Source organism: Bacillus sp. RC251, from assembly GCF_044908765.1.
Taxonomy (GTDB): domain Bacteria; phylum Bacillota; class Bacilli; order Bacillales; family Bacillaceae_G; genus Bacillus_A; species Bacillus_A wiedmannii.
Window position 1 is genome coordinate 55779 of record NZ_JBIYDP010000010.1, and the last position, 57487, is coordinate 113265.

Below are 57487 nucleotides of genomic sequence, written 5' to 3' on the forward strand. Positions count from 1 at the left end.
TACGGTATTCGTTTAGATGTTGGATTCTCTGGTTTAGAAGAATCGATTATGACTTACAATCCATACGGCTTAAAAATTGAAATTAATATGAGTAACGGTACGAAATATGTAGATAACATTATGAGCCATAGACCAAATCGTGAAAATTTAATTGGTTGCCATAATTTTTATCCGCATCGTTATTCAGGATTATCATACGATCATTTCATTAAATGCTCGAAACAATTTAAAGATTACGGTATGAGAACGGCTGCGTTTATATCATCATTTGATGCAACGTACGGACCTTGGCCAGTAACAGAAGGGTTATGTACGTTAGAGCAGCATCGTGAATTACCGATGACAACACAAGCGAAGCATTTATTTGCGACAGAATTAATTGATGATGTTATTATTGCGAACGCGTATGCGTCAGCAGAAGAATTACAAGCACTAGGTACATTAAATAAAGAGAAACAAACATTTGATATAGGATTATATGATACAACAACAGAACTAGAAAAAATTATCGTATTAGACGAGCCTCATTTTTACCGCGGAGATGTATCTGAATATATGATTCGCTCGACACAAAGTCGTGTGAAATATAAGAAAGAAGAGTTCAAACCGCATAATACACGCGAAATTAAACGCGGTGATCTTTTAATTGATAATGAACAGTATGGTCAATATAAAGGTGAATTACAAATTGCGTTAAAAGATATGGTGAATACAGGAAAAACAAATGTAGTTGGCCGAATTGTGGAAGAAGAAATTTTCTTATTAGATTATTTACAAGCATGGGATAAATTCGGATTTACATTAAAGAAATAGATAAAATGAAAAAGGAAAAAACTACTGACCTCAGCAGCTTTTTCCTTTTTATATATAAATTGTGAGAGGAAGAGCTATGACAAAAGTGCATCAGCGATTAATTTCTATTTTAGAGGAGTTTTTAGAAGAGAAATCGATGTTAAATCGAGCTTTTTTAGCGAGCCGTTTACATGTATCAACGAAGACGATTCAAAAAGATATAAAATTATTAAATGATATATTGGAAGAAAACGGGGCGAAAATTGAATCGCAAAGAGGAACTGGATACGAACTAGAAATTATACAGGCGAAGAAATTTGAAGAGTTTTGCTTGAGTCTATTTCAAAAACAGACGGAAAAGATCCCGACTTCTTATGAAGAAAGGATAGCGTACATTCTGCAACGTATTGTAACGACAGAGGGGTATGTGAAGCTTTCACAGTTAGCTGAGGAGATTTATGTGAGTAAATCGACTGTAAATTTAATTATGAAAGATGTGACAGATATATGTGGTCGCTATCGATTACAAATTGAAAAGAGACCGTATTATGGTATACGTATTGTGGGAGAGGAGTTTCATATTCGGTCTTGTTTATCACAATATGGTTTACCGCGCTATGATCATACTCCGTTTCATGAGCAATTTGAGCAGAGGGATACATATTTATCGTTACCTCATATACCGCTTATCCGTTCAGTTATCTTAAAGTATATCGAGGGAGGAACGATATATTTATCAGATATAGAAATTGATAATTTAGTTATTCATATTGCAATTGCAATAAGGCGTTGTGAAGATCAACATTATATGAAAGGACTGAATGCGGAGCAATCAGAACTTATCATAAAGAAAGAATATACAATTGCGAAACAGATTGTAGGAGATTTAGAGAAAGAGTTGCATCTTTCATTTCCAGAAGAAGAAGTTTTATATGTGACGATGCATTTATTAAGTACTGCTGTTACAGCGAGAGATCGTTATGAAAATGTGGAAGAACTATTAGGGAAAGATCTATATGCATTTATGCAACATATTCTTTTTAAAGTAGCGGAAGAACGGAATCTTATTTTTTATTATGATGAAGAATTATTATTTGGATTTGGTGTTCATTTAAAAACGTTATTAAACCGTTTGAAGTATAAGTTAAATACGAGAAATCCTCTTTTGGCAGAAGTGAAAAAGAATTATCCGTATGCTTTTGAAATTGCGGTTCTCGTTGGAGATATAATTGGTGATTATACGGGAGAATCGATTCCGGAAAGTGAAATTGGTTATATTGCGATTCACTTCGGGGGAGCGATGAGTCGTTTACAGGAACAGAATCAAAAGAAAAGATGTTTACTAGTTTGTGCGACTGGTCAAGGAAGCGCCCAGCTATTGAAATATAAAATTCTATCACAGTTCCGAGATAAATTAGAGATTGTAGGGATTACAGGTTATTATCAATTGAAAGTGGAAGACCTTTATAAAGATAAAATAGATTGTATTATTAGTACGATTCATATACCGAGTGGTTTGCCTGTTCCTGTTATAAAAGTGAACTCAATATTTGATGATAAAGAGATTAAGTCGATCGGTCAGCAGTTGTTTACGCATGTGAATACTAGTGTGCAGCAGTATATAAAGGAAGATTTAATCTTTTTAAATCATAGTGCTTCTACGAAGGAAGAGGTTATCCAGTTTTTATGTGAGAAAGCAGCTGAGAAAAACTATGTACCAGAAAACTTTTATGATTCTGTTATGGAAAGAGAGAATACATCTCCTACAGCCGTTGGGAATTTAGTTGCAATTCCACATCCGATGCAGCTATTAAGTGAGAAAACATTTTTGATGTTTTGTACACTTAATAAAGCGGTTGACTGGGGAGATAAGAAAGTACAAGTTATTATTTTATTTAGTGTAAAGCGCAATAATAATGAAGATTTACAAAAGCTTTATGATTTTTTATATGATATTATGTCTAGTCAAAGTGCGATAGAGAAATTAACTCAGGCTGGAATGATTGAAGAATTTCAAGAGATTTTACTATCGTTTTGAAAAAGTATATAAAAACTTCCGTTACACAACGGAAGTTTTTTATGTTTAATTGTATGCGTTTTCATAATAAGATAACAATATAGAAAAAAGATAGCTTGGGGGAATTTAAAATGAATGATATGCAAACTCCATTTGCGTTAATTTTACATGGTGGCAATGCGAGAAGCGCGGCGCTTGAAGCAATCGCTTTTGCAAGACAAGGAGATTTTGAGAATGCGAGTGAAAAGATGATGCTTGCTAGTGAAGAGATTTCAGCAGCTCATCGCATTCAAACAGACTTAATTCAAGAAGAAGCAAGAGGAAATCATGCAGAAATCAGTTTATTGTTGGTGCATGCACAAGATCATTTAATGAATGCAATTACAGTGAAAGAACTTGCTGAAGAATTTATTACTCTTCATAAACGAGTGGAAGAGAAAGTGACAGTATAACATGTACATTTTATTATGTTGTGCAGCGGGCATGTCAACGAGTATGGTTGTAAGAAAAATGCAAGAAGAGGCAAAGAAACAAGGGAAGGATTATAAAATTAAAGCAGTTGATTCAGAACTTGTGAAACTGGAAATAAAAAATGCTGATGTTGTTTTAATCGGGCCACAGGTGAAGTATTTGTTTCCAGCGGTACAGTTTCTTGCGAAATCATACGATATACCGGTTGCAATAATAGAACAAAGAGATTATGGCATGTGTGACGGTTTAAAAGTACTGAAACAAGCAGAACAATTAGTTTTAGCATAAATATATTTTTTTAAATATAAACATTATAATGTTATAACTTTATTTCGTTCTTTCGTAGTAAAGAGAAAGAGGAGGGGTATTGATGAATGGTTTTATGAGTTTTATGGAACAAAAAATTATGCCAACAACGCAAAAGATTGCAGGACAACGACATTTATTAGCAATTCGAAACGGAGTTATTTCTACATTGCCGTTAACGATTGTCGGATCATTTTTCGTTATCTTTTTAAATTTACCAATTGATGCGTATATGGAGTGGATTGCGCCATTTCGCCATATTTTAGATATTCCATTCCGATTCACAGTAGGTTTAATGGCGTTATACGCAGCATTTGGGGTAGGAGCTTCACTCGCAAACTTTTATCAGCTCAATCAGTTAAGTGCAGGGTTGTTATCTGTACTCGCCTTTTTACTAGCATCAGTTGAACCAATTCAAATTACGAAAGCTGTACCAGGTGTTATTGATGCGGGAAGATATATTTCAGTAGGAACATTAAGTGCAACGTCTTTATTCGGCGCAATTGTTACAGCTTTAATTGCAGTAGAAATTTATCATTTTATGATTAAGCATAATATCTCGATTAAATTACCAGATAGTGTACCACCAGCAGTTGCAAACTCGTTTGCAGCATTAATTCCAACTTTAGTCGTTATTCTTTTATTCTGGGGTATTCGTTACGGTTTAAAATTTGATGTAAATACAACAATCACATATTTAATCGCACCACTAAAATCAGTATTAGTAGGAAATAATTTATTCGGCGGTTTATTAACAGTATTCTTAATCGTGTTCTTCTGGTCATTCGGTATACATGGCCCAGCCATTTTAGGACCAATTATTCGTCCGATGTGGGATTCAGCAATTCTTGAAAATATGGAAGTATTCACAGCTACAGGAAATGCACATCAATTACCAAACTTATTTACAGAGCAATTTATTCAATGGTTCGTATGGATCGGTGGATCAGGCTCAACGTTAGCTTTAGTTATTATGTTTATGTTCTCTAAATCTAAGTTCCTAAAAGAGTTAGGTAGATTATCATTCGTACCAGGTTTATTCAATATTAACGAACCGATTATTTTCGGGGCACCAATTGTAATGAACCCAATCTTAATTATTCCATTCGTTATTACACCGTTAGTGACAACGACAGTATCATATTTCGCAGTTGTTTCAGGTATGATTCCGCTCATGATGGCGAAATTGCCATTTACGATGTTAGCTCCAATTGCAGCGATTATTAGTACAGACTGGACAATTATGGCTGGTGTACTTGTACTTATTAACTTTGTTATCTCATTTGTTATTTACTATCCATTCTTCAAAATGTATGAAAAACAACAATTAGCAGGAGAGGAGAAAACAGAATGCTCGGAGCAATTATCATCTTAATTACATTTGTAGCGGGGCAGTGTATTGCACATTATTCAAAATGGGTACAAAGTAAATCTTTATTAGTTTTACTACTCGTATCAATTTTATTTATCGGTTGTTCAATGGGTGCTTATGTAATGTTGGGATTACAATCACCATACGTAATTATTGTACCAACGATTTTATGTGCAACATGTTTATCTGCAAAATATAGATTTACGAGCATGGCATTAATACAACGTGTGAAGGAGATGCAAAAGCATGGAGCGTAAATTAGGAATTTCACTTTATCCAGAGCATTCAACGAAAGAACAAGATATGGCATACATTTCGGCAGCGGCACGCCACGGTTTTTCAAGAATATTCACATGTCTATTATCTGTGAATCGTCCAAAAGAAGAAATTGTAGCTGAATTTAAAGAAATTATTAATCATGCAAAAGATAACAATATGGAAGTTATTTTAGATGTAGCTCCGGCAGTATTCGATCAACTTGGTATTAGCTATAGTGATCTATCATTCTTTGCAGAGTTAGGTGCAGACGGTATTCGTTTAGATTTAGGTTTTGACGGATTAACAGAAGCAAAAATGACGAATAATCCGTACGGCTTAAAAATTGAACTAAACGTAAGTAATGATATTGCATACTTAGAAAATATCCTTTCGCATCAGGCGAATAAACCAGCTTTAATTGGTTGTCATAACTTCTATCCGCAAAAGTTCACTGGTCTTCCGTATGATTATTTCATTCGCTGTAGTGAACGCTTTAAAAAGCATGGTATTCGCACGGCAGCATTTATTACGTCACATGCAGCTAATATCGGTCCATGGGATATTAATGACGGATTATGTACGCTAGAAGAGCATCGTAATTTACCGATTGAAGTACAAGCGAAACATTTATGGGCGACAGGGCTTATTGATGATGTGATTATCGGAAATGCTTATGCGAGTGAAGAAGAGTTAGAGAAACTAGGAAACTTAAATCGTTACATGTTACAGCTGAAAGTACACTTTGTAGAAGAAGCGACTGAAGTAGAAAAGAAAGCGACACTGCAAGAATTACACGTAAGACGCGGCGATATAACAGAATATATGGTACGTTCTACAGAAGTGCGTAAAAAGTATAAAGACTATGATTTCCCAGTGCGCGAAAGTGTATTACAGGAAAGAGGGCAAGTTGTAATTGGAAACAACTTATTTGGTAAGTATAAAGGCGAATTGCAAATCATTCTAAAAGAAATGCCGATAGATGAACGGAAAAATATTGTCGGTACAATTGCAGAAGAAGAGTTATTCTTACTAGATTATGTAGGAGCTTGGACGCAGTTTACTTGTGTGGAATAGGAAAGGGCAGGAGAGGATGCTATGGCATCCTCTTTTTTTGTTGAAATAGTAATCTATCGTATATAGAATGCAAAGAGATAGATTTAATTTGGACGGGAGAGAAGGAGATTGTCATCGCTCTTCGTTTTTTACATAAGTTTGTTAATCATGAAGAAGTTTTAAAGGCGTTTGATAAAGTATATAAAAACCGAGGGAACTTATTTATGTCAGAGTGAAAGTTGCTTCGGGATCATATTAGTTACTTTCAAGAGAAAGTTAGAATGCGAGAATCAAAAAAAGAGTCAGCCTCAATGAGACTGACTCTTTTTATACGAACTAGTTTAATACTTTCACTGTAACTGTTTTACGTCCCCAGTTACTAGATGTACCTTTATCAGGCATTAAAACGTCGATTTTATTTCCTTTAATAGCTCCACCAGTATCACCAGCGATTGCTACTCCGTAACCTTCAACCCATACTTTTGAACCTAATGGAATTACACTTGGGTCAACTGCAATAAGTTTCATATTTGGATTAGCTGTTAAGTTGTGACCTAAAGCTGATTTTACTTGGTCGCCTGCTTTATAACCATTTTCAAGTGGATCTGCTGTGTAAGCTGTTGCTACAACACGTAACTCACGAGAAGATGATGGTGCACTTGTTTCAGTTTCTTTTGCAACAGGTTGTTGTGTAGCAGGTTTTTGAGCTTTAGCCGCTTCACGAGCTTCAGCTGCTTCACGAGCTTTAGCTGCCTCTTGAGCTTTAGCCGCTGCTTGAGCTTCAGCTGCTGCCTCGGCTTTAGCTGCTTCACGAGCTTTAGCTGCTTCTTGAGCTTTAGCCGCTGCTTGAGCTTCAGCTGCTGCCTCGGCTTTAGCTGCTTCACGAGCTTTAGCTGCTTCCTCGGCCTTAGCTTCTGCTTGAGCCTCAGCTTCTGCCTGAGCTTTAGCTTCTGCCTGAGCTTTAGCTGCTTCACGAGCTTTAGCCGCTTCTTGTGCTTTAGCTTCTGCTTGAGCCTCAGCTGCTTCACGAGCTTTAGTTGCTTCTTGTGCTTTAGCTTTTGCTTGAGTTTCAGCTACCTCACCGGCTTTAACTGCTTCACGAACTTTAGCTGTATCTTGAACTTTAGTTGTTTTTTCAACTTTAACTGCTGGCTGAACTTTAACTGGAGCTTTACCTGTCAAGTAAGGAACGTGAACATAAGCTGTTTTTCCGTTATATTCAAATTGAATCCAGTCATTTTGTACTTGGTGTGTTGTTTCAATTACATCATCTTGTTTCAATTTACCAAGAATTTCTGAGTCTGTGTTTGCACCAGCACGTACGTTTAATACGTTTGCTGTTACGTAGTAAGTGTCTTTTGTATAGTCAGCGCTAATGAAAGCTTCTTTACCGCTATTCAATTTCACTTTTGACCATCCGTTTTCTGTATGTAAAACGTTAACTTTATATCCATCTAATAACTTTCCGACAACTTGTGATTCAGTAGTTGGGTTTTCTCGTACATTTAGTACATCAGTCGTTACGATTGTTTCTGCTTTAGCAGATGTTGTGAAAATCCCAAGACCAAAAACCGCTGCTGTTGCTATACCCATAAATTTTTTCATAATAGCCTCCATTGCATTTGTTTTCGTTGACCTCATTATAGCAACCATTATTTTCTTATTTGCGAAAAACATAAAATTACAAAGCTTTCGTAACGGGGCATTAATATTCTGTAACAATTCCATAAATATCCTGATATCGCTTCCTTGTTGTTTTTTGGCGTATTAGGGCATATGGAACACAAAATGAGTAGTATTTCAATTGCTGTAACATTAATAATATTACAGCAATGTTTCTTGTAGATATCTATATCGTTACAAAAGTAGTGCATTTTACTGTTTAAATGAAAAAATAGTTATGAAATAATAATCTTTTTAGACGTAAAAAGATATAAATGAGGTGAAATTTAATAAAATATCGATATAATTGTTACAAAATCAGTCGAAGTATGGAAAAAATTACGCCTTGATTTTCATCTGTTACATGGTATTTTTGCAATAATAGAATTTGATAATAGCCTTAGTACCTATAAATAATGAAGCGCATTAGAATGATAGTTGTAACGTGAAACATATATAATAGAAGAAACACGATTTAATAGGTAAATAAAAAACGCAGGAGTGTAAACTCCTACGTTTTTGTTTATTCATATCGTAAACATTCAATTGGATCCAGTTTTGCAGCTTTGTTAGCTGGAAGTAAACCGAATATAATACCGATTAACATTGAAATACCTACTGCAAGAAGTCCAAGTTCTTTTGAGACAACGAGTGGCCACCCAGCAAAGATTGAGACGATCCAAGCGAAGAAAATACCGAGCATGAATCCGATGAAACCACCAAGTCCTGTTAAAATACAAGATTCGATTAAGAATTGTGTTAATACTTTACCACGTGTTGCACCAAGAGCTTTACGAATACCAATCTCTCGTGTACGTTCTGTTACAGATACGAGCATGATGTTCATTACACCGATACCACCAACAAGTAAGGAGATAGCAGCAATACCACCGAATACCATTTTCATCATACCGATTGATTCGTCTAGTTGTTTCGTAAATTCACCTAAGTCTTGTGCTTCGAATTTGTGCTCAAATTTAGGAGCTTTCATTTCGTTTAAAACAGAAACAGCTTGTTTTTCTACACTCTTACGTTCAGTCGGAGAGGTCATTGTTAATCTTACAGAGTCATACTCATTTACTCCTGAAATGACAGGCGCGTTTTCAAGTGATGTATAACCTTCAGGCATAGGCATTCCAAAGTCGTTTTTCGTTTCGTATACACCGACTATTTTATACGGCTTTCCTTTTATATCTGTGTATTGATTTGATTCCCAACCACTACTAAATAATTTGTTGAAAGCTTCTTCATTTAATATAACAGCAGGGATTGCTTGGTTTAGTTCACTGTCATTTAATTCACGACCGTGAACTAATTTTATTTTCGAATCTGTCATAAAGGCGCCTGTTCCACCTTTTAAATCAAGATTTACATCTTTTGAACCAGCAGATGCTTTTACTTTCATACTTACGTCTGGATACACATCTTTTACGCCTGGTATAGTTTGCAGACGTTTTAGCATATCAGGTGTGATTTTGGCACTATCTGTTCCGTAATCAGGATTGTTGTAGTAAATCGTTACTTCGTTATCTTTTCCTTGGCCTAATTCTTTTTTAAACTTTGCGTTTGTACCATCACCCATTGAAATGATAGTAATAATGGCACTAATACCGATAATAATACCTAACATCGTTAAGATGGAACGCATTTTATGAGCAAAGATAGAGGAAAGGGCCATGCGTATATTTTCACTCGTATTCAAAATCAACCTCTCCAATCTTGGACGATATTTCCGTCACGAATTACAATTTGACGTGCTGCAGCTTCTCCGATTTCACGGTCATGGGTAATCATAATGATTGTTGAGCCTTGTTTATTTAATTCGTAAAAGAGATCCATAATTTGTGTACTTGTTTTCGTATCAAGTGCTCCCGTCGGTTCATCGGCTAAAATGAATTTTGGGTTATTTACGATTGCACGTGCAACAGCGACACGCTGCTTTTGTCCACCTGATAATTCATTCGGTAAGTGAGTAGCGCGATCAGCTAAACCGACTTTTGTTAAAGCAGCTAATGAGCGCTCACGTCTTTCCTTTTTATCGACTCCAGCGTAAATAAGAGGTAGCTCTACATTTTGAAGTGCTGTAAGTCTCGGTAATAACATGAAGTTTTGGAATACGAATCCGATTTCTTTATTACGAACATGTGCAAGTTCTGTTTCAGACATGTTTGAAATGTTTTGTCCAGCTAGTTCGTACGTACCTGTCGTCGGTTTATCTAAGCAACCGATAATGTTCATTAATGTTGATTTACCAGAACCAGAAGGTCCCATAATAGAAGTGAATTCTCCTTGGTTCAGTGTTACGTCAATTCCGTGTAATATTTGAACGGATTCTGCACCATTTTGGAAGGATTTCGTGATGCCTTTTAAGTTAATCACTGGGCGACAACCTCCATACCATCTTTTAAGTCTTTTTCAGGTTTAGAGATAATTTCCTCTCCTTTTTTCACTCCAGAAACTTTTGCTTCGCTATCAGTCTCGAATTCAACAGTAACTGCTTGTTCTTTCGCTTTACCGTCTTTTACAACGAAGACAACATTTTTGTCACCTTTTTTCACGATACTGCTTTTCGGAACAATTGTACCAGTTGCTTCGCCAGATTTACTTGTTACGTAAACGTGGAAGCCGTTTTGTAGTTCGTCACTATTATCTAAAGTGACAGTGAATTGATAGTTAGAAACAGTTTTATTTTCATCCATGCTCTTTAATGGTGTAGAACCGATTTCTGTTACTTTTCCTGTCCAAGTCTTACCAGCGACAGTTTTTGATGAAACAGTTACTTCTTGCCCAACTTTCATACTAGCAAGCTCATATTCAGAAAGTTGACCTTTTACCTTAAATTGACCAGCGTGACGAAGAGTAATTCCGCTCATACCTGTTTTTTCGTCAGCAGTTTTCACGATATCATCAATTACGCCATCAGCAGGACTTGTTACAGAAAGTGTGTTTACTTTCTCTTTTGCTGCTTTAATCATTTCATCAGCTTTTTCAACTTCAAACTTTTTCATTTCAATTTGTGATTCTAATTGCCCAACTTCAACTTCTGATGCTTTTAATGCTTCAGCAGGAAGACCTGAATTTTTATCTTTTTGTAATTTTTGTTTCGCCGCATCAATTTGTTTTTGGAACAATGTTACTTCTTTTTGTGCGATTTTCTTTTGCATTTCTGCTTCTGTTATGCCTTGTTTCGCAGTAGGGTCATTATATTTAAAAAGGAGCTGGCCTTTTTTTACTTCATCCCCTTTTTTTACAGCTAATTCATACGTACCTTTTGTTGGATCAAATGAAATTGTTTCGATGCCGTTTGGAATGACTTCACCGCCAAATTTTTGCGCGTTTTCAATTTGTTTTTCTGTTACTTTATATCCGCTATATGCCATTGCTACTTCTGAACTACCGCCAGCAAATGCAAAATATGATCCAGCTGCAATACCGATTGCTACTACACTAGTAATTAACACTTTATTTTTCTTCTTCATCTATTTATCACCTTTTCGTTCGTTTTAGTATCTACATTCAGTATAGAAGAGGTGAAGAATCTGACAAATCGTTTTAGCTTACAATAACCTTACAGTTTTGTAAGGTATGAATATGTAAATGTAAGGTAGAGCTTGTCCTAGTGTAAGCAAATGAATTGACTCGTCGTTTCTTTCTTACAATAATATTGTATGAAAGAGAGGAGGAGGTAAGATGGAAGCTTATTTTAGTGCGCATCCATTAAAACCATTTATTCCATACTCAAGGCAACACGTCCTTATATTATTTATTATGTTGGTGGGGATATTTTTTCTGTATCAATACCAAGGTATATTACGGCAAAGTGAGTGGAATATAACGGTTCGATATGCGATTGCATTTTTATTTGTTGGGAGTGAAATTGGGCTCCATATGTGGGAATGGAAAGCGGGGATTTTTGAACTTGGCACTTCATTACCATTTGAGCTATGTACGATTAGTTTATTGTTAGCATCGATTATGATTGTAACGAAAAGTTACCGCATATATGAGATTGTATTTTTTACAGGGATTATCGGTGCATCACAAGCTATTTTAACGCCGAACGTGCAATATGCTTTTCCGCATTTTCGCTTTATAGAATTCTTCGTTGCACATGTATTACTCATTTGGGCACCACTCTTTATGACGTGGGTAGAAGGATATAGACCGACCTTGCAATCAATTAAGCGTACGATGATATTTTTAAACATAATAATTCCAATCGTTTCTTTTGTGAACTACAAAACAGGTGGCAATTATATGTTTTTAGCTCGTAAGCCAGAAACTGCTTCATTACTCGATATGTTAGGGCCACACCCTTACTATATTATTTCATTAGAAATAGCTGCGCTTATTGGATGTTTTATTTTGTATATGCCGTTTGCGAAAAGAGAAGGGCATGCGCATAAAGAATCACTAGGATCATAACCTAGTGATTTTTCTATATAAATATTTACAATTCAGAAAATTGAGAATAAAATTAAGAGGTAAATTATATAAAGAGAGAAGGGAAAACGTGGTCAAAAAAGTTTTTCTGAATGGGATGGAAGTGACGGTTCAATTTATTATTTCAATTTTGGGTATTATTTGTTTAGGGGCACTGCCAAAGTTATTTTACGGATTTGAGCTGCATGCATCACAGTACATAAAGAGTTTACAAGAAGTGTTTGTGAATTTAATGGATATCTCCAAATTTAAATATGTGGGAGATAAATTTTTATTTCCGCAGTTGTTTGTCCACTATAAAGAAACAATTGTTATATTTTTAGCTGCTTTTTTCATTTCATTATTTGTAGCATTTTGTATTGTTTATGTCATTATGAGTAGTTCACCGCGTATACAACATCGAATTAAATCATTTCTTATCTTCCTAGAATCTATTCCAGACATTTTACTTATTTTAGTATCGCAAATTTTAGTTGTATGGGTTTTTAAACAAACAGGCTTTTTACCTTTTCAAATTGCTTCAATTGGAGGCGAGTCGATTAGGGGGTTGCCAATATTGTGTTTGAGCATCCCGACTACGATTATGTTTGTAAAAATGGTCGTGCTTCGTTTTGAAAATGAACTAGAAAAAGATTATGTACTATTTGCTAAGGCGAAAGGGCTGGGGCGCTTTCATATTTTAAATCGTCATATTTTACGAAATGTGTTGCTTAGTACATTATTCTTTGCGAAAACGAATATCTTTTTTATGTTATCTAATTTATATATTATAGAATGGATTTTTAATACGGGTGGTATTTTTATGTTTTTGAAATCGTATTTCGGTATTAGAGTTGAGGTTTTCATCGTTAGTGTGCTGCTTATATATATTCCAATTTTTATTTTGTTTAAATTGTTTCATTATCTCATTCCGGCTGCGATGAAGGAGAGATTATAATATGTGGACGTATATAAAACGCGATAAAAGATTTTGGATAAGCATTGGGTTTCTTCTCATATTAGTTCTTTTGAGCATCGGAAATACGATATGGAATGATGGACATATTAGACAAGTTACATTGCAATATGATGCGGATGAAAATCCACAAGTACCACCGTTTTCACCTTCATTCCAATTTTTACTTGGGACAGACCGGAAAGGATACGACTTGTTACATTTAGTCATTGAAGGTGCGAAGTGGACAATTGGTATATCTATTTTAATTGCGGCACTTAGAATGGTGATAGGTGTGTTTTTCGGTGTCGTACTCGGAACATATGTAAAAAGAGGTTTTTCAAAAATTGAGGCATTTTTTGATAGTTTTACAGTTATTCCAACAGTTATGATTGCATATTTTTTTCTTCAATCTGCAAATGCATTTGGGAGTGGAGAGGAAACAACAACCTTTTTTGAAAGGGCTTCGTTTCAAGTTTTATTACTTGTAATGCTTGTGATGCCAGTTATTGCACTGTATGTTGCGAAGGAAGTCCGTAAGTTGAGAACCGAAGAATTTATTGAAGCTGCGTACATATTGGGTGGATCGAGAAGGCACATTGTTATAAAGCATATTTTCCCGCATCTCTATATGACGTTTATACTTGTATTTTTTCAGCAGTTTACGCAAACTCTTACTATTTTACTCCACTTAGGATTACTTGAAGTGTTCTTTGGTGGAACAGTTACGTTTGGTGGACATATAAAAGAGGTGGAATCTTATACACATGAATGGTCAGGTTTAATTGGAGTCTATTTTAGATCATTAACAGTGAATCCATGGATTCCTCTCGTTCCCATTACATTTTTTGGACTTACTATTTTTTCAGGAAATATGATTGTAAAAAGTATAGAAGAGGCGATGATGAAAGTAAGATTAGGGGGAGAGATAAAGAAGGACGCTATAGAAGAGGAACAATCTGCTGTGCAGTCAAAAGAAGAGTTATTTACTTTTAAACATACGATGTGAAAAGAAGCAAGCATGGATTTCATGCTTGCTTCTTTTCTTTATTTTGTAGAAACTTCACCTTCAGCTTCTGTTTGAGGAATATAGTATCCGATTATACCACCAATGATTGCTGGAATAATCCAACCGATTCCTAAGTTATAAAAAGGAATGGTGTGTACGATATTAGCGATAAAACTTGGTATCAATTCCACATTATCAAGTGCATGAATACAGCTAATAATGAATGCTGCGAGCATTGATCCGATGTAGACAGAAGGTTTACGTTTCGTATATTTATCAATAAATGATACGAAAATTAAAATGATTGTAATTGGATACAAAATGATTAATACAGGTAATGTAATTTTGATTAATAAGCTTAATCCTAAGTTTGAAATAACGAAGCTAAAGATACAAACGTATAGTACGAGTTTCTTATATGAAACATTTGTTAATACTGTTGCGAAATAGTTGGCGAATGCACTTACAACGCCAATTGCTGTCGTTAAACAAGCGGAGATAATGGCAATACTTAATAAAACATTACCGCTTGTCCCAAAGAATTGGTACATAACAGTAGCTAATAGTTGACCACCGTTCTCGAATTGTCCCAAGTTTCCGTTTGAAGCGCCGATATAACCGAGTAAGAAATAAACAATTGTTAAGAATAGGGCTGCAATGCTTCCACAAATAATTGTATATTTCGCAATCGATTTTTTCTCTTGTATACCGTTTTGGCGAATTGCATTTACAACAATTGTTGATAATACGAGAGCACCAATTGCATCTAACGTTAAAAATCCTTCAAGAAATCCTTTGAAAAATGGAATTTCTTTATAGTCACCAACAGGTTCTGCAAACGTTCCTGGTGAAAGAATCGCTTTTGTTGCCATAATTGCAATAATTCCAAGTAAAATGGGTGTTAATATTTTTCCGATATGATCTACTAATTTTGATGGATTTAATGATAAGAAGTAGACGACTGTAAAGAAAATCGCACTAAAGATTAACATAGAGTACCATTGGTCCGGGAAAAGTGGTGCAATCCCAATTTCGTAAGATACAGATCCAGTTCGTGGAATAACAAATAGTGGGCCGATTGAAAGATAAATAATGATAGCGAATATTGCTGCGAATTTTGGATGAACGCGGCTTGCTAAAGTGTTAAAACTACCACCGGCAAGGGCAACAGCGACGATAGCTAGTAAAGATAAACCGACGTCTGTAATAATAAATCCTGTAATGGAAATCCACATGTTTTCTCCGGATGAAAGACCGAGAAGGGGCGGGAAAATCATATTACCAGCACCGAAGAAAACTGCGAATAGTAATAAACTAATCGAAAGTATTTGCGCTGGTTTTAAAGTTGTACGCATATAAAGAAAATCCTCCTAATGAGTGTTTTTGTCGAAAATTCAAATAATTTGTCGAGTAACTGTTACTATTTTAAAGGTCTGATGACTAGAAAGCAATAGGGAATTTTGAAAATATTAAAAAATAATACATTAAATCGAATAAATATACTATTTATATCTTTAATAGGAAGGATTTAACTTTTAACGTAAAAAAACACATATCACTAGGATACGTGTTTTAAAAAAATATTTTTTTATCACGTTCTTCTTTTAAAATTTCAACTGCTTCTCGGAAACGTTGTGAATGAACAATTTCTCGTTCACGTAAGAAGCGTAGGCTGTCATTTATATCTGGATCATCTGATAAGTTAATGAGCCATTGATATGTTGCGCGTGCTTTTTCTTCAGCTGCGATATCCTCGTATAGATCGGCAATTGGATCACCTTTAGCCTGTATATAGGTTGCAGTAAATGGAACACCAGCAGCATTATGGTAATGAAGTGCACTATCATGATCAACATAATGAGGATCAAGTCCAGCGGCTTTCATTTGTTCAGGAGTTGCATCTTTCGTTAGTTTATAAACCATCGTAGCAATCATTTCAAGGTGAGCAAATTCTTCTGTACCAATATCAGTAAGTAGGCCAATGACTTTATCAGGAATTGTATAACGTTGATTTAAGTAGCGTAGTGCAGCAGCTAGCTCGCCATCTGCACCGCCATATTGCTCAATTAATAATTTTGCAAGTGCTGGATTGCAAGTTCCCACTTTAACTGGGTATTGTAATTTCTTTTCATAAATCCACATAGTTTCTCTCCTTTATATTTGCCATGGCCAAGGACCTTTGCTCCATTCCCAAGGAGCATTGGAATAGCTGTTTCCAAACTGTTGGAGTGGCCCGTATTTTTCTTCCATCTTTTGTTTTAATACTCGCCGTTTATAGGAAAAATCATTAAATTGATTAATCGCAGCGGTGTCATCTGGATGTGTATCTAAATAAAGAGTGAGTTCAACTAGTACAAAGTCCAGTTCTTGAAGCTCCAGTAAAAGCTGATAGTATTCTTCTGGTAGCGATTGAGTCACGTCAGTAGTCACCGCCCTTTTTTATAAGGATTTTCATAATAGTCATAAAAAACAGGCCATAAAGTCCCTTTTTGTAGAGCTTCTTTTGGCGTGAATTGTGGTAAGTTTGGCGGTTGAAAGCCTAAAAATAAATTAGGAGGAGTAGAATAATATTTTTTTCCGATAGGAGGACAAGGGTCGAGAGGACTATGATAGGGCACGAATGATCTCATATATTTATTCACGAATAAACCTCCTTAAATGTTCATTACTACGTATTGTATTCAGACATAATGAGCATTTATGACACATATAAAAAAGTAATAAGTACAGGGGGAATGAATGTGGAGAATGTAAAGAATTTAATTGTGTTAGAAGTAAAGAACTTAAAGGAAACTCTGTATTTTTACGAAGGGATTTTAGGAATAACACCTAGTTCAGAGAGGCCGCAATTAGATATTACAGGGGTTTGGTATGATACTGATTCAACGAGAATTAGTTTTGTTATGAATCGCAGTTTGGGAGGGCGTGAGAAGAGTGTTACGGACTCAGTTGATGTTCTAACGTTTTCAATTTCTAACATAGAGAATGTAAAGAAGAGGTTAGTATTTTATAAAATTGCATATACAGAAAATAAAAGTGAGAAAAGTATTGTAGTACAAGACCCAGATGGATATAAACTTCAAGTGGTAGAGAAGGATGAATAAACGGAGGGGATTTAGTGGAGAGAAATTATGAAGAAAGTGCGTTGTTTGAGCATCAATTTTGGCTAAAGGTACTTACTGATCATGCACAATTTTTACTTGATGCATTAGCTCCGAAGGAAAAAGAGGATATAAAAAAAGCTACTTACTTTGTTGAAACATTTACGAATTTGTTAAATAAAGTTCGGAATGTGAATCTGATGGCATTCTCAAAAGAGGCAGAACAAGCTGCTAAGGAAATTCGGACGTTTAAATTAAGTATTATACAGAAGCAGTTGGAAGGGAAAATTACTATTCATTTTACACCAACCTTTATTAATCATATGGTAAACGAAGTGGAAGAGTATATAACGGTTTTAGAGTTTTTGAAGAAAGGGGAAGTTCCGCCTGTTTTTCATGAATTGCATTATCATCTCGTTTGGTTAACGGATGCGGCTGGTCATGCGGGCTCTATTTCTGGTGGGCTAGATCTTGTTGAAAAAAGATTAAAAGAGAAAAGCGAAGAATTTACGAAGCATTTTGAACAATTTTACTTAAAGGCAGTTGAGATGACTGGGTATTTACGAACGGAGCTTCATCATTTTCCAGCATTAAAGAAGTTTACAAAAGATGTTTCACTTGAATTGAAATTATTTTCGCATTTTTTACATGAAGTGGAAGAGCTCGAGTTATCGCATGAAGTATTAAGTGCACTATCAGCTAGAATGGCAGATCATATGGCAAGAGAGGAATGTTATTATTTATTAAAATTAGCTCAATCATCTGGACTCGAAATGCCGAAATGTAATCCGCTTTAAAGAACAAGAGGTCAATTTCATTTGGCCTCTTGTTCTTTTTTGTTTTCTCTTTTTATTTTTGCTTGTTCAATGCTTGCCTGTAATGTCTCCATAATATTAATGATGTTCGGAGCTGGAGAGATTGTTTCAGTTTTTTCCTGTTGTTCAATTTTATTCTCGATTAATTCGGTAAGGGCTTCTGCATATTCATCTATATACATTTCTTGTTCAAAAGGATTTGTAAGGTGGTGGATTAAATTAATTGCTGCGGTGAGTTCTTGTTTTTGGATAGGGTAATTTTCATTACTTGGTAAGTTAGGTGTATTTGTTATATCGCGAATTTCATTAGGGTAGTGGATGGTTTGTAACATAAGTCCATCTTCAAAGTTACGGATAATAGCTAAATGTTGTTTTTTTCTAATAGAAATATGAATAAGCCCAAGTTTATTTGTACGTTCAAGAGCTTCTTTTAATAATAAATATGATTTTTCATATCCTGGGGTAGGGCCTATAAAATAAGAACGGTCATAAAGAACAGAATCGATTTCGTTATTTTGGATAAAAGATATAATACGAATGGATCGTGGTTCGTGAGCTTTTTGCAACGCAGCTAATTCTTTTTCATCAATAATGATGTATTTATGAGGTGCATATTCATAGGCTTTTACAATATCTTTATCATCAATTTCTTCATCCGTACAATCAGGAGCAAATTTTTTATATTTAATAGGTGTTAAGCATTCTTTATGGAGACTTAAAAATTTTATATCGGTTTCTTCTACGGCGCTATATAGTTTAATTCCTATATTTAATAGTCCAAGTGAAAGTGCACCTTTCCATACGGTATGCAAATGAAACCTCTCCTTTCATTCAAAAATGATTATGTATATTATGAGATAGTAAGAAATTTCCTATACGTTTTTTGTTTTTTACGGAAGGGTAAGCAGGAGGGATTGGATATAAAATATATTGACAAGCCCTCTGAAATATTTTAATGTGAGTGTATAAAATTGTGTATAAAGGGGAGTAACTTATTACAGTAAAGTCGTCATTACAGGGAGAAACCCTCGGCTTTATTGGCAACGTTTCGTTGTTAGTGAGACCTTTACCAGCAATGGTAAAGGCCCCTTATTGTCTTTTTTAGGACCCTTACCATAGTTGGTAGGGTCCTTTTTGTATACAAAGAGAGGAGAAATAAAAATGAAAAAACTTATTAGTAGATTAAGAGTTGTATTTCATGTCCGTCGTTTCGTTCCATTTCTATTTGACTTTTTTACTTCAAAAGAGGTTTCAATAAAGAAGAAAATTTTATCTGTTGCTTTTTTAGTTGGGTATGTTGCGATGCCGCTCGATTTAATTCCAGACTTCCTGCCGTTTATCGGTATTTTAGATGATATTGGAATTGTGTTATTCATTTTGAACAGAATTGTAAAAATGGCGCCAGTTCGATTACAAGAAAAGCATAACGTAAACGTAGGATAGGAGTTAAAAATATGGAGCAAATTATTTTAGATATAATTGAGTTTTTAAAGCAGTTTTCTTATTTTGGAGTTGTGTTAGCATTAACGTTTGAATTTATTCCAGCAGAAGTAGTGTTGCCCATGGTTGGATATTGGGTGTACGAGGGGGATATGAATTTTTGGCTAGCTGTATTAGCTGGAACACTTGGCGGAACGACAGGACCATTAACGTTATATGCACTCGGTTATTACGGTGGTCGTCCTCTATTAATAAAGTACGGGAAATACTTCTTTATTAAAGAAGAACAAATTCAAAAAGCAGATGATTTCTTTGAGAAATATGGACCAGTTGTAGCATTTGTTGGACGCTTTGTACCGGGAGTTCGAACGCTTATTTCTGTTCCATGTGGTATGGCAAAAATGAACATATGGAAATTTAGTATATATACATTTGTAGCAATGTTCCCGTTAACGACTTTGTATATTTATTTTGGGATGAAATTAGGTCCGCATTGGGCAAAAGCGGCGGATGTTGTTGGACAATATATGCTACCGATATTACTAGTCGTAGTTATTGTTGTAGGTGGTATTTTAATCTATAAATTTATGAAAAAAAGAAACAGAACGGAATCTATCTAGTCATTAGTACAGAAGTTGTCTTATTTTTTGAAAATAGATGAATAGTACAGGCAAAAGACTCTAAAGGACATACACATATAGGGAATAAAAAAAGAGAGAGGGGAAACAACTATGTCTTGTGAGTGCTCAGGGGCTGCATTAACTTGTTGTCCAGATAAAAATTATGTACAAGATAAAGTGTGTAGTCCGTGGTCTGCTACTGTAGTTGCAACAGCAATTGATAATGTTCTTTATACAAATAATATTAACCAAAACGTAGTTGGTACTGGTTTTGTTAAATATGATGTTGGACCAGGCCCAATTACTGTAGAGGTGCTTGATTCTGCTGGTACTGTACTAGATACACAAACATTAAATCCAGGAACGAGTATCGGATTTACGTATCGTCGCTTTGATATTATACAAGTCGTGTTACCTGCAACACCTGCTGGAACGTATCAGGGAGAATTTTGTATTACAACACGTTATCCACTTTCATAGCAGAATAGGAGAGGATCAAAATGGGAATGAGAAGTTCCAGTTTGTCTTGTTGTTCTAATAAAACACTTGTGCAAGATCAAGTATGTACAGACTGGTCTATTACAGGTGCTGGTACTCAAATTGTATATACGAATAATATTACACAAGAAGTATATGGTTCAGGTTACGTGAAATATGATGTAGGGGCGGCTCCGATTACAGTTGATTTTTTAGTAGGCGCTACGGTAGTTGATACTGTTACTGTTCAACCGCAAAGTAGTGGTACTTTCACTGTACGATATTTTACAACTGTTCGAATTACTACGACAGGCACAACTGTTAATCAAGGAGAGTTTTGTATTACTGTACGTTACCCGATTTCATAAAAAAGCATACCGTAAATGGTATGCTTTTTTTATTGAGGAAGTAATGAAATTAGTATTTTATAAGCAACATGTAAATTGACAACAGTACTTACCTTCTAAATATAGTGAAGGATTACTTTGTATATTGATAATCCTGACTGATTGTAAGTCTTTTCCTGTGTATGATATTGTATTACCAGGAAACACAGTGAAAACATTAGTTGCTGCTCCAACGATTTGAATTGTAATTGCTTCTGTGCTGCTAGTACTATTGTAAACCGAGACATTACCTGATATAAGTAGTATTCCATCACTTTGCCACAGTATCATTGATTGTGATGCATCTTTGACAGAGGAGATGGTGTTATTCGTTATGAGGAAATTCCCTGCAAATTCATTAGTTACTCGCTCGCAACTTGGATTTGGAGGAGGGGGCGGTGGACAAGGTTCTGGACAAATGATAGATAAAGGAGCGAAACAGCCAATATTTTTTTGTTTCTTCAATACAACCCCTCCTTTTAAGTTGTCTTTTACTATTATTAAATGTAGAAGCATGGCCGATGTGTTAAAAAAGAAGGAAATGCTAAAAATTAAGATTGTCTAATAGGCTTAAACCTTAACTTATCATTAGTGTTATAGAAAAGATTATATGTGAATCATCATAGGAAAAGAATGACCAGGCTCTTTTAGACAAAAGGTGGTTGTATACAATAGTACGAGGAATGTTGGACTTAACTTCTAATTAACTGTATATTTACAAAAATCTAATAAAATTAATTTGTTATTTAAACGGCATTAATATGTTTTAGATAAAATAGCCCTTGTAATGAATCAATTATTATGAGGAGGATTCACGTGGAAAGAACTATTTTACGAAAAGTAAAAGGCCTTATTGGATTATTAATGGTTTTTGTATTAGCGTTTGTATCATTTCCGTGGAGTACATCAGTCAAAGCGGAAGAGAAGAAGCAAGAAAAGGCACCAAGTGAGAAGAAGATCGTTTTTCCAGTCGTAAGTGATGTACATATTAAAAATAGTGGAACGGATGATACGTTTCGCTGGAAACGAGCAATCGAGCAACTTAATACACTTGCACCTAAACAAGATGCGTTCGTAATTGTGGGAGACTTTACTGATTCAGGATCGGTACAACAATATGATCGTTTCATGCAAGTATATAATGAAAATGCAAATAAAGATGCGGTACGAATGAATTCTCTAGGCAATCATGATTATTGGAACGGTTTAACTGTAGAGGGAGCGCAGAAACGTTTCTTAGAAAAAACAGGTATGGAATCGATTTACTATCATAAAGTGGTGAAAGGGTATCACTTCCTTGTAATGTCTCCAGAGGATGGGACAACTCACGGATATTATTCAGACAAGCAAATTAATTGGTTAAAAGAAGAGATGGCAAAAGCTCAAAAAGATGATCCAGAAAAACCAATTTTCGTATTTTTACACCAACATATTAAAGATACAGTATACGGTAGCCAAGAATGGGGAACAAAAGATAGTGCGAAAATTAATGAGGTATTAAAACAATACCCACAAGTTATTACGTTTTCAGGTCATTCACATTATCCGTTAGATGATCCAAGATCGATTCATCAAAAAGACTTTACATCAGTTGGCACATCTTCAGTAAGTTATATGGAGGTTGAAGGTGGTAAAGTACAAGGAAATATCCCGTCAGGAGCTAGTACATTAAGCCAAGGTTTATTAGTAGAAGTAGATGATAAAGAAGTAACGATTAATCGCCGTGATTTCCATACAAATTCTTGGACAGGTGAGCCTTGGAAAATTAAATTACCATCAAAGAAAGACACATTTACACATGTAGAAGATCGTGATAAAGAAAAGCCATACTTTGCAAAAGATGTGAAGTTGTCGGTATCAAATGTAACAGAAAATGCAGCAACAGTAACATTCCAGCAAGCGTTGGACAACCTTCTTGTTCATTCTTACCGTGTACAAGCGAGAGATAAGCAAACGGGAGAAATAAAGAATAAATTGTTAGCATTCTCAGAGTTTTATCGTGATCCAGTGCCGAAAGAACTGACATTTACGCTTGCAGGACTAGATGGCGGGAAAACATATACACTGGAAGTCGTTGCGATTGATTCATTCGGCAACGAAAGTGTACAACCATTAACGGCAGAGATTACTACGAAAAAAGATAATATTGACCCGAATGTGAAAGTACCAAAGGCGGATGTTTTTGATGTAAACTTTGCAGATGGTACATTTAAAGACAATTCATCATTTGGTACAAAAGGTGATGTTAAGGGTAATGTGACTATTGAATATGATAAAGTGTTGAAAAAGAATGTTATGAAGCTAAACGGAAAAGCAAATACATTTGGATACCTTCCGTTTTCAGCAGCACAAAAAGAGAAAGTAGCAAATACATTTACATTAGAAACTGTGTTTTCAATGAATGAAATTCGCGGACAAGGTATTTTACAAAATACAGAGAGCGGCGGAATTGGTTTTGAATCTACAGGAAGTGGTTATGTAGAATTATGGGCTCATATTGGTGGAAGTTATAAACGTGTTGGCGTTCAATTAGAGGCAAATAAAACGTATCATTTAACAGGAACGTATAACGGAAGTGAAGTAGCAATTTACGTAGATGGTAAAAAAGTAAATAGCCAACCAGCTACAGGGAAAGTATATCACCCGAACGTACCATTTGCGCTTGGGGCAGACCCTGATAGTAATGGGAATGGTGGTATCCCGCTAAATGGACAAATTGCGCTTGCAAAATTATATAGTAAAGCATTAAGTTCTTCAGAAGTATTAGCAGCGTATAATGAGTTTTCTAATCGTACAAAATTAGAGCAAGTAAACGCGTTATATGAAGAGCTTGGGAAAGTGAAAGAAGTGTTAGCTGGTACGTATGAGTTTGGTGACAAACCAGGTCAATATTCAAAGGAAGCATTTCAAGCACTAGAGAAAAGCTATAACACTGCAAAGCAAGCATTTGAAAATGTAGGAAGTACTGGAGAGCAGATCGTTCAAGCGTATAACGAATTAAAAACAGCTAATGTAACATTTGTACAATCTAAAGTAGCAGAAGAAAAACCGAAAACACTGAAAGAAAAATTACAAATCAATATTGAATCTGCAAAAGCAGTAGTGAAAAAAGCGCAAGCTGCAAATGTAACGGACGGTTCAGTGAAATCATTGAGTCAAAAAATTACAGTGGCAGAAGCTGTATTAAAAGATGCGAAAGTAAAAGATACACAAGTAGAAACGATGAATCGTACGATGGAATATGCGATTTCACTCGTTGAAAAAAGCATAAACAAATAAGAGAGAAGAGAAAGAAGCTTATCATGATAGGCTTCTTTTTTGTTATACTAAAAGTAGCATAGAATGAAGGAGCGAATAATTTGGAAGAGAAAAAGCTAAAAAGAATTCTTGAATATGTATGGATCGCGGTTGTGCTCCTTGTAGGATATTATTTCTTAAAAGAGAAAAGTATATGGGTTCTATTTTTAATGACGTTTTTATTAGCGGGTTTAGGCACGTTATTTATTAACTTCTTCTTTGATAGTTTAAATGCATGGAAGAAGAAAAAGAAGGGAACGAAGTAAAGGAGGGAACATATGCAAAAGTGGAAGCTTATATATCAGGTGATTATTTTCCTATTGCTTGTAGGTATTGGCGTTTTTAAATACGCTACACCGATAGGAAATTGGGCATCGTTTACAGCTTGCATCGGCATATTTTTCATTTTACAATCGTTAACGAAAAAATATAATAATACAGAAAGATAGCTCACCGTTTTATCGGCGAGCTATTTTGTTATGCTTTTTTCTCTTCATCATTTGTTTTTTCAGTAGCTAAATGGCTATGTTTTCTAGAGTAGAAGAAATAGAAGCATAAGCCGACTAGAAGCCAAACTGCAAAGCTTATCCATGTCGTTTTAGACAAATTGATCATTAAATATAAACAGCAAAGAATTGCAACAACTGGTAATACAGGTACGAAAGGGGTACGGAATCCGCGTTTTAAATCAGGATGTGTTTTTCGTAAAATAAGTACAGCGCAGCAAACGAATGTGAATGCTGTTAACGTACCGATGTTTACTAAATTCGCTAGTAAATGTAAGTCTAAAAGTCCTGCTAATAAAGCTGACACAACACCAGTAATCCACGTGTTTAATAAAGGGATTTTTACTCTTTTATTTACACGTGCTAACGCTTTTGGAAGTAAACCGTCGCGGCTCATTGCATACGAAACGCGAACTTGTCCATACATAACGACTAAGAGAACGGTTGTCATTCCAGTCATCGCCCCAACAGCGAGTAGTCCTGCAATTGTATCTTCGCCAACGAAATGTAAGGCAAACGCAACCGGATCAGAAACATCTAATTGTGTATACGGAACCATACCTGTTAAAACGAAAGATACAATCATGTATAAAACAGTACAAATAAGAAGGGAACCGATAATGCCAATTGGTAAATCGCGCTGTGGTTTTTTCGTTTCTTCTGCAGCGGTTGCGATTGCATCAAAGCCTAAGAAGGCGAAGAATACAGTGGCAGCCCCAGTAATGATACCGTCGTATCCGAATGGAATGAACGGCGTCCAATTTTCAGGTTTTACATATTTTGCCCCTGCTACGATAAAGGCGATAATAACAGCTAACTTAATAAGAACCATAATATTATTAATGCGTGCGCTTTCGCGTATACCAAAACTTAAAAGACCTGTAATGAGTAGTAAAATACAAACAGCCGGTAAATCGATAAGACCACCTTTTCCTACGCCAGGGGCCGAGGCGATTATGGCGGGCAGATGAACGTTAAACCCTTGTAGTAAAGATTGTAAATAACCAGACCAACCGACAGCTACTGCCGCGACTGCAAGTAAATATTCTAGCATTAAACACCAGCCGACGATGAAGGCGACGACTTCTCCGACTGTCATATATGCGTAAGTGTACACACTTCCTGAGACAGGAATAGAAGAAGCAAATTCAGCATAACAAAAGGCTACACAAGCACAAGTAAATGCAGCAATAAGGAATGATAACATAATACCAGGACCAGAATGTTTCGCTGCGACAATACCTGTTAATACAAAAATCCCTGTCCCAATTACGGCGCCAATTCCTAAAAACGTTAAATCAAGTGCAGTTAATGTTCTATCTAACTGCCGTGGTGATTCAGTACTAAGCGGTTTTTTTCGTAATAATGACTTCACTTTGGACTCTCCCCCCGTTTTTTCATTTTCATAACTGCGAATATAGTATGAGCCCACTAGAAAAGAGTATGTAAGTAAATGGAGGTACAGTTATGGTAGGTTGTTTTTTAAAATTGCTGGATTAATTTTAATATAATTCAGAATATTTTGTCAAATAAAAATGTGACAAATAAAATGCGAATGAATAGGGGAAACTACTGGCAGGAATGGACGAGGGTTAACAGAGTGACAAAACCACTCATAAAAGTTTTACTTTATAAAGTAGGAGAAGATGTTATGTTATTTTATTTTGAACTTGTCGTCATTTTACTTTGTACGAAATTAGCTGGTGATATTAGCGTTAGGCTTGGCCAGCCTTCTGTACTTGGTAAATTAATCGTTGGTATTATTATCGGTCCGGCTGTGCTTGGTATTATTAATAGTTCTGAATTGATCGATGAACTGAGTGAAATTGGTGTTTTACTACTTATGTTTATGGCAGGACTTGAAACAGATTTAGAAGAGTTAAATCGAAATTTGAAATCTGCATTCGCAGTAGCGATGGGAGGAATTATTTTCCCATTCCTTGGTGGGTATTTAGCGGGACTTGCATTTGGAATGTTACAGTCGCATGCGATCTTTTTAGGGTTATTACTTTGTGCCACTTCGGTTAGTATTTCTGTTCAAACACTAAGAGATTTAGGGAAAATGAATACGAGAGAAAGTACGACGATTTTAGGGGCAGCTGTATTTGATGATGTAATTGTTGTTATTTTATTAGCATTTGTGATGAGTTTTTTAGGCACACAAGATGTAAATGTAACGCTTGTCATTGCAAAGAAAATTGTCTTTTTTGTCAGTATCGTTTTCATCTCTTGGAAAGTTGTTCCATGGATTATGAAAATGCTCGTACCACTTCGCGTAACAGAAGCGTTAATTAGTGCAGCTCTTATTATTTGTTTCTCATTTTCGTATTACAGTGAAATGATGGGGATCGCAGGTATTATTGGGGCATTTGCAGCCGGAATTGCCATTTCGCAAACAGAGTATAAGCACGAAGTAGAACATAAAATTGAACCGATTGCTTATGCAATATTTGTACCGGTGTTCTTCGTAAGTATTGGAATGGAAATTACATTTCAAGGTATCGGAAGCCAGCTTTGGTTCATTATCATCATGACGCTTATTGCAATTTTTACAAAGTTAATCGGATCAGGTTTAGGAGCAAGACTGACAGGGTTCAACCTTCAATCTTCTATTAGTATTGGTGCGGGGATGGTTTCGCGCGGAGAAGTGGCGCTTATTATCGCAGCGAATGGACTTGCGGCGAATTTATTAGCGAAAGAAAATTTCACAGCGATTGTTATTGTTGTTATATTAACGACGATTATTACGCCGCCGCTTTTGAAAAAATATTTTGTATAGAGAGGAAGAGCTTATCTGATGTAGGTAAGCTCTTTTTTTATTGGAAAAAGCAATAGTCATATAGCATGAATAGGTTGTAATTATGGTAAAATCTACGTATATGATAAGTCGAGGAGAGAAAATGTTTGAGGATTACGAAGGGGAAGGTTATCGGTGTAATCATACTTATTGCGCTATGTATACCATTTACTGCATGGAAAGAGTCAAAAGTGAAAGACTTTCCTGTTTCTATTTTTTCTTCCTATGTAGAAGACGAAAACCCGAAAGACTATAATTACACTGCTTTTGTACCTGACTTTGCAATTTGGATACATGGATGGGAAAAACAGCGATCTGAAGGTGAAATAACGTCATATAAAAAAGGGGATCGAACTGTAATTGTTCACCATCCTCCTGGCGATGATGGTTTTTATCTTTTTGAAGCAAGAGAAAATAAGTGAAAGCAACCGTAAGAAGTGGAGGTTAAATAGTGAAAGCTTCAACATTACTATTTAAAATTGAAAGTAATATGGATCAATTTTCACCAGCTGAAAAGAAGGTTGCCATGTACATAATGGGGAATGCAGAAATTGTTCCGAACTTAACGACGAAAGAAGTGTCAACGAATGCGGGCGCAAGTGAGGCGAGTGTTGTTCGCTTTTGTAAGTCGATTGGGATTGGAAGCTTTAAAGCATTTAAAATCGCGCTCGTTCGTGAATTGACGATTGCTGATTATAATATTAATGATTTTTCAGTTATGAATACGGAAGATGGACCGTATGACTTGTTTAATAAAGTTACGTATGTGAATAAAGCTGCAATTGAGGCGAGCGTTACCGCGATAGATAAAAAGGAACTTGAGAAAGCTGCAGATCGTATTGTAAATGCAGATAAAATTATATTTTATGGAGTAGGCGGATCAGCTACTCCTGCGATGGACGGGGCTTATAAATTTACAAGGCTCGGATTTACAGCGATGATGCTATCAGATTTTCATATGATGTTGCCGCTTGTGACGAATTTAAAAGAGGGCGATATATTTGTTGCCATTTCAACATCTGGTCGTACGAAAGATGTACTTGAAATGGCGCAATATGCGAAGAGACAAGGTGCAACAGTTATTGCGATTACAAAGCTTGACCAATCATCACCTTTATATAAAGAAGCGGATATTCGTCTTTGTATGCCAGATGTAGAGCAAGATCATCGTATTGCAAGTATTGCTTCGAGAATGACACAACTGAATATGATAGATGCTTTATATGTGATTACTTTCAACCGAATTGGTAATAACGTATTGGATCAATTTATGGAGACGCGAGAAGAAGCGTTGCGGTTACGGAAGTTAAAGTAGAAGAAAAGATGAGGAGACTCATCTTTTTTTATCCCGCTATTTGCCGGGCAGTAAGACCCCCACTTCAAAATTCAGCGGAAGCAAAGAAAGTTAGGTGGGGGTCGGGCTGCCCGTAAAAGCCCGATTGGTGAGGGCTAATAATCAGTGGGGATGAACAAAACCCCACTGATTAAAGTTTCACTTTATTATCTTTGACAAAAATATGTCATGTCGTGAAATTTAATTTCATAAAATAAGAAAGAGTTATTGATTTTTAGTTTCTTAAAGTTATAATAAAAGTGTGAAATATAATTTCAAAGCGGGTGATAATATGTTAGAAAATTTATCGACAGAACATCGTAATGAGAAGACGATGAATCTGGATGAGATGAGCATAAAAGAAGTGTTACAAAGTATGAATGAAGAAGATCGAACTGTTGCGTTAGCAGTTGAAAATGAGATAGAAGAAATTGAAAAGGTTGTACAGACTGTTATTAAATCTTTTGAAGAAGAGGGACGTTTAATTTACATTGGGGCTGGTACAAGTGGTCGTTTAGGTATTTTGGATGCGGTGGAATGTCCGCCGACATTTGGAACAGATGATAAAATGGTGCAAGGATTTATAGCAGGTGGATTGAAAGCGTTTACTAAGGCAGTGGAAGGTGCAGAAGACCGCGAAGAGTTAGCAGAAGAAGATTTAAAAAGTATTGGATTAAACGAGAAAGATACAGTGATTGGAGTTGCGGCAAGTGGTCGAACTCCTTATGTAATTGGCGGTTTGAAGTACGCAGCTAGCGTGGGAGCGAGCACGGCGAGTATTTCTTGTAATAAAAATGCTGAAATAAGTAAATATGCAAAACTAAATGTGGAAGTAGAAACAGGCGCAGAAATTTTAACAGGCTCGACGCGTTTGAAGGCTGGTACAGCACAAAAATTAGTACTTAATATGATTTCAACAGCTTCTATGATTGGGGTTGGGAAAGTATATAAAAACTTAATGGTAGATGTTCAATCTACAAATGAAAAGTTAGTAGAACGATCAAAACGAATTATTGTGGAAGCGACAGGGGTTAGTTATGAAGTAGCAGCAGAGTGTTATGAAAAAGCAGAACGTAATGTGAAAGCTGCGATTGTTATGGTGTTATTGCAGTGTGAGTATGGGGAAGCACTGGAAAAGTTAAAAGAAGCGAAAGGGTTTGTGAAGAAGGCACTATAAAATAATAGGGAGGGGGATTCTATCATGAAGAAAGAAGAGAGAATGGCCAAAGAGATTTCAGAGCAACTTGGGGGAGTAAAAAATATTCGTGGCATTGCTCATTGTATGACGAGACTGCGATTAACGCTTCATGATGAAAGTAAAGTGAATATGGACCTTTTGAAAAAGGTTGAAGGGGTTATGGGCGTTATTGAAGATGAGACGCTTCAAGTTGTTGTTGGCCCAGGGACAGTAAATAAAGTAGCTGCTGAAATGGAAGGTTTAACGGGACTGCGAATTGGTGAGGTGGCAGATCATCATCTTGAAGATCTTGGGCAAGAGATGAAGTCAGAGATTAAGAAGAAAAATAATACACCAGTGAAAAACTTTTTACGAAAAATAGGAAGTATTTTCATTCCGTTAATTCCAGGTCTTGTTGCGTCAGGTATTATAAACGGGGTCGCTAACTTTGCGAAAAACGCAGGTGCTGATCCGAATGCAACGTGGCTACAAATGCTACTACTCATTGGTGGCGGTATCTTTACATTCTTAGGAATTTTAGTCGGCTGGAATACAGCGAAAGAATTTGGCGGGACACCAGTTCTTGGGGCGATCGCGGGTATTTTAATTTTTAACCCGGCGATGGCGAACGTAAAGTTATTTGGTGAAGCGCTCGTACCCGGACGGGGCGGATTGTTTGCAGTTATTTTTGCAGCATGGCTTATGGTTGTAGTAGAAAGACAAGTTCGAAAAGCAGTGCCAGATGCAGTTGATATTATCGTGACACCGCTCATTACTGTGTTAGTCGTAAGTATTGTAACGATGTTAGCCATTCAACCGGTAGCAGGTTTCTTATCTGAAGGAATTACAAGCGGAATTAATGGTATTTTAAGTATTGGCGGCGCATTTGCGGGAGCAGTACTTGCTGGAACATTTTTACCTCTCGTTATGGTCGGATTGCATCACGGTTTAACACCAATTCATATGGAGTTTATTAATCAAACGCACGTAACGCCTTTATTACCAGTACTAGCAATGGCTGGCGCTGGGCAAGTAGGAGCCGCGATTGCCATCTATGTAAAAACAAAAAACAAACGACTTCGTAACGTAATTAAAGGTGCATTACCAGTTGGATTTTTAGGAATTGGCGAACCGTTATTATACGGGGTTACATTACCACTTGGGAAACCGTTTCTTACAGCTTGTTTAGGTGCAGCAGTTGGCGGTGCATTCCAAGCAGTTATGAAAACAGCTGCACTAGGAATCGGTGTATCAGGATTATCATTAATTCCGTTAATTGCTGATAATAAATATTTATTATATTTCCTTGGATTAGTAGTGGCATATACTTTCGGATTCATCTTTACGTACTTCTTTGGATTCAAAGAAGAAATGGCAGAAAACATATAGAGAAAGGGATTCCTTTCTCTTTTTCTATTCATAGAAAGGGAGATTCATATGATAGGAGTTTCAATTTATCTTTCAAAAGAACGAGTAAAGAAGCAAGAAGAGTGGCTAAAAGTAGCGAAGGAAAACGGGTTTTCATCTATTTTTACATCACTTCACATTCCTGAAGATGATCCTGGTACATATAAAGAGCTAATTCAAATACTTGGGAAACAAGCTCTTGAAAATGACATGGAATTAATGGCCGATGTTTCTCCAAAATCGTTACACCATTTAGGGATAACGTATGAAAATGTGGAGGAGCTATTAGGCTGGGGCATTACAGGCTTAAGAATGGACTACGGCATCAAGCCGAAAGAAATCGCACGCGTATCTCATAAAATGAAAGTAGCTTTAAATGCGAGTACGATTACAGATTCATTTTGGAAAGAGTTAATCATAGAAAATATAAAAGTAGAGAATGTAGAAGCGTGGCATAATTTTTATCCGCGTCCAGAAACAGGACTAGCAAAGTCCTTTTTACAAAAACAAAACGAATACTTACATGAGTGCGGAATAAAAACGATGGCATTTATTCCGGGAGATGATGAAAAACGTGGTCCGTTATATGAAGGCTTACCAACGTTAGAAAAGCACCGAAATATGCGCCCGCTTGAAGCGTACTTAGAACTTGTACAACATTGTGGTGTCGATAAGGTGTTAATCGGGGATATAAGCGGAAGTGTAGAAAGTGTACAAGAGATAGCGAGTGCGAGTAGAGGAATTATTTCACTGCGGTATAAATCGTTTATATGCGATAAAGAAGCATTAAAAGTGGCATACAAATAGACTAGATCCAGCTCGTGATGTCATTCGTTCAGTTGAATCAAGAGAAGGAAATAAAGTGATTTTAAAGCCGATGCATACAATTGCAAGAAAGAAAGGCAGCATTACAATTGATAATGAATTGTACGGTAGATATGCAGGAGAGATGCAAGTTGCCACACATGATTTGCCTAAAGATGAGAAAGTGAATGTTGTTGGCATGGTTGTAGAAGAGGACTTGTCTTTATTGCCGTATGTTGGCGCTGGAAAAATGTTTCAACTTTTTTGTGCAATAGAGTAAAAGCTTGAATTAGCACTATTTTGTAGGAAAACATTATCCGTAAAAGGGATAATGTTTTTTGTTTTCTTAAAAAAAGTATTTGACGAATGAAATGAAATACCGTATTGTTTTGACTTGTAAATAAAAGTTCACCATAACAAAACAAAAAGGAGAGTTCAAAATGAACCAATATATTGGGAATTTAATTATTCGTATCGTGTTAGGAGTGACATTCTTTGCGCACGGTTTAGCGAAGTTTCAATCAGGTATCGATAACGTAGCAGGATGGTTTACAAGCATCGGCTTACCAGGGGGTCTTGCATATGGCGTAGCAACAGTTGAATTAGTTGGTGGTATATTATTAATTATCGGTTTAGGCGTAAGATATGTAGGACTATTATTCGCTCTTATTTTAGCTGGAGCTATCGTAAAGGTAAATGGAGCAGCAGGTTTATTAGGAGATGGAAAGAATCCAGGGTATGAATTAGATCTTGCATTATTAGCAATGGGTGCGTATTTATTCGTTGTAAAAGCAGAAGGATATGTAGATTGCTTCGTAAAAGAGAAAGTAATGAAAGCGAAGTAGACTTATTTATAAATTGTTGACTTGAATCATAATTGTAACTATAATGATTACAACTGGTGGATTAAGAATAAAACAATTTAAATATTTTTTTACACAAGATGTAACGTTATTGGTTACATCTTGTGTAAAAAATAAATAAAACGGGAGGAAGTAATATGCCTAAATCAAATTTAGAAATTATTCGAAGCACGTATGAAGGGTCAGCTTCTTCAAATGCAAAACATTTAGTAGAAGCCCTCTCTGAAAAAGTAGAATGGACAGAGGCAAAAGGATTCCCTTATGGGGGAACTTATATAGGTGTAGAAGCAATAATGGAAAATGTATTTAGCCGATTAGGATCAGAATGGCATGATTATAAAGCGAGTGTAAATATGTACCATGAAGTAAACGGAAAAGATGTAATTATTGCTGAAGGTGTTTATTCAGGAGTTTATAAAGAAACGGGAAAATCATTTGAAGCAGAGTTTGTTCATGTATGGCAACTAGAGAATGGAAAAATCGTGAAGTTTAAGCAGTATGTAGATAGTCATATTGTTAAGGAAGCGATGAAGAGCTAATGCTTTTTAAATGGATTGTAGGAATATGTATTACAATTATAGTAATCATCTCGTCTATAGTTGGCGGAAAGAAATTGCTTGCATATGTGGAAAAAGAGAATAAAAATATTCAAACCCAGCAAGCGGAAAACGAAAAAGAGAAGAAAGTTGCAGAAGAATCTCCACAAGCTAGTGAAGGTGAAATTATTTCTACTATGCATAAAATGGTGCACCAAAAAGTAAAATCCTCTGAAAAATGGGGATTTTTAGAAATGACAAAAAAGGAAATTTTTAATGTAAAAAGAGATATTGAAAATAGTACAGGTTTTCAATATAAAATGAAGTTATTCTCTATTATAAATAGATGGGAAAAAGGAGATTTTTCTCAAACTGTTGAGGAGCACAACTTTTTATGGAGCCTTCAAGGTGGAGATACTGGCAAGGCGACGGAACGTTTATCACTAGAAGAGGAAAAGCAGTATATAAAAGAAATGAAGAGTAAATAAAAACATCGCCACTCGGATGACGATGTTTTTTCATTAATAATGTTTTCGCATTAAAGCTCTAGTTGGCTGAACAGTAACCGTTTTGAAATGAGAAAATAAATAACATCCCGTCACAACGATCATTGTCCCGAAAATTTGTATCCACGTTAGTTCTTCTCCGAGGAAAAGAAATGCTAAAATAGCTGTGAAAATCGGATTGAAGTTTAGAAAAATACCGGATGTAGTCGCTCCTAATTTTTGCACGCCAATATTCCAAAACACCATACAAAGAACTGTGGAAATAAGCCCAGTATATAAAAGTGATGTTAGGAAAGAAGTATTAATATTGGAAACGGTGAAGCTCCCTATGTTAAATGGCAGTAATAGAATAACGCCGAAAATTCCTGAATATAATGTTGCCATGATTGGTGTCGTTGTTTTTGTTGCCCATTTACTACAAACAGAATAGATTCCCCAAATACAAACAGCCGCAATCATCCATAAATCGCCGCTATTAAAATGTAGTGAAAATAAAAATGCAAAGTTACCTTTTAATAGGACAAGAATAACTCCAAAGAATGAAAGAACCATGGATAGGATTTGAAGTGTATTTACTTTTTCTTTTAGAAATAAAACAGAAAATAATGCAATTGAAATCGCATTTAATGTAGAAATAAGCCCTACATTCGTTGCGGATGTTTTTTCTAGTGCTAAAAATTGAAAGATGTTAAAAAGAGCGACCCCTGAGATTCCCATTAGTATTAACGGAAGTATTGCCGCGCGAGGTGGAATGATTTTCTTTTCTTTAAACCATACCATCGGTAATAAACAAACGATCGCAATCATCCATCTTAAACTTGTTAGTGTCATCGGAGACGCGTGATCAACGAGTGACTTTCCAACGACGAAATTTCCCCCCCATAATAAGCTCGTTAGTAATAGTAAAAAGACATAAAAATAAGGCATATTAAAATCCCCTTTGTTGTAATCAATATGAATTGTAAATAATTTTAGCATTTTTCTTTGTTGTGTAATATATTCTTTTGTATAATGGATAAAAGTTGATAAAATGTTTTGTTTTGAATAATATTTACGGAATGATATTCAGTTTTATGTAAGGTGTAAGGTGTTTTTTCGAATAATCATCGGTAAGAAAAAAGGGGGCATTGTAATGGAGTCGTCTGTTATTAAAGTGTTAGATGATTTAGATGTACAAATTTTAGATATATTGCAGAAGGAGTCACAAGTAAGTAATGCAGAGCTAGCACGCCGCGTTAATTTATCACCAGCTGCGATGCATGCGAGAATAAAAAGATTAGATGGAGAAGGGTTCATTGATAAGCAAGTAGCCATTTTAAATCAAGAAAAGCTTGGTTTTGATTTGTTATGCTTCATTTTTATGAGTACAAATATTCATCAATCGGATAAACTTGACGTGTTGGAGAAAGAATTAGAGTCGATGCCAGAAGTGTTAGAATGTCACTGTTTAACAGGAGAATATGATTATTTATTAAAAGTTGCAAATCGTGATCGTAAAGAGCTGGAGCAGTTTATTCGAAAGCTGAATAAGCTTGGTATTACAAGGATACAGACGAGTTTAGCACTTCGTGAAATTAAATATTCGACGGTATTGCCGATACGAAATGAGGAACCGAGCATCGATTAGATTGCTTGGTTTTTTGTTTGTATAAAGTGATTGACGGGGAGAAAAGAGAGATGTATTATTATATAAAATTATGTATTAAAATTCAATTTAGGTTATAAATATTAATATCGGGGACAAGGGGATATAATATGAAAATCTTTAATGCGGTTACGAGTGATGTGAAAGAAATTTATAGTCTTATTGAAGCTTATGCAAAAGAAGGAGTAGTTTTACCACGTTCTCTTTTATCTCTCTATCAATATTTACAGTGTTTATATGTTGTGAAAGAAAGCGATGAGATTGTTGGGGTTGCTGGTTTACATGTGTTAGGGGAGGACCTTGCAGAAGTCCGGTCGTTAGTCGTCTCGCATACATATGCAGGGAAAGGAATCGGGCGTATGTTAGTGAACCATGTAATAAATGAGGCAGCGAAAATAAAAGTGAATAGAGTCATTTCTTTAACATATGAAACGGAATTTTTTCAAAAGTGCGGGTTTGATTTTGTGAATAGAGATGCGTTACCAGAGAAAGTATGGATCGATTGTAGACATTGTCCAAAGGTGGATTATTGTGATGAGGTGGCGATGATTCGATATGTTGGGTGAAGTTTTCAGAGAAAAAAGGCCCACTATTATTTACGTAATAGTGGGCATCTATATTTTAGGGGAATTTAAGAACTTGAATTCGTTTTTCTTACCGCAAAATTAAAAATGGGATTTTTAAGCTCATAGTTATAAGTAGAACCATCGACAAGCCCTACAACTTTATTGCTTTCGTAAAGATCAAGCATAAATTGTGCCATTTGTTTTGCGGTGTGGAATTTCGGTACAACATTATCGTATTGGAATTCATCAATATCAAATGAACGTTTTGCAAACTCTGTTTCAGTTGCACCAGGTGCTAAAACTTTTGCTTGCAGTTTCGCGCCTTGTTCTTTCAGTTCGTGTGATAAACCTTCTGTAAATGCACTTACATAGAATTTCGTAGCGCAATACGTAACAGCATCAGCAACGATTGTGTATCCACCGCCTGATGAAACGTTAATAAGTTGTGTGCCATCAACCATTGAATAATCTCGAACGAAAAGAGAGGAGAGTATTGTTAGTGCTTCTATATTTACATGTAACATCGTTTCTATTTTATTTAAATTTTGTTCAGCAATGGAGGCGAAATTACCAAAACCGGCGTTGTTAATCCACGTTTCAATTTGAAAGGCTTGTAGGCTTTCATACAGCTTATAAACATTTTCCGTAATAGATAAATCCGTTCTTCGAATAACAACATCCAATTCTGGATTCATTTCGTTAATTTTTAATTTTAATCCGTCTAATTCTTCTTGTCTTCGAGCTACAAGTATTAAGTTCTTTCCGCGAGCTGCAAAGGCTAAAGCCGATTCATAACCAATTCCAGAACTAGCACCAGTAATAACAGTGTATTTCATATAAAATCCCCCTAAGTTCAAATAAATATATTATGGTTAGATTTTATTTGTTAGAGTATACTCTAAGTCAAATGTTTTTTATGAATTTGATAAGGCTATAAAATATATGAGGGTAAGCACGTGGAGGGAGTTAGAGTATGTACACAATTAGCGAGGTGGCTAAATTAATAGGAGTGAGTACACATACACTACGTTATTATGAAAAAGAAAATATATTAATTGCAAATCGCGATACAAATGGGAATCGAATGTATGAAGAGTCACATATAAAGTGGTTGCAGTTTGTCATGAAATTAAAACAAACGCAAATGCCAATAGCGAAAATAAGAGAATACGCTAGGTTATATTTAGAAGGGGAGCATACAACCGAAGCTCGTTTACAGCTCCTAGAAGATCATAGGAAATCTATTCAGATTCAAAGAGAAAACTTAGTAATTACAGAAAAGATGCTTGAGAATAAAATTATTGCATATAAGGCCTCTTTGGAAAGTAAATAGAAAACATAATCCGACCCTTAATTATTTATGATAAAAATGGATTTGATCTCATAGTGTGCCGGCAAATAAAAAAGAGCAGCTAGCAAAAGCTAACTGCTCTATTCAAGGGATCTCTCCAAGGGGGAGTGGAGAAAATATTATGTTACTAGCAGTATTGACAGGTTATTAGGAAATATACAAATCGGATGAAAGAAATTTCAAATAATCTTTCGGTATTGACAGTTTTTAAAATATTCATGTACAATACATATGAATGACATTCAGTCATTTTCGTATGGTAGGATTTAGTTAGCTTGGCAATGGAACAAATATAAATGGTAAATGAGGATGATAGTTGTTTATATATAGTAGTGATGAAGGAGTATATTTTTTTTAAACAAAAATGACTGATAGTCAGTCATAAGAGGTGAGAGGTATGAAAAATAGAGCTTGGTTATATGTCATATTAACATGTATCTTTGAAATTTTTTGGGTGTTTGGTTTTAATACCGCCGATACTTGGTGGCATTGGATTATTATTTTAGGGGTTATCGCTGTTGATTTTCACTTTCTTTCTAAAGCGTGTGAACATCTTGCGACAGGGACTGTATATGCCGTTTTTGCCGGAGCTGGTACGGTAGGGACTTTCTTAATGGATGTATTCCTTTTCGGCGGGAGTTTTAGCGTAGGGAAACTATTCTTTATCATGATGGTTGTAGCTGGCGTTATCGGTTTAAAGTTAGCTGATAATAAAGAAGAAACTGTGGAAGGAGCTGCTTAAAGATGGGTTGGTTTTTCGTATTTTGTGCTGCAATTAGTGAAATAGTCGGTGTGATTGGTCTTAAAATGTATAGTAAAGATAAAACGTTAGCAAATGGTGCAATTTATATAGGTGGATTTGCTACATCCTTCGCATTCTTGTATACATCTTTCTTATTTTTACAAGTAAGTGTCGCTTATGCGGTTTGGATTGGTATTGGAACAGCAGGTGCCGTTTTATTAAACATGTTCCTGTTTGGTGAGTCGAAAAGTAAAGCACGTATCATTAGTGTGGCTCTTATTGTATGCGGAGTGACAGGATTGAAGGCTCTTTCTTAAAGATATATTGTATTTATCTCCTAATGGTTTATTAGGAGATTTTTATTATTAAAAAATGATTTCCTCTTAGAGTTCACTATCATTGACAGTACAATCGATTATCTTATAAAATGAGTGACAGTCATTCAATATGTGTGTGAAAGGGTTTAGATGATGAATAAAAAAGAAAAAATTGTCTATGCAGCTATTGAAGTGTTTCAGGAAAAGGGCGTTGAAAAAACGAAGATTTCTGATATCGTGAAATTGGCTGGCATTGCACAAGGAACTTTCTATTTATATTTTCCTTCTAAGTTATCTGTTATGCCTGCAATAGCAGAAGTGATGGTTGAAAAGATGATACTTGCAGTGAAAGAAAAAGTGCAAAATGATGCGCCTTTCTCAAGTAAAGTGACGCAAGTAATAGATGCGGTGTTTCACTTTATAGCGGAATATCGTGAAATACAAGCTTTAATGTATGCGGGTCTTGCATCTACAGAACATATAAAAGAATGGGAAGCTGTGTATGAGCCTCTTTATATGTGGCTAAGCGAGTTTTTAAGTGCGGCGAAAGAAGCTGGTGAAATTCGTGATTCGGTTCACGCGGAAAGAACGGCTAAGTTATTTATCGCTCTTGTTGAATCTGCAGCGGAACAAGTTTATTTATATGACCATAAAGATGATGAGCAAGTCGAGCTACAAAAGGCAGAAGTACTAGATTTTTTAACACATGCACTACATATAAAGAAGTAGTAAGATGAACCTGTCTGAAAAGGTAGGTTCATTTTTGAGGAAAACTGAATGATAGTCATTCACCTAATGCGTATGTATGTGTGGAAGGATAGAGTGAAATTCTAATGAGTGGGGGCATCTCTACTCATGACTAGCCCACAAATAGCAGGATAAAGAAAAAGCTTCTTGGGCATTATTTTTTTGAGGAACTTACGGGAAGAGGTGTTAAAAAGTGAAGAAACCGATAAAAGAACAAAAGATGGTATTGGTCATTCTTTTGAGTAATATATTTATCGCTTTTTTAGGGATTGGATTAATCATTCCGGTTATGCCGTCCTTTATGAATGACATGAGTTTAACAGGGAAGACGATGGGATATCTCGTTGCAGTATTCGCAATGGCTCAGCTCATTACGTCACCTATTACAGGCCGGTGGGTTGACCTTTACGGTAGGAAGAAAATGATCATCATTGGATTATTTATTTTTGGTGTTTCAGAACTTCTTTTTGGATTAGGAAAAGATGTGTGGATGCTTTATGCAGCACGGGTGTTAGGCGGAATTAGTGCCGCGTTTATTATGCCTGGTGTTACGGCATATGTTGCGGATATTACCTCTATGCAGGAACGTCCAAAAGCGATGGGATATTTATCAGCAGCGATTAGTACTGGTTTTATTATAGGACCTGGAATTGGTGGGTTTATTGCAGAATACGGTATACGTGTGCCGTTTTTCGTTGCAGCAGCAATTGCCTTTATAGCATGTGTAATTTCGATCTTTATTTTAAAAGAACCGTTAACGAAAGAAGAACTTGCAGAGATTTCTGCTAACACGAAAGAATCAAGTTTTATTGGTGATTTAAAGAAATCATTACATCCAATGTATGCAATTGCATTTATTATCGTATTTGTACTCGCATTCGGATTATCAGCGTATGAAACTGTGTTTAGTCTATTTTCTGATCATAAGTTTGGATTCACCCCGAAAGATATTGCGGCAATTATTACGATTAGCTCCATCTTTGGGGTAGTTGTGCAAGTATTTATGTTTGGAAAATTAGTCGACATGTTCGGTGAAAAAGTGTTAATTCAAATATGTTTAATTGTAGGTGCAGTATTAGCGTTCGTTTCAACTGTAGTCTTTAATTATTGGATTGTACTTCTCGTTACTTGCTTCATTTTTCTAGCATTCGATTTACTTCGTCCAGCTTTAACGACGTTTTTATCAAAAGCAGCTGGAAAAGAGCAAGGATTCGTTGCTGGTATGAACTCGACTTATACGAGTTTAGGAAATATCGCAGGACCAGCGATGGGCGGAATATTATTTGATATGAATATTCATTATCCATATGCATTTTCAGGAGTTGTTTTAATAGTTGGTCTCGGCATTACATTTATGTGGAGAGAGAAACAGCTAGCTGAAAGTTTTGCGAAGTAATAAAACCCCTTACGACGGTAAGGGGTTTTTGTTTTATCCCGCTTTAATGGGCAGTAAGACCCCCAGCTCAAAATTCACTGAAAGCAAAGAATTTAGGTGGGGGTAAAGTCCCATTGGTTCAACTAATAATCAGTGGGGGATGAAGAAAACCCCCACTGATTAAAGTTTCACTTTATAAGCTTAATCCAAACCGTTTTAATTCAATGAAAATCCCCTCTAATTGCTTTCCTTTATCCGTTAATGTGTACTCTACACGAGGCGGAACTTCTGGATATACTTTTCTCGTTATAATGCCTTGAGATTCTAATTCTTTTAGTCGAAGCGATAATGTTTTCGGACTAATCCCGTCCATTGATTTTTGTAAATCACTAAAGCGTAATGTTCCTTCGATAAGAAGGTCACGAATGATTAAAAACGTCCATTTTGTACGAATTACATCAAGTGTTTTAGCGATAGGACAAGGTATGCCAGGTAAACCTTTCGTTAATTCAACTGGATTTATATCGTTCATGGAACTAGCCTCCATAAAATTTTTTTTGGATGAATTTGCTTTATAGTATCACAAAACTATACTTTTGGTAACTATATGAAAAAAATATCACTACTTCCATAAAGGAAGTTAGTGCATATACAATAGCAATACGAAACAAAAAGGATTTATATAAGGAGGTGGTGATTTCCATGGGGATAAAAAAGTTATTTGGATTTCTTAGTTTGTTTGTTATTTGTATTGTACTTGTAGCATGCGGCGTGGAACAAAAAACGGAAATCCAGTTATTAAAAGAAATGCCAAAGCCAAAAGCAATGACAATTGATCCCTCACTAAGTAAAAAAGAAGCGACAGAGATGGTTCATGCAGCGCAGCGTTTTTATGCATTTTGGGATACAGGTAAAGAGGAACTTATTCTGCAAACTGTTTCTGAAAATTTTTCCGATAATACATTGCCGAAAGGGCGACCACAAGGCACTGAAGGATTAAAGTTTGCGGCACAAAATTTTCGTAAAGTTGTTCCTAATATACATTGCGAGATTGAAGATTTATTAGTCGTTGGTGATAAAGTAACAGCTCGTCTTTCTTTTACAGGAACGCACAATGATAAGAAAATCAATTTTTTTGCCATTGATATTTTACATGTGAAAGACGGAAAGATCACGGAAGACTGGCATTTAGAAGATAATCTTACGCTGAAACAACAACTTGGGTTAATAGCTGAAGAGTAAATTATATAGGGGAGAGAAAAGTAATGAAAAATATATTTATTATAAATGGACATGAAAAATACGGTACGAAAGAAGGACGATTAAATAGAACGTTAGTTGATTATATGGTAACGGTATTAAGTGAGAAGCATCATGTGAAAACAACAACGATTCAAGATGGCTATAGTATTAAAGAAGAACAAGAGAAGTTTTTATGGGCGGATGTTGTGATTTATCAAACACCGATTTATTGGTTTAGTGTACCGGGCTTATTTAAAACGTATATGGATGAAGTATATGAATACGGTTTGTTCTTTAAAGGTGCTGATGAATATGGAACAGGCGGTTTATTAAAAGAGAAAGCGTATATGTTTTCTACAACTTGGAATGCACCTGAGAAAGCATTTGGAGATAAGACGAAGTTCTTTGAGGGAGAAAGTTTAGAGTCAGCGCTTAGCCATTTACATCGCGTGCAAAAGTTTCTCGGTATGAGTCCGTTAAAGAGTTTTGCTTGTTATGATGTGGTGAAGAATCCTACAATTGATAAGTATTTAGAGAACTTGAAGAATCATTTAGAAGAAATCATTTAATAATTACAGCCATCCCCATATTTAATGCGGGGATGGCTGTATCCATAATTTCGCAAAATTTGCCCAACCGAATGAATCAATTGTTACGTTTTTCAAAGAAGAAGGGTATGTTTTTCTTTTTAAAACGTGATAGTTAAATAAAATGATGTGTTCTGTTTGTAAAAATTCTTCGATCTCATACATGAGCTCGTAGCGCTTTTCTTTATTTTCTTCTAATAAAAATGTATCAAGTAAACAGTTAATTTGTTTTTCATAGTGCGGGTCCATGAACCGGTTTACGAAGCAACTTTTATTTTTAAATACATTTAAGAATGCAAGTTCATGATCGGCAGCAAACACTTCTCCCATGAAAATAATATCGGCATGTTTATCAATAGAGCGATCCATATAATCTGAAACGGGAAATGGGTGAAGCTCTACTTGTATACCTAAACTTTCACATCGTTCTTTTAGGAAATGAGCGTCATTTGCACTATCTTTAAATGCGAAGAAGTAAATATGTATCGTTTCTCCATTATAGGTGCTCTTTTTTAAATACTCTTTTGCCTTCTCTAAAGAGTAGGACCTTTTAGGAACTTGGCGGCTTCTTTCAGGGAAAAAGCTTGAAGCAGCAATTGTTCGTCTACCCTCTATGCTACGAAGTATCGTTTCAACGTCATATAGTTCTCTCCAAGCTTTTCGAAAGTAAATGTCGTGGTGAGGACCAGGTTTTGTAAAGTTGAAGCTAGCATAAATACAACCTATTTCTTCTATTTGTATATCATGCCTTTCATTTTCCTCTTCATTTGGCAGTTCATAATCAGCATCTATTTGTACATGATCAGGAATACCCCAAAATTCAATACGGTCTAATAACGCGCGCTCTTTAAAATAATGAGTGAACGCTTCGAGTACGATATTATCTTCCGAGTAATGAGCAAGTTTGAAAGGTCCAGTACCTATATAATGATGATTTTGAATACTCGTATCACGCGGTAAAATTGCGAGCTGCATTGAACTTACATAGTGTAAGAAAAATAAATTTGGTTTCGCTAAATGGAATCGAATTTGCAGTGGTGATGGCGTTTCAATTTGAACAATTTCTTCTGTTAACCATTCGAAAGGAGAGTGAACTTCTTTTAGTCTTTCAAATGAAAATTGTACATCTTTAGAAGTTAAAACTGTTTCGTTATGAAAATATACATCCTTTCGTAAATAAAAGGTCCACGTAAGTCCGTCTCCACTTAATTCCCACGTATGTGCAATGTGTGGTTCCATTTTTTCAGTAACATCGTTATAGACGACTAACGTGTCAAAAATTTGACTCGTAAGATGGCTCTCTGTAGTTACAGCCACAAAAGCCGGATCTAATGGAAATATCTTTCTCGATATAGGAATCTTTAATATGTCGTACATATCATTTGAAGGTTCGTATCCAAAATGATGATGTAGTTTATTTTCTATTTTTTTTTGAAGTGCAAAGGGTAGGGGCTCTTTTAAAAGAAGAAAAATATCCTTTAACTTTTCTTGCGTTAACAGTTCATCTGTATAGGACTCAATCGCTTCTACGAAATTATGTATAAATAGGATTTCCGTTTTATTCCCGCGGCCTCGCCCGGGAGTCCAGCGAATTAATTGCTCCTCACTCATCTTCTTTAATAAAATTTTTACGTTTTTCGTACTGCAATATAAAATATCTGCTAACTCTTGTAAGCTATTTCGCATATGTTGTTGATCTTGCGCATGTAATCTTAACCGAATGTAATAGTCCATAATTTTCATATATACACTTCCTTCTATAATAAAAGGGGAAACTCTTTAGAATATTCTAACCTTTTTCTTCCTGTTTTTCAAAGTAAAATAAGTAAGCATAAGGAGGGGGAAACAATGGGATTTTGGAGTATGCATCGAAATATAAAAATTAGAATTATAACTTCGTTTTTAACACGTACTGTGTCCACGATGATTTTTCCATTTATGGCGATTTACTTTTCAATAAAGTTAGGTAGTGCGATTGCTGGTGCGTTACTACTTATTAATGTAATAGCTTCGTTAGTAATTGGTTTATACGGTGGATATGTTGGGGATCGGCTCGGTCGTAAAAAGGTGATGATTATCGGTCAAAGTATACAAGTCATTTCAATCGCTTGTATGGGGGTTGCGAATTCGGATTATGTAGACTCACCGTGGCTAACATTTATATTTATGTTAGTGAATAGTTTAGGATCTGGACTTATGAATCCTGCGACAGAGGCGATGTTAATTGATGTGAGTACACCGGAAAACCGAAAAGTGATGTACAGCATTAACTACTGGGCAATTAATTTATCCATTGCGATTGGAGCGATATTTGGCGGATTACTATTTGAGAACTATAGATTACAATTGTTTATCGGATTAACAGTTATTGCAGTTATTACATTATATGTGATGGCCGTATATATGGAAGAAGTGTATGTAGCACGAAAAACGGTAGAGAAGAAAAATGTATTAAAAGATATGGCGGATAGTTATAAAGTCGTGATGAAAGATAGAGCATTTCTAATTTTTTGTGCAGCAAGTATATGCACATTATCATTAGAGTTTCAGGTTAATAATTATTTAGGAGTACGTTTGCAGCAGGAATTTGAAACGGTGCACTTTTTCTTTTGGAATGGTGTTACGTTTGATTTAACAGGTATTCGAATGATGAGCTGGATTTCAGCAGAGAATACAATTTTAGTTGTGATATGTTCGGCGCTTCTTATTAAAATGCTGAAACGCTTCAATGATTTGAAAATCTTATATGTAGGTTTATTCATTTATACGATTGGCTTTACAATACTCGGAACGAGCAATAGTTTATGGATCTTATTAATCGCAGGGCTTTTCCAAACGGTAGGAGAGATGATGTATGTGCCAGTACGTCAATCTATAATGGCAGATATGGTGCCAAACGAGGCAAGAGGTTCTTATATGGCGATTAACGGAATGGTCTTTCAAGTGGCAAAAATGAACGGGGCATTAGGTGTTATGATAGGCTCATTTCTTGCATCTTGGGGCATGAGTGCTCTGTACTTTATCGTTGGCATGAGCAGTATTTTATTATTTATGAAGGCGATAGGGAAAGAGAAGTATGAGGATGAGAGAAATGTTTCTCAAATTGGATGAAACTATATAAAAGCGAACCAGTTATACTGGGACTCGCTTTTTATATAATTTTTAGAACGGATCTACTTCAGCTAAATTTGGAGTAGTGTTAGGCTGTAGCAAAAGATTCTTTAATGTGCCTACTTCAGAAAGAGCGACTAATATGTAGCCACTAATCAGTACAATCAGCCCAATGACGCGTAACGTTTGTAAGCTCACTTCATTATTATTCGTTTCCGTTGGATTTGGGGGCGTTGAAGGTGGATTGTTATTCATAAATAAGGCTCCCATCTTTTGTATTTATATATGTGCGAAATCGTTATTTAACTTATGGATAGGAATTATATAGTCATTTTCACTATATGAGAACTGCCTATGAAAAGTGATAAGAAATTTTTGGACGAGAAAGAGGGGGGAATCCAAAAGATTATTAAAATTGAACTTTTGGATTCCCTTCTTTTTATTTATCAAGCTATTTGTGGAGGTCGAATTGCCTGTAAACGACCAGTTCGTGAGGGTTAATAATCAGTGGGGATGAATAAAACCCCGCTGATTAAATTTTTTCATATAAATAAAAGGAGGTTAATCAAAGTAGCTATCCTAATATACGCAACGATTCTTCAATAAACGCGGGGATGTCTTCCGGTTGTCTACTTGTAACTAATTGATTTTGGCATACGACGACTTCTTTATCATGGAAATTTCCACCGGCATTTTTTAAATCGACCGAAATGGATTTATATCCAGTCACATCACGTCCTTCAAGCGTTTGGGCAGTGATGAGTAATTGGGGGCCGTGACAAATAGCAAAAACAGGTTTTTTCGCATCCATAAATGCTTTGCTAAAGCGAACGAAACGTTCATCTGCACGAAGTATATCTGGGGAAAATCCGCCTGGTATGAAGAGGGCATCAAAGTTCTCTGGAGAAACATCATCGATACCTTTATCAATTACAACTTCACTTTTTCCTTGTTTACCGTGTATCGTTTTACCTTTTTCTGCTTCAATAGTTGTTAATTCATATCCCTTTTGTTTAAAAGCTTCTGCTGGCTCTGTGTATTCTGTGTCCTCGAAATAATCTGTTATTAAAGTAGCAATTTTTTTACTCATTCTAATCCGCTCCTTACATTATATTATCGGTTTCAGAATCATCCTTGAGCAATGTCTTTTATAAAGTGAAACTTTAATTCATATTTTTTCATTCCCTCCAGTTTCTTTGCCCTGTTACTTTAATACATACCCTTTTTGTTAGGACGTAAACATGTATTATCGTTTTTTTATGTGAAATTATAAAATATCGGTTGTGCTGGTGATTCTTGTTTGAGGAGGGAAAATAAAAAAGCCAAGGAGAGAATTTATTCTCTCCTTGGCTTTTAAGATAATTCTTTTCGTTAAAACGCAGAAACGCGTTGCTTCGTTTTTGGTACAATAATAAATTTGATCCAGAGTAATCCGATAATCATAATGATAAGGCTATGTAAAAATTGACTTGTAGCAATGAGTATAACAATTGAAAATACAATGAGTTGAATGCTTAGCAATATAAAGATTAAGCGAAGAAATTGGTTCATTCGTTTTTCAGTATCAATTGGATATAATGCTACAATAATATTTCCCGAAAAATATTTCCATAAGGAACGTAGCTGCATAGAAATCATATATAGGACGATGTAAGAGATAGCACCTTTTGCGTATATGTTTGGTATAAAATATAAGGCGAAGGCACCGATTACCCCTAAGCGGATATATATACCGAAATAATCATTCCCGCGTAAAAATGCGAGTGTATGTAAATAGAAGAAAGTTGCTCGTTTTTTATGTAATAAAGGTTCAATCCAATTTGTAAGCCATTTTCTTTTATTTACTTGCTTATTCAGTTGCGGAACATCGGTGAAAATGCTAGCAAATTGATAAAAACGAACGTTCATTTTTTCTTCTTGTTCAATTATGTAATCCCACGGTACTCGTTTTGTAGGCTGTTTTTTCGTATATAGAAGTAGGAAAGCAAGTAGTAAGAGTAATCCGCCTAATATAAGAACATGTGCTGAGTAAAACAGCATGTAAATAATGAGTGCGTTACAAGCAATACGAATAATGAACCATATGTTTTTTTCATGGCTATCACGCCACATCCAATGTATGTACATATTCCAAGCTTTCGTAATCATTAAAATGATAAAGATTGTACATAAGAAAGGTACCGTTACTTGTAATGATTGCATTGCAAGTGGAACGAGAATAAGGAACGTAAATAATAATGGAAAAAGCTGAATGATGTAATTATATAGAAGAGATTTTTTAAAATAAGACGTTAGTTTCTCTTCTAATGCAAGCAAATAGACAGCATCAGGTTTTTGAATAAATGTACGGATAGGACATCTCGTTATAATCGCTGTTAGGACGATTGTAATAAGTAATAAAGATAGTCCTTTAGAAGGAGCTGTTTTAAGAAACTTTGCATAATAGTAAGCACCTATACAGGCAACGAAGATAAAGCTATATAGTAAACCGTTAATCATACGTGCAAAGTATGTAATGATATTTTGAATATGTAGTTGGAAGCGGCTGCTCCATAGCGATTCGATTGACATGTTTTTCACCTCTTTGTTCTATTATATATGTTTTATAAAAGAAAAAACGAGCAAATTGCGTTATGCAACTTGCTCGTTTTTCTTTTCGTTATTTTTTTTCTGATCACGATTCATTAATGGATAGAAGGCAAAGCCGATTACGAATAAACCAATTCCGAGAAGGAACGTTTTTATATCGGATGCGCCAGTTTTAATAACCCATAGTGCGTAGCAAAGTGCGATCACTGCGACTATGCCATCTGTAATTCTTGCCCGCATTTCATTTTTATATGTTTCACCAGTTGCGACTAGTTTTAACTGGAAGATTGGTGAAACGAGATATGGAATGAGGTAGGCCAGTGTTGATACGGTAATAACGAATGTATAAGCTTCCGCAATAGTTCCTGATAATGTTGAGAATAAGAACACTTGCGACATAATGTTTGTTAATCGTAATGAGTAAATTGGACTTCCTTTTTTATTTGTTTTTGTGAAGAAGGAAGGGAAGAAACCTTCTTTTGCTGCTTGATACGGTACTTCTGAGCTTAATAAAATCCAGCCTAATATAGAACCGAATAGGGAAGTAAGAGCAAGTAATGCCATCAGTTTCCCGCCGCCATGACCCATTGCAGCGTTTAATGCATCTGCTAATGGACGTTCAGAAGCTTGTAATTTATCAACGTGAAGTACACCCATTGTTAAAATTGTAATTCCTAAGTAAATCGCAACTGTAATAAGTAATCCTGCAACTGTTGCGCGTTTTACTGTTTTAGGAGAGGTAGCACGGTTTGATAAAAGTACTGCCGATTCAATTCCGATAAATGCCCAAAGCGTTGTAAGAGCAGCTAAGTTTACTTGTGAAAGAAGGCCGTGTGATACACCTGATTTATCGATCATCGGTGTGTACCATTGTCCAAACTTAGAAGCTTCGAATGCAAATAAAGTAACGACGATGAATAAAAGGAATCCAGTTACTTTCGTTGTTGTTGCTAAGAAGTTTAGCTTTCCAGCTCCGCTTACACCGTTTGTTAATATAATATGAGTTCCCCAAAGTAAGATGGAACAAATCGTAAATGTAATTAGTTTTCCGACTTCTATGTTAAAAGAACCGATTGAAAATAGTAGTCGTGTATCTTTCATAATTGGGAAGAAGAGTGATAAATATCCCGCAAATGATGTAATGATGGCAACGTTACTTGCCCAGTTTGCTACCCAATATCCCCATACCATACTGAAACCAGCCATTTTTTTCTTTTTTGGTGTTGAGAATAAAGCATATGCATGACTTTGTGGTCCTGTCGTTAAATCAGGACGACGAATTGCTAAATTACCGAAAACAAGAGCTAGCATTAAAACACCAAACCCTGTTGTTAACCAAGCTAAAGTGACACCGAGAGGGCTTGCTGTTTGTGCCAACGTACTTGGCACCATGAAAATACCAGCGCCAACCATGTTACCGACAACGAAAGCTGTTAATACCCAAAAGCCCCATTTTTTTTGTTGCATAGAAAATACCTCCAAAGTTAGTATAACCAAGTCAAGCGAGGAGATATGTATGTCTTCTTAGTAGAGAAGAGAAGTCCCAAACAAAACAAAAAAAGCACGTAATTTGCCGCTACATGCTTTCTATCTTATAAGAAACCCACGACATACCTCTCGATAGCTCTCCACAAACGAAACGTTTGTGACAGTTCTGCACTTATTAAATGCAGACCCAGCAAGCGTGCATGGTGGACACGGGCTTACTTCGGCAATCATTCCTTTCTCATTCCTTCATCAATGCCACTACATCTCCTGAAATGATACTCTTAATGACTGCAACCTCTACCTCACCGAGATACGAATGAGGATTTAAATATTAAATTAACGTCTTTAAGAGTAACAAATGAATTTTTATACGTCAATGGATATAGTAATAATCAGATTATAGAGAAGAGTTTGTTATTAGGAATGAATAATTATTTGATATAAAAAGAAGCTGATCCAAAACTAGATCAGCTTCTACATATAAGATTAAACTAAGTTTAATACTGTTACTTTTTCACGTGTCATAGACTCAAGGCTCTTACGAATACCTTGTGCGCCCATACCTGAACCTTTTACACCGATGAATGGGAAGTGGTCAGGGCCGCGCTCTGTGCGTCCGTTAATTTGAACAGAACCAGTTTCGATTTTGTTAGCAATTGCAAATGCTTTGTTAATGTCTTTTGTGAAGACACTTGCTTGTAGACCGAACTCTGATTTGTTAGCAATTTCAATTGCTTGTTCATCTGAAGAAACACGGATGATTGGAAGGATTGGGCCGAAGGGCTCTTCCCAAGCAACTTTCATCTCTTCTGTTACGTGGTCGATTAATGTTGGGTAAATTAAGTTACGCTCACGTTTGTTACCGATAACGATTGTTGCACCTTTTTCAACAGCGTCGTCAACTAAGCCTTGAACGAAGTCAGCAGACTTGTCGTCGATTAATGGAACGATTGTGCTGTCTTGTTCTGGAGATCCAACTGATAGCTCAGCTACTTGCGCTTTTAATAAGCTAACAAGCTCGTCCGCTACGTTTTCGTGTACAAGTACACGTTTAATAGCAGTACAACGTTGACCAGAGTAAGAGAATGCACCGCTTACGATATGGTTTGCAGCATCTTGTAAGTCAGCATCTTCACGAACGATACCAGGGTCTTTACCACCAAGTTCTAATACAAGTGGAATCATTGCAGCTTTTTTCGCTAAATGTTTACCTGTGTTTGTACCACCTGTGAACGATACCATATTGATGCCTTCGTGTTCTACTAAGTAGTCACCAATTACAGAACCGCGTCCTGTAGCTACGTTTACAAGACCTTTTGGAAGGCCAGCTTTATGAAGTGCTTCAACCATTTTAATACCACTAATTGCACCTTGAGTTGCTGGTTTGAAAATAACAGCGTTACCCATAATTAATGCTGGTGCAAGTTTTGCAGCAGATAAGTTTACTGGGTAGTTAAATGGTGCGATTGCTAATACAACACCAAGTGGTGCGCGTTGGATGATCGCAAGTTTAGATTTCGTTCCGCCAGGGAAGCTATCGCCCATCATGCTTTCTCCGTGCATATGAAGAGCTTCTTCGATTGTGTAACGAATGAAATCAGCTGTACGAACAACTTCTTTCTTCGCATCTTTATAACCTTTACCGACTTCTTTCATAATGATATCGGCAATTTCATCTTGCATATTTACGAGCTCATCAGCCCATTTATATAAATATTTTGCGCGATCTTGTAGAGAAGCTTCCGCCCATGATTTTTGGGCTTCTTTTGCAGATGCAATTGCTTCATCTACTTCTCCGCGAGTAATTGCTTGTACTTGTCCAATTACTTCGTGTAAGTATGGAGATGGAATTTCGATTGTTTCTCCTGAAGAGCTTTCTCTCCATTCTCCGTCTAAATAAAATTTGTACGTATTGCTAGTTGTCATGATTAGTCCTCCTAAAATAGCAACTTGTAAGAGTGAGTATAAGGTGATTGTAGGGTGTTTGATAACATTTTTCAAATGAAATGTTTGTGAAAACGATTTCTTATTCTTTTTTTATTTTGTATGCCCTTTCTTACAGAAGATTCCCTTATTTCAAAATGATGTAGCGCATATTTTTATTCGGTTTGTAAAAAAATAATTGACAGAATACTCAATAAAGTTGTAAGATTATAAATGGAAAATAAATGAAGGGGGTGTGCGTAATGATTGTAATCGTAAATGTAATGGGCTTAGCTCTGTTAAATGGCAGAAAACATTCATATCATTACGCAACCCGTGCGGATATATAAGGCATCTTTGTCTTATAAAAAGCGTACGTTGCGTATATCGTAACGTACGCTTTTATGCATTTTTGTGCATATCGTCAAGCGGCGGTATGCTTTTTTTTGTTTATTTTCCACGTTACTATATAAAAATTTGGAAGGTGGAAAAATGTGATGAGACTGTATGGATTACGAAATGTAAATGTGATGGGTCTGGATAGTGGGTAAAGAAATGGGAGTGAAACGAGAACGAGAAGGGAGAGGTTACATTGTTATCAGTATTACTAAAGTTAAAATGGTTTTTTAAAGAGCATTGGAAGAGATATAGTATCGCTATTGGAGCTCTTTTAATTGTAAATATAGTTGAAGTCATTCCCCCGAAAGTGTTAGGGGTTACGATTGATAATATAAAAACAGGAACGTTAACGAATGCAGCAATTATGCAATTTATTCTTATTTTAATAGGGGTTACGGTAATTGGATATGGTCTTACTTTCGTTTGGCAACATCAATTGTTTGGGGGAGCATTCGTACTGGAGAAGACGATGCGCTCTAAATTTATGGGGCATTTACTTAAGATGACACCGACGTTTTATCATAAAAATCGTACTGGTGATTTAATGGCGAGAGCGACAAATGATTTAAAAGCAATTGCTATGACAGCTGGTTTCGGTATATTAACGCTCGTGGATTCGAGTTTATATATGCTTACGATTGTCTTTATGATGGGATTTACAATTAGTTGGGAGCTTACATTTGCGGCACTTATACCGCTTCCGATTATGGCGTATGCGATGAACATATATGGAAAGAAATTGCATGAGAGATTTACAGTTGCGCAAGATGCGTTTGGAGATATGAATGATAAAGTACTTGAATCGATCGCTGGTGTGCGCGTTATTCGTGCATACGTACAAGAGAACGCGGATCAGGAAAGATTTCATCATTTAGGAGATGACGTATACGAAAAAAATATGAAAGTAGCTAGAATCGATGCATTATTCCAGCCAACTGTGAAAATGCTTGTTGGTCTTAGTTATTTAATTGGTTTAGTGTATGGCGCGTATCTTGTATTTCAATCAAAGGTAACACTTGGTGAACTTGTTTCATTTAACGTGTATTTAGGGATGATGATTTGGCCGATGTTTGCAATTGGCGAATTAATTAATGTTATGCAAAGAGGAAATGCTTCATTAGACCGTGTGAATGAAACGTTAGCGTATGAACCGGATGTCAAGGATCCGAAAAATCCAAAGCTTGTACAAGAGCCGGATTATATTCAGTTCGATGACGTTACCTTTTCATATCCTTCATCAACTGAAACAAATTTAAAAAAGGTTTCATTTACATTAAAACAAGGGGAAACGCTTGGGGTTGTTGGAAAAACAGGAAGCGGAAAAACGACGCTCGTACGCCAGCTTCTTCGTCAATACCCACTTGGAGATGGGGATATTGCAGTCTCTGATGTGACGTTAGATAACATAACGAATGAAAATGTACTCGGATGGATTGGGTATGTACCTCAGGAACATATTTTGTTCTCAAAAACAGCGAGGGAAAATATTTTATTCGGCAACCGAGAAGCGACGGAAGAAGAACTCGAGAAAGCGATTGAAATTGCGGCGTTTACAAAGGATTTAGAGTTTTTACCAGAAGGGTTAGAAACGCTCGTTGGAGAGAAGGGTGTTTCTTTATCAGGAGGGCAAAAACAAAGGATTTCAATTGCGCGAGCTGTCATTCAAAATCCAGAAATTTTAATTTTGGACGATTCTTTATCAGCTGTTGATGCTCGTACGGAAGCAGCGATCATTGAAAATATAAGAACAGAAAGAAGCGGAAAAACGACGATTATTACGACGCACCGTTTATCTGCCGTACAACATGCGGATTGGATTCTCGTTATGGATGAAGGAGAAGTAATGGAAGAGGGTACGCATGAACAGCTTATTCAAAGCGGAGGCTGGTATGCTGAGCAGTTTGAAAGACAACAAGGGGAAAATGAAAGTGCGGATAGTGGGGTGAAAATATGAGCGTTTCAAAACGATTGTTTCAATATGCGATGAAAGTAAAAGGGACAATTTTTGCAGCGATGCTAATGTTATTTATTTTCGTTATCGCAGAACTTGCTGGTCCTTTCGTCGCGAAAACGATGATTGACGATCATATCGTCGGGATAGAGAAACCTTGGTATGAAACAGAAAAGAGTGAAGAGGCTGTTTCGTATAATGGCACCTTTTATAAGCGAAGTGATCGCTTCCAGGAAGGTGAGAAAAAAGGAAAAGAAGTACGCGTGATGCAAGTCGGTTTTCAATATTACTTTGTACCGAATAAAGTGAATGCTGAAGGGTCACGTACTGTAAAAGATGATATGATTACCGTCCAAAATGGTAAGGCAGTGCAAGTGTATAAAGCGAAAGCATTAACGAAAGAAGAAGTGTTTGCGTTTTATAAACCAGAAATAAACCCCCTATTATTACTTGGTGGTGGTTATTTCGCTTTATTAGTAGTTGTCTCATTATTTGCATACGGAAAGCAATTTTTCCTACAGAAGGCAGCGAACAAAATTATTCAAATTATGAGGGAAGATGTCTTTTCTCATATTCAAACGTTGCCGATTCGTTATTTCGATCATTTACCAGCAGGGAAAATTGTATCACGTGTTACGAATGATACGGAAGCCATTCGTGATTTATACGTAACGGTACTGGCGACATTCGTTTCTAGTATCATTTATATTATCGGGATATTCGCTGCGCTATTTTTACTCGATGTAAAATTGGCGACGTTATGTTTACTTATCATCCCGATTTTAATTGTTTGGGCGATTCTTTATAGAAAGTATGCGTCTGTATACAATCATAAAATGCGCTCACGTTTATCTGATATTAACGGAACAGTGAATGAATCTATTCAAGGGATGCCGATTATTCAAGCGTTTCGTCAAGAGCGTGAAACGAAGAAAGAGTTTGAAGAATTAAATGGCGATTATTTTAAATATCAAAATAAAATTTTGAATTTAAATGCAGCAACTTCTCATAATTTAGTGTCTGTATTAAGAAATATCGCTTTCACAGGTGTGATTTGGTACTTCGGTGGTGCTTCATTAAGTGCTTCAGGCGTCATTTCTCTAGGGATACTGTATGCGTTCGTTGATTATTTAACACGATTGTTCTCGCCAATTACAAATATGGTAAATCAGCTTGCTAACTTAGAACAATCGCGTGTTGCATCAGAACGTGTTTTTGAATTGTTAGAGGAAAAAGGGGAAGCAGTAGAAGAGGAACGTATGCCTCGCCTACAAGGAAATGTGAAGTTTGATAATGTATCGTTTTCTTATAATGGAAAAGATGAAGTGCTAAAAAATATTTCTTTTGAAGCGAAACAAGGAGAGACAGTGGCACTTGTCGGTCATACTGGATCAGGAAAAAGTTCTATTATGAATGTACTCTTCCAGTTTTATGAGTTTGAAAAAGGGAAGCTTACGATTGATGGTCACGATGTAAAAGCGATGCCGAAACAAGCAACGCGTGAACATATGGGAATCGTACTGCAAGATCCGTTTTTATTTAGCGGGACGGTCGCTTCTAATGTAAGCTTAGAGAATGAAAAAATTTCAGAAGATCGCATCGTAAAAGCATTGCGTGATGTTGGTGCGGAACGCTTTGCGAACAATATAAATGAAGAAATTACAGAAAAGGGAAGCACGCTTTCCACTGGAGAACGTCAGCTTATTTCGTTTGCTAGAGCACTCGCTTTTGATCCAGCCATTTTAATTTTAGATGAAGCAACGTCTAGTATTGATACAGAAACAGAGGCGATGATCCAACAAGCGTTAGAAGTTGTGAAAAAAGGAAGAACGACATTTATTATCGCTCACCGTCTTTCAACAATTAAAAGCGCAGATCAAATTATTGTGCTTGATAGAGGAACGATTTTAGAAAAAGGCTCTCATGATGAACTAATGAAAAAGCGCGGGCGTTATTACGATATGTACAAAACGCAAATGGAAGGAAACCAGAGCGCTTAATATGTATGGAGGAGAACTTGTGATTTTCACAAGTTCTTTTTTAGTGAATCAGGGCAGTTAAATAAGAAGTATTGTTTTACCTTTTTCTTTATAAATGCTATATTAAAAAATGTTACTTATTTTTTGTATGTAGCGTTATTTTCCCCTTTTGTTTGATTATGAAGAAAAAGGATAAACTAAATAAGAACATTTTCATTGAAAAATTGTTCAAGATTGCATACAATCAATATAGTTTTTAAATTCCTATCAGAATACTTGGAGGATTACCATCATGAAAAAATTATTTTCAGTACTTGCAGTAACTACATTAGCAATCGGGATTGTAGCGGGCTGCGGTAAAGAAGAGAAAAAAGATACAGCTAATCAAGATGCGTTACAAAAGATAAAACAAAGTGGTGAACTTGTAATTGGAACAGAAGGTACATATCCACCGTTCACATTCCACGATTCAAGTAATAAATTAACTGGATTTGACGTTGAATTAGCAGAAGAAGTTGCAAAACGTTTAGGAGTAAAACCTGTATTTAAAGAAACACAATGGGATAGCTTACTTGCTGGTCTAGATGCAAAACGTTTCGACATGGTTGCGAATGAAGTTGGTATTCGTGAAGATCGTCAAAAGAAATATGACTTCTCTAGCCCATATGTTTCATCTTCAGCGGTATTAGTTATTGCGAAGGATAAAGATAAACCTGCTACATTTGCTGATGTAAAAGGATTAAAAGCAGCACAATCTTTAACAAGTAACTATGCAGATATTGCTAAGAAAAATGGTGCAGAAATTACGAATGTAGAAGGCTTTAGCCAAGCTGCAGAATTATTAAACACTGGCCGTGTTGATTTCACAATTAATGATAAATTATCAGTGTTAAATTATTTAGAAACGAAAAAAGATGCAAAAATTAAAATTGTAGATACAGAAAAAGAAGCGTCACAGAGTGGATTCTTATTCCGTAAAGGTAGCGACAAGGTAGTACAAGAAGTAAATAAAGCGTTAGAAGATATGAAAAAAGATGGTACGTACGATAAAATAGCGAAAAAATGGTTCGGTGAAAATGTATCTAAGTAGTGC

General features: G+C 35.9%; 63 protein-coding genes, 2 pseudogenes and 1 riboswitch (2 of these 66 only partly in view). Of the genes and pseudogenes, 45 read left to right on the forward strand and 20 right to left on the reverse strand.

Annotation, left to right across the window (positions count from 1 at the left end):
* From ABH961_RS23075 to ABH961_RS23110, 8 genes and pseudogenes are all read left to right on the forward strand, one after another.
* Positions 1–813: the 3' portion of a DUF871 domain-containing protein gene (locus ABH961_RS23075; RefSeq protein ID WP_098079832.1), read on the forward strand. The gene continues 276 nt to the left of window position 1, outside the view; 813 of the gene's 1089 nt are visible here — the last part of the coding sequence; its start codon lies beyond the left edge, outside the window; the stop codon is at positions 811–813.
* A 76-nt stretch (positions 814–889) separates the two neighbouring features.
* Entirely contained in the window at positions 890–2830 is a 1941-nt protein-coding gene (locus ABH961_RS23080; protein ID WP_098079834.1) for a BglG family transcription antiterminator, read from the forward strand.
* A gap of 110 nt (positions 2831–2940) precedes the next feature.
* Positions 2941–3261, forward strand: a complete 321-nt coding sequence (locus ABH961_RS23085) for a PTS lactose/cellobiose transporter subunit IIA (RefSeq protein WP_048545720.1) — start codon at positions 2941–2943, stop codon at positions 3259–3261.
* A gap of 1 nt (position 3262) precedes the next feature.
* On the forward strand, positions 3263–3568 hold the full coding sequence (locus ABH961_RS23090) for a PTS sugar transporter subunit IIB (protein WP_000275638.1): 306 nt from the start codon (positions 3263–3265) through the stop codon (positions 3566–3568).
* Between the two features lie 82 nt (positions 3569–3650).
* Positions 3651–4961: a PTS sugar transporter subunit IIC gene (locus ABH961_RS23095; RefSeq protein ID WP_002063903.1), complete on the forward strand. Its 1311-nt coding sequence runs from the start codon at positions 3651–3653 to the stop codon at positions 4959–4961.
* Positions 4937–5215 carry a hypothetical protein gene (locus ABH961_RS23100; RefSeq protein ID WP_000900031.1) on the forward strand — a complete coding sequence of 93 codons (279 nt, stop codon included), beginning with the start codon at positions 4937–4939 and terminating at the stop codon, positions 5213–5215. The genes ABH961_RS23095 and ABH961_RS23100 overlap by 25 nt, the downstream gene beginning before the upstream one ends.
* Entirely contained in the window at positions 5205–6290 is a 1086-nt protein-coding gene (locus ABH961_RS23105; protein WP_048545715.1) for a DUF871 domain-containing protein, read from the forward strand. The genes ABH961_RS23100 and ABH961_RS23105 overlap by 11 nt, the downstream gene beginning before the upstream one ends.
* A 92-nt stretch (positions 6291–6382) precedes the next feature.
* Positions 6383–6505 (forward strand): annotated as a pseudogene (locus tag ABH961_RS23110) (HEAT repeat domain-containing protein); the annotation flags it as partial.
* A 100-nt stretch (positions 6506–6605) separates the two neighbouring features.
* Here the strand turns inward: ABH961_RS23110 and entC are convergent.
* From entC to ABH961_RS23130, 4 genes are all read right to left on the reverse strand, one after another.
* Entirely contained in the window at positions 6606–7997 is a 1392-nt protein-coding gene (gene entC, locus ABH961_RS23115) for a cell wall-binding protein EntC (RefSeq protein WP_098642589.1), read from the reverse strand.
* Positions 7998–8454: 457 nt separating this feature from the next.
* Positions 8455–9633 (reverse strand): ABC transporter permease, encoded by a 1179-nt coding sequence (locus ABH961_RS23120; RefSeq protein WP_098079838.1) that lies wholly within the window; start codon positions 9631–9633, stop codon positions 8455–8457.
* A 2-nt stretch (positions 9634–9635) separates the two neighbouring features.
* The gene (locus ABH961_RS23125) at positions 9636–10310 is read right to left on the reverse strand and encodes an ABC transporter ATP-binding protein (RefSeq protein ID WP_000609100.1); all 675 of its coding nucleotides are present in this window, start codon (positions 10308–10310) and stop codon (positions 9636–9638) included.
* Positions 10307–11410 carry an efflux RND transporter periplasmic adaptor subunit gene (locus tag ABH961_RS23130; RefSeq protein ID WP_048545709.1) on the reverse strand — a complete coding sequence of 368 codons (1104 nt, stop codon included), beginning with the start codon at positions 11408–11410 and terminating at the stop codon, positions 10307–10309. The genes ABH961_RS23125 and ABH961_RS23130 overlap by 4 nt, the downstream gene beginning before the upstream one ends.
* A 211-nt stretch (positions 11411–11621) precedes the next feature.
* On the opposite strand from ABH961_RS23130, the gene ABH961_RS23135 reads away from it, so the two are divergent.
* From ABH961_RS23135 to ABH961_RS23145, 3 genes are all read left to right on the forward strand, one after another.
* Positions 11622–12356 carry a YwaF family protein gene (locus ABH961_RS23135; protein WP_048545708.1) on the forward strand — a complete coding sequence of 245 codons (735 nt, stop codon included), beginning with the start codon at positions 11622–11624 and terminating at the stop codon, positions 12354–12356.
* 88 nt (positions 12357–12444) lie between these two features.
* Positions 12445–13311, forward strand: a complete 867-nt coding sequence (locus ABH961_RS23140; protein ID WP_141520054.1) for an ABC transporter permease subunit — start codon at positions 12445–12447, stop codon at positions 13309–13311.
* Position 13312: 1 nt separating this feature from the next.
* A complete protein-coding gene (locus ABH961_RS23145) occupies positions 13313–14317 on the forward strand; it encodes an ABC transporter permease (RefSeq protein WP_098079842.1) in 1005 nt (334 codons plus the stop codon).
* A gap of 38 nt (positions 14318–14355) precedes the next feature.
* On the opposite strand, the gene brnQ2 is transcribed toward ABH961_RS23145, so the two are convergent.
* From brnQ2 to ABH961_RS23165, 4 genes are all read right to left on the reverse strand, one after another.
* Positions 14356–15672: a branched-chain amino acid transport system II carrier protein BrnQ2 gene (brnQ2, locus tag ABH961_RS23150; protein WP_098068529.1), complete on the reverse strand. Its 1317-nt coding sequence runs from the start codon at positions 15670–15672 to the stop codon at positions 14356–14358.
* Positions 15673–15889: 217 nt separating this feature from the next.
* A complete protein-coding gene (cotJC, locus tag ABH961_RS23155) occupies positions 15890–16459 on the reverse strand; it encodes a spore coat protein CotJC (protein WP_000265275.1) in 570 nt (189 codons plus the stop codon).
* 12 nt (positions 16460–16471) lie between these two features.
* Positions 16472–16735: a spore coat protein CotJB gene (locus tag ABH961_RS23160; RefSeq protein ID WP_000194492.1), complete on the reverse strand. Its 264-nt coding sequence runs from the start codon at positions 16733–16735 to the stop codon at positions 16472–16474.
* An 8-nt stretch (positions 16736–16743) separates the two neighbouring features.
* Positions 16744–16959 (reverse strand): spore coat associated protein CotJA, encoded by a 216-nt coding sequence (locus ABH961_RS23165; protein WP_001046257.1) that lies wholly within the window; start codon positions 16957–16959, stop codon positions 16744–16746.
* Positions 16960–17007: 48 nt separating this feature from the next.
* On the opposite strand from ABH961_RS23165, the gene ABH961_RS23170 reads away from it, so the two are divergent.
* Positions 17008–17421: a VOC family protein gene (locus ABH961_RS23170; protein ID WP_097891327.1), complete on the forward strand. Its 414-nt coding sequence runs from the start codon at positions 17008–17010 to the stop codon at positions 17419–17421.
* A 14-nt stretch (positions 17422–17435) separates the two neighbouring features.
* Positions 17436–18215: a DUF2935 domain-containing protein gene (locus ABH961_RS23175; protein WP_000440978.1), complete on the forward strand. Its 780-nt coding sequence runs from the start codon at positions 17436–17438 to the stop codon at positions 18213–18215.
* Between the two features lie 17 nt (positions 18216–18232).
* Here the strand turns inward: ABH961_RS23175 and ku are convergent, their stop codons facing one another.
* Entirely contained in the window at positions 18233–19045 is an 813-nt protein-coding gene (gene ku, locus ABH961_RS23180) for a non-homologous end joining protein Ku (RefSeq protein WP_098079846.1), read from the reverse strand.
* A 349-nt stretch (positions 19046–19394) separates the two neighbouring features.
* On the opposite strand from ku, the gene ABH961_RS23185 reads away from it, so the two are divergent.
* The 4 genes from ABH961_RS23185 (at position 19395) to ABH961_RS23200 (ending at position 21138) form a co-directional block, all read left to right on the forward strand.
* Positions 19395–19676, forward strand: a complete 282-nt coding sequence (locus ABH961_RS23185; RefSeq protein WP_098079848.1) for a YkvA family protein — start codon at positions 19395–19397, stop codon at positions 19674–19676.
* Between the two features lie 11 nt (positions 19677–19687).
* Entirely contained in the window at positions 19688–20293 is a 606-nt protein-coding gene (locus ABH961_RS23190) for a DedA family protein (protein WP_000435010.1), read from the forward strand.
* A gap of 111 nt (positions 20294–20404) precedes the next feature.
* The gene (locus ABH961_RS23195; RefSeq protein ID WP_064470958.1) at positions 20405–20773 is read left to right on the forward strand and encodes a DUF3992 domain-containing protein; all 369 of its coding nucleotides are present in this window, start codon (positions 20405–20407) and stop codon (positions 20771–20773) included.
* A gap of 20 nt (positions 20774–20793) precedes the next feature.
* Positions 20794–21138 carry a DUF3992 domain-containing protein gene (locus tag ABH961_RS23200; protein ID WP_000525813.1) on the forward strand — a complete coding sequence of 115 codons (345 nt, stop codon included), beginning with the start codon at positions 20794–20796 and terminating at the stop codon, positions 21136–21138.
* Positions 21139–21195: 57 nt separating this feature from the next.
* Here ABH961_RS23200 and ABH961_RS23205 read toward each other — a convergent pair whose 3' ends face one another.
* The gene (locus tag ABH961_RS23205) at positions 21196–21579 is read right to left on the reverse strand and encodes an S-Ena type endospore appendage (protein WP_306637751.1); all 384 of its coding nucleotides are present in this window, start codon (positions 21577–21579) and stop codon (positions 21196–21198) included.
* On the opposite strand from ABH961_RS23205, the gene ABH961_RS23210 reads away from it, so the two are divergent.
* The 4 genes from ABH961_RS23210 (at position 21464) to ABH961_RS23225 (ending at position 24902) form a co-directional block, all read left to right on the forward strand.
* Complete coding sequence (locus ABH961_RS23210) at positions 21464–21721, forward strand: hypothetical protein (RefSeq protein WP_306472351.1); 258 nt, start codon at positions 21464–21466, stop codon at positions 21719–21721. The two genes, ABH961_RS23205 and ABH961_RS23210, sit on opposite strands and share 116 nt — an antisense overlap.
* 251 nt (positions 21722–21972) lie before the next feature.
* On the forward strand, positions 21973–24435 hold the full coding sequence (locus ABH961_RS23215) for a LamG-like jellyroll fold domain-containing protein (protein ID WP_141520055.1): 2463 nt from the start codon (positions 21973–21975) through the stop codon (positions 24433–24435).
* A gap of 80 nt (positions 24436–24515) precedes the next feature.
* Positions 24516–24719: a hypothetical protein gene (locus ABH961_RS23220; protein WP_000391504.1), complete on the forward strand. Its 204-nt coding sequence runs from the start codon at positions 24516–24518 to the stop codon at positions 24717–24719.
* Between the two features lie 12 nt (positions 24720–24731).
* Positions 24732–24902 carry a hypothetical protein gene (locus tag ABH961_RS23225; protein WP_001174844.1) on the forward strand — a complete coding sequence of 57 codons (171 nt, stop codon included), beginning with the start codon at positions 24732–24734 and terminating at the stop codon, positions 24900–24902.
* Positions 24903–24930: 28 nt separating this feature from the next.
* On the opposite strand, the gene bcaP is transcribed toward ABH961_RS23225, so the two are convergent.
* Positions 24931–26334 carry a branched-chain amino acid transporter BcaP gene (gene bcaP / locus ABH961_RS23230; RefSeq protein WP_098079852.1) on the reverse strand — a complete coding sequence of 468 codons (1404 nt, stop codon included), beginning with the start codon at positions 26332–26334 and terminating at the stop codon, positions 24931–24933.
* A 180-nt stretch (positions 26335–26514) separates the two neighbouring features.
* Between bcaP and ABH961_RS23235 the strand changes: the two genes are divergently transcribed.
* From ABH961_RS23235 to ABH961_RS23275, 9 genes and pseudogenes are all read left to right on the forward strand, one after another.
* Positions 26515–27738, forward strand: a complete 1224-nt coding sequence (locus ABH961_RS23235; protein ID WP_098079900.1) for a cation:proton antiporter — start codon at positions 26515–26517, stop codon at positions 27736–27738.
* Between the two features lie 125 nt (positions 27739–27863).
* Positions 27864–28178: a hypothetical protein gene (locus tag ABH961_RS23240; protein WP_001223248.1), complete on the forward strand. Its 315-nt coding sequence runs from the start codon at positions 27864–27866 to the stop codon at positions 28176–28178.
* Between the two features lie 29 nt (positions 28179–28207).
* Complete coding sequence (locus ABH961_RS23245; protein ID WP_048545687.1) at positions 28208–29071, forward strand: MurR/RpiR family transcriptional regulator; 864 nt, start codon at positions 28208–28210, stop codon at positions 29069–29071.
* A 310-nt stretch (positions 29072–29381) separates the two neighbouring features.
* Positions 29382–30266 carry an N-acetylmuramic acid 6-phosphate etherase gene (gene murQ / locus ABH961_RS23250; RefSeq protein WP_098079854.1) on the forward strand — a complete coding sequence of 295 codons (885 nt, stop codon included), beginning with the start codon at positions 29382–29384 and terminating at the stop codon, positions 30264–30266.
* 24 nt (positions 30267–30290) lie between these two features.
* Entirely contained in the window at positions 30291–31655 is a 1365-nt protein-coding gene (locus tag ABH961_RS23255) for a PTS transporter subunit EIIC (protein WP_098079856.1), read from the forward strand.
* Positions 31656–31703: 48 nt separating this feature from the next.
* Positions 31704–32765: pseudogene (locus tag ABH961_RS23260) on the forward strand (DUF871 domain-containing protein).
* A 152-nt stretch (positions 32766–32917) separates the two neighbouring features.
* Positions 32918–33322 (forward strand): DoxX family protein, encoded by a 405-nt coding sequence (locus ABH961_RS23265; protein WP_098079857.1) that lies wholly within the window; start codon positions 32918–32920, stop codon positions 33320–33322.
* Between the two features lie 155 nt (positions 33323–33477).
* The gene (locus ABH961_RS23270; protein ID WP_048545680.1) at positions 33478–33879 is read left to right on the forward strand and encodes a nuclear transport factor 2 family protein; all 402 of its coding nucleotides are present in this window, start codon (positions 33478–33480) and stop codon (positions 33877–33879) included.
* Positions 33879–34364, forward strand: coding sequence for a PRK06770 family protein (locus tag ABH961_RS23275; RefSeq protein ID WP_098048670.1), 486 nt, complete (start codon positions 33879–33881; stop codon positions 34362–34364). The genes ABH961_RS23270 and ABH961_RS23275 overlap by 1 nt, the downstream gene beginning before the upstream one ends.
* Before the next feature lie 33 nt (positions 34365–34397).
* Here the strand turns inward: ABH961_RS23275 and ABH961_RS23280 are convergent, their stop codons facing one another.
* Positions 34398–35309 carry a DMT family transporter gene (locus ABH961_RS23280; protein ID WP_098642584.1) on the reverse strand — a complete coding sequence of 304 codons (912 nt, stop codon included), beginning with the start codon at positions 35307–35309 and terminating at the stop codon, positions 34398–34400.
* Between the two features lie 205 nt (positions 35310–35514).
* On the opposite strand from ABH961_RS23280, the gene ABH961_RS23285 reads away from it, so the two are divergent.
* Together ABH961_RS23285 and ABH961_RS23290 are read left to right on the forward strand one after the other, a co-directional pair.
* The gene (locus ABH961_RS23285; RefSeq protein WP_048545677.1) at positions 35515–36009 is read left to right on the forward strand and encodes an Lrp/AsnC family transcriptional regulator; all 495 of its coding nucleotides are present in this window, start codon (positions 35515–35517) and stop codon (positions 36007–36009) included.
* A gap of 128 nt (positions 36010–36137) precedes the next feature.
* Complete coding sequence (locus tag ABH961_RS23290; protein ID WP_048545675.1) at positions 36138–36593, forward strand: N-acetyltransferase; 456 nt, start codon at positions 36138–36140, stop codon at positions 36591–36593.
* Between the two features lie 65 nt (positions 36594–36658).
* Here the strand turns inward: ABH961_RS23290 and ABH961_RS23295 are convergent, their stop codons facing one another.
* Entirely contained in the window at positions 36659–37429 is a 771-nt protein-coding gene (locus ABH961_RS23295; protein WP_098681680.1) for an SDR family NAD(P)-dependent oxidoreductase, read from the reverse strand.
* Between the two features lie 137 nt (positions 37430–37566).
* On the opposite strand from ABH961_RS23295, the gene ABH961_RS23300 reads away from it, so the two are divergent.
* The 5 genes from ABH961_RS23300 (at position 37567) to ABH961_RS23320 (ending at position 41146) form a co-directional block, all read left to right on the forward strand.
* Positions 37567–37926: a MerR family transcriptional regulator gene (locus tag ABH961_RS23300; RefSeq protein WP_404520118.1), complete on the forward strand. Its 360-nt coding sequence runs from the start codon at positions 37567–37569 to the stop codon at positions 37924–37926.
* 415 nt (positions 37927–38341) lie between these two features.
* Complete coding sequence (locus ABH961_RS23305; protein ID WP_098080777.1) at positions 38342–38686, forward strand: DMT family transporter; 345 nt, start codon at positions 38342–38344, stop codon at positions 38684–38686.
* A 2-nt stretch (positions 38687–38688) separates the two neighbouring features.
* Entirely contained in the window at positions 38689–39003 is a 315-nt protein-coding gene (locus ABH961_RS23310) for a DMT family transporter (protein WP_000539670.1), read from the forward strand.
* Between the two features lie 150 nt (positions 39004–39153).
* The gene (locus tag ABH961_RS23315; protein WP_001993037.1) at positions 39154–39732 is read left to right on the forward strand and encodes a TetR/AcrR family transcriptional regulator; all 579 of its coding nucleotides are present in this window, start codon (positions 39154–39156) and stop codon (positions 39730–39732) included.
* A 211-nt stretch (positions 39733–39943) separates the two neighbouring features.
* Positions 39944–41146 (forward strand): MFS transporter, encoded by a 1203-nt coding sequence (locus ABH961_RS23320; RefSeq protein WP_048545666.1) that lies wholly within the window; start codon positions 39944–39946, stop codon positions 41144–41146.
* Positions 41147–41318: 172 nt separating this feature from the next.
* On the opposite strand, the gene ABH961_RS23325 is transcribed toward ABH961_RS23320, so the two are convergent.
* Positions 41319–41657 carry a winged helix-turn-helix transcriptional regulator gene (locus tag ABH961_RS23325; protein WP_000997915.1) on the reverse strand — a complete coding sequence of 113 codons (339 nt, stop codon included), beginning with the start codon at positions 41655–41657 and terminating at the stop codon, positions 41319–41321.
* Positions 41658–41827: 170 nt separating this feature from the next.
* Here ABH961_RS23325 and ABH961_RS23330 point away from each other — a divergent pair, with 170 nt between their 5' ends.
* Complete coding sequence (locus ABH961_RS23330; RefSeq protein ID WP_061672626.1) at positions 41828–42367, forward strand: ester cyclase; 540 nt, start codon at positions 41828–41830, stop codon at positions 42365–42367.
* Positions 42368–42390: 23 nt separating this feature from the next.
* Positions 42391–42936: an NAD(P)H-dependent oxidoreductase gene (locus ABH961_RS23335; protein WP_061672625.1), complete on the forward strand. Its 546-nt coding sequence runs from the start codon at positions 42391–42393 to the stop codon at positions 42934–42936.
* Between the two features lie 21 nt (positions 42937–42957).
* Here ABH961_RS23335 and ABH961_RS23340 read toward each other — a convergent pair whose 3' ends face one another.
* Entirely contained in the window at positions 42958–44697 is a 1740-nt protein-coding gene (locus tag ABH961_RS23340) for an SgrR family transcriptional regulator (RefSeq protein ID WP_064469241.1), read from the reverse strand.
* 105 nt (positions 44698–44802) lie between these two features.
* Between ABH961_RS23340 and ABH961_RS23345 the strand changes: the two genes are divergently transcribed.
* Entirely contained in the window at positions 44803–46065 is a 1263-nt protein-coding gene (locus tag ABH961_RS23345) for an MDR family MFS transporter (protein ID WP_061672623.1), read from the forward strand.
* Positions 46066–46116: 51 nt separating this feature from the next.
* On the opposite strand, the gene ABH961_RS23350 is transcribed toward ABH961_RS23345, so the two are convergent.
* Positions 46117–46320, reverse strand: coding sequence for a hypothetical protein (locus ABH961_RS23350; protein WP_001063863.1), 204 nt, complete (start codon positions 46318–46320; stop codon positions 46117–46119).
* A gap of 99 nt (positions 46321–46419) precedes the next feature.
* Here ABH961_RS23350 and ABH961_RS23355 point away from each other — a divergent pair, with 99 nt between their 5' ends.
* Complete coding sequence (locus ABH961_RS23355; RefSeq protein WP_165775572.1) at positions 46420–46566, forward strand: hypothetical protein; 147 nt, start codon at positions 46420–46422, stop codon at positions 46564–46566.
* Positions 46567–46639: 73 nt separating this feature from the next.
* Here the strand turns inward: ABH961_RS23355 and ABH961_RS23360 are convergent, their stop codons facing one another.
* From ABH961_RS23360 to gapN, 4 genes are all read right to left on the reverse strand, one after another.
* Positions 46640–47155 (reverse strand): type 1 glutamine amidotransferase domain-containing protein, encoded by a 516-nt coding sequence (locus ABH961_RS23360; RefSeq protein ID WP_061672622.1) that lies wholly within the window; start codon positions 47153–47155, stop codon positions 46640–46642.
* Positions 47156–47436: 281 nt separating this feature from the next.
* A complete protein-coding gene (locus tag ABH961_RS23365) occupies positions 47437–48636 on the reverse strand; it encodes an ABC transporter permease (RefSeq protein ID WP_061672621.1) in 1200 nt (399 codons plus the stop codon).
* Between the two features lie 60 nt (positions 48637–48696).
* The gene (locus tag ABH961_RS23370; protein ID WP_048545652.1) at positions 48697–50121 is read right to left on the reverse strand and encodes an amino acid permease; all 1425 of its coding nucleotides are present in this window, start codon (positions 50119–50121) and stop codon (positions 48697–48699) included.
* Between the two features lie 146 nt (positions 50122–50267).
* Positions 50268–50450: riboswitch (Lysine riboswitch) on the reverse strand.
* Positions 50451–50628: 178 nt separating this feature from the next.
* Positions 50629–52068 carry an NADP-dependent glyceraldehyde-3-phosphate dehydrogenase gene (gapN, locus tag ABH961_RS23375; protein WP_087985762.1) on the reverse strand — a complete coding sequence of 480 codons (1440 nt, stop codon included), beginning with the start codon at positions 52066–52068 and terminating at the stop codon, positions 50629–50631.
* Positions 52069–52657: 589 nt separating this feature from the next.
* On the opposite strand from gapN, the gene ABH961_RS23380 reads away from it, so the two are divergent.
* The 4 genes from ABH961_RS23380 to ABH961_RS23395 all read left to right on the forward strand — a co-directional run.
* Entirely contained in the window at positions 52658–54418 is a 1761-nt protein-coding gene (locus ABH961_RS23380; protein WP_048545647.1) for an ABC transporter ATP-binding protein, read from the forward strand.
* Entirely contained in the window at positions 54415–56415 is a 2001-nt protein-coding gene (locus ABH961_RS23385; RefSeq protein WP_404520122.1) for an ABC transporter ATP-binding protein, read from the forward strand. Before ABH961_RS23380 ends, ABH961_RS23385 begins: the two co-directional genes overlap by 4 nt.
* Before the next feature lie 271 nt (positions 56416–56686).
* Positions 56687–57484: an amino acid ABC transporter substrate-binding protein gene (locus ABH961_RS23390; protein WP_046957228.1), complete on the forward strand. Its 798-nt coding sequence runs from the start codon at positions 56687–56689 to the stop codon at positions 57482–57484.
* Positions 57471–57487, forward strand: partial view of an amino acid ABC transporter permease gene (locus ABH961_RS23395; RefSeq protein WP_033657688.1) — the 5' end (the start) only. 682 nt of this gene lie beyond the right edge of the window; 17 of the gene's 699 nt are visible here — the first part of the coding sequence; its start codon is at positions 57471–57473; its stop codon lies off the right edge, out of view. Before ABH961_RS23390 ends, ABH961_RS23395 begins: the two co-directional genes overlap by 14 nt.

What these genes read in the sequence shown, in the direction of transcription:
- ABH961_RS23080 (WP_098079834.1), top strand. Translation starts at nt 890, where the DNA reads ATGACAAAAGTGCATCAGCGATTAATTTCTATTTTAGAGGAGTTTTTA.
- ABH961_RS23085 (WP_048545720.1), top strand. Translation starts at nt 2,941, where the DNA reads ATGAATGATATGCAAACTCCATTTGCGTTAATTTTACATGGTGGCAAT.
- ABH961_RS23090 (WP_000275638.1), top strand. Translation starts at nt 3,263, where the DNA reads ATGTACATTTTATTATGTTGTGCAGCGGGCATGTCAACGAGTATGGTT.
- ABH961_RS23095 (WP_002063903.1), top strand. Translation starts at nt 3,651, where the DNA reads ATGAATGGTTTTATGAGTTTTATGGAACAAAAAATTATGCCAACAACG.
- ABH961_RS23100 (WP_000900031.1), top strand. Translation starts at nt 4,937, where the DNA reads ATGCTCGGAGCAATTATCATCTTAATTACATTTGTAGCGGGGCAGTGT.
- ABH961_RS23105 (WP_048545715.1), top strand. Translation starts at nt 5,205, where the DNA reads ATGGAGCGTAAATTAGGAATTTCACTTTATCCAGAGCATTCAACGAAA.
- entC (WP_098642589.1), bottom strand. Translation starts at nt 7,997, where the DNA reads ATGGAATTGTTACAGAATATTAATGCCCCGTTACGAAAGCTTTGTAAT.
- ABH961_RS23130 (WP_048545709.1), bottom strand. Translation starts at nt 11,410, where the DNA reads ATGAAGAAGAAAAATAAAGTGTTAATTACTAGTGTAGTAGCAATCGGT.
- ABH961_RS23135 (WP_048545708.1), top strand. Translation starts at nt 11,622, where the DNA reads ATGGAAGCTTATTTTAGTGCGCATCCATTAAAACCATTTATTCCATAC.
- ABH961_RS23145 (WP_098079842.1), top strand. Translation starts at nt 13,313, where the DNA reads ATGTGGACGTATATAAAACGCGATAAAAGATTTTGGATAAGCATTGGG.
- brnQ2 (WP_098068529.1), bottom strand. Translation starts at nt 15,672, where the DNA reads ATGCGTACAACTTTAAAACCAGCGCAAATACTTTCGATTAGTTTATTA.
- cotJC (WP_000265275.1), bottom strand. Translation starts at nt 16,459, where the DNA reads ATGTGGATTTATGAAAAGAAATTACAATACCCAGTTAAAGTGGGAACT.
- ABH961_RS23170 (WP_097891327.1), top strand. Translation starts at nt 17,008, where the DNA reads ATGAGCATTTATGACACATATAAAAAAGTAATAAGTACAGGGGGAATG.
- ABH961_RS23185 (WP_098079848.1), top strand. Translation starts at nt 19,395, where the DNA reads ATGAAAAAACTTATTAGTAGATTAAGAGTTGTATTTCATGTCCGTCGT.
- ABH961_RS23190 (WP_000435010.1), top strand. Translation starts at nt 19,688, where the DNA reads ATGGAGCAAATTATTTTAGATATAATTGAGTTTTTAAAGCAGTTTTCT.
- ABH961_RS23195 (WP_064470958.1), top strand. Translation starts at nt 20,405, where the DNA reads ATGTCTTGTGAGTGCTCAGGGGCTGCATTAACTTGTTGTCCAGATAAA.
- ABH961_RS23200 (WP_000525813.1), top strand. Translation starts at nt 20,794, where the DNA reads ATGGGAATGAGAAGTTCCAGTTTGTCTTGTTGTTCTAATAAAACACTT.
- ABH961_RS23225 (WP_001174844.1), top strand. Translation starts at nt 24,732, where the DNA reads ATGCAAAAGTGGAAGCTTATATATCAGGTGATTATTTTCCTATTGCTT.
- ABH961_RS23235 (WP_098079900.1), top strand. Translation starts at nt 26,515, where the DNA reads ATGAATAGGGGAAACTACTGGCAGGAATGGACGAGGGTTAACAGAGTG.
- murQ (WP_098079854.1), top strand. Translation starts at nt 29,382, where the DNA reads ATGTTAGAAAATTTATCGACAGAACATCGTAATGAGAAGACGATGAAT.
- ABH961_RS23255 (WP_098079856.1), top strand. Translation starts at nt 30,291, where the DNA reads ATGAAGAAAGAAGAGAGAATGGCCAAAGAGATTTCAGAGCAACTTGGG.
- ABH961_RS23265 (WP_098079857.1), top strand. Translation starts at nt 32,918, where the DNA reads ATGAACCAATATATTGGGAATTTAATTATTCGTATCGTGTTAGGAGTG.
- ABH961_RS23270 (WP_048545680.1), top strand. Translation starts at nt 33,478, where the DNA reads ATGCCTAAATCAAATTTAGAAATTATTCGAAGCACGTATGAAGGGTCA.
- ABH961_RS23275 (WP_098048670.1), top strand. Translation starts at nt 33,879, where the DNA reads ATGCTTTTTAAATGGATTGTAGGAATATGTATTACAATTATAGTAATC.
- ABH961_RS23280 (WP_098642584.1), bottom strand. Translation starts at nt 35,309, where the DNA reads ATGCCTTATTTTTATGTCTTTTTACTATTACTAACGAGCTTATTATGG.
- ABH961_RS23285 (WP_048545677.1), top strand. Translation starts at nt 35,515, where the DNA reads ATGGAGTCGTCTGTTATTAAAGTGTTAGATGATTTAGATGTACAAATT.
- ABH961_RS23290 (WP_048545675.1), top strand. Translation starts at nt 36,138, where the DNA reads ATGAAAATCTTTAATGCGGTTACGAGTGATGTGAAAGAAATTTATAGT.
- ABH961_RS23295 (WP_098681680.1), bottom strand. Translation starts at nt 37,429, where the DNA reads ATGAAATACACTGTTATTACTGGTGCTAGTTCTGGAATTGGTTATGAA.
- ABH961_RS23300 (WP_404520118.1), top strand. Translation starts at nt 37,567, where the DNA reads ATGTACACAATTAGCGAGGTGGCTAAATTAATAGGAGTGAGTACACAT.
- ABH961_RS23305 (WP_098080777.1), top strand. Translation starts at nt 38,342, where the DNA reads ATGAAAAATAGAGCTTGGTTATATGTCATATTAACATGTATCTTTGAA.
- ABH961_RS23310 (WP_000539670.1), top strand. Translation starts at nt 38,689, where the DNA reads ATGGGTTGGTTTTTCGTATTTTGTGCTGCAATTAGTGAAATAGTCGGT.
- ABH961_RS23315 (WP_001993037.1), top strand. Translation starts at nt 39,154, where the DNA reads ATGATGAATAAAAAAGAAAAAATTGTCTATGCAGCTATTGAAGTGTTT.
- ABH961_RS23325 (WP_000997915.1), bottom strand. Translation starts at nt 41,657, where the DNA reads ATGAACGATATAAATCCAGTTGAATTAACGAAAGGTTTACCTGGCATA.
- ABH961_RS23330 (WP_061672626.1), top strand. Translation starts at nt 41,828, where the DNA reads ATGGGGATAAAAAAGTTATTTGGATTTCTTAGTTTGTTTGTTATTTGT.
- ABH961_RS23335 (WP_061672625.1), top strand. Translation starts at nt 42,391, where the DNA reads ATGAAAAATATATTTATTATAAATGGACATGAAAAATACGGTACGAAA.
- ABH961_RS23340 (WP_064469241.1), bottom strand. Translation starts at nt 44,697, where the DNA reads ATGAAAATTATGGACTATTACATTCGGTTAAGATTACATGCGCAAGAT.
- ABH961_RS23345 (WP_061672623.1), top strand. Translation starts at nt 44,803, where the DNA reads ATGGGATTTTGGAGTATGCATCGAAATATAAAAATTAGAATTATAACT.
- ABH961_RS23350 (WP_001063863.1), bottom strand. Translation starts at nt 46,320, where the DNA reads ATGAATAACAATCCACCTTCAACGCCCCCAAATCCAACGGAAACGAAT.
- ABH961_RS23355 (WP_165775572.1), top strand. Translation starts at nt 46,420, where the DNA reads ATGAAAAGTGATAAGAAATTTTTGGACGAGAAAGAGGGGGGAATCCAA.
- ABH961_RS23360 (WP_061672622.1), bottom strand. Translation starts at nt 47,155, where the DNA reads ATGAGTAAAAAAATTGCTACTTTAATAACAGATTATTTCGAGGACACA.
- ABH961_RS23365 (WP_061672621.1), bottom strand. Translation starts at nt 48,636, where the DNA reads ATGTCAATCGAATCGCTATGGAGCAGCCGCTTCCAACTACATATTCAA.
- ABH961_RS23370 (WP_048545652.1), bottom strand. Translation starts at nt 50,121, where the DNA reads ATGCAACAAAAAAAATGGGGCTTTTGGGTATTAACAGCTTTCGTTGTC.
- gapN (WP_087985762.1), bottom strand. Translation starts at nt 52,068, where the DNA reads ATGACAACTAGCAATACGTACAAATTTTATTTAGACGGAGAATGGAGA.
- ABH961_RS23385 (WP_404520122.1), top strand. Translation starts at nt 54,415, where the DNA reads ATGAGCGTTTCAAAACGATTGTTTCAATATGCGATGAAAGTAAAAGGG.
- ABH961_RS23390 (WP_046957228.1), top strand. Translation starts at nt 56,687, where the DNA reads ATGAAAAAATTATTTTCAGTACTTGCAGTAACTACATTAGCAATCGGG.